The following is a 55,515-nucleotide window of genomic DNA, read 5'->3' as shown; positions in this document are numbered from 1 at the left end:
CGGCGGTCTCGCCCTGGCCGCGGGGGTGCTCAGCCTGGTCCGGATCGCGCCGGACTCGGGCGTCGGCGCCCCGGGGACGGCGGAGGCCGAGCCCCGGCTCGACACGGGCGGCGGCACCACCACGGACCGCTCGGCGAACACCGCCGCGACCGTCACCGCCTCGCCCACCGCGCTGCCCTCGGCGACCTCCGTCATGGGCGGCAGAAGCCCCGCGCCGACGGCCACCGGCTCCGCGGCACCGGGGGCCCCGGGCACCCGGGCGACACCGCCCGCCGGCACCGCCGTACCCACCACCGCCCCGCCCGAAGTCCCGTCCGTACCCGGCGCGCCCCCCGCACCACCCTCGACGACGGCACCCGCGCCGCGCCCGCACCCGACGACCCCCGCCCCCCGGCCCACCCCCACCCCGAGCCACAGCACGCCCGCACCCGGCTCGGACCAGCTGTGCGTGCCGGTGATCGGCCTGTGCGTGGGGGGTCTGGGCTAGGGGGTTCCGTTCGGATCACGCCGGATCGGGCCGCGGCGTCCGGTGCGGTGCATCGCACGGCGGAGGACCACCCGCGTACCGGGCGTACTGGGGTGGCCCGACGACGCGGCGAAGTGCCGTGCCGGGCGTCGCGGACCCGGACTGATCCGAACGGAGCCCCTCAGGGCCGGCCGTCGCGGCGGGTGAGGAGCCAGGGCTCGACGACGCCGAGGCCGCGCACCGGGCGCTGCCACATCGGCTGGAGCGCGAAGCGGTACGTCGGCGGCTCCTCGCCCTCCTTCTCGGCCGCCGCCGCGGCCTCGGCGGCCTCCGCCTCCGAGGCGGGCGCCTCGCCGCTGCGGATCAGCTCCTCGGCGAAGGCGCTGTCCACCAGGACGGCGTCCCGTGGAGCGATCGAGGTCAGCCGGGAGGCGAGGTTCACCGTCGTACCGAACACATCACCCATACGGGTGGTGACCGTGCCGAACGCCATGCCGACGCGCAGCTCCGGCATCGTCTCGTCGTTCGACAGCGTCTCGACCAGGCGCAGCGCGATGTCCGCGGCGATCCCCGCGTCGTCGGCCGCGTAGAGCACCTCGTCGCCGAGGGTCTTGATGAGCCGGCCGCCGCGCGCGGCGACCAGGTCGGCGGCGGTGGTCTCGAAGGCCTCGACCAGCTCGCCGAGCTCCTCCTCCTCCATCCGACGGGTCAGCCGGGTGAACCCCACCAGGTCGGCGAAGGCGACGGCGAGCCGCCGGTCGACCATCTCCTCGTCGTCCCCGGCCTGCACGACGCGGCCGGTGGCGGCGGCGAGCTGGCGGCGCCAGACGTAGACGAGGAACTCCTCCAGCTCGGGCAGCAGCAGCTCGACCAGGGGGTACGTCACCTCGGTGCGGGTCATGCCGGGCTCGGGGGGCTCGGTCAGGCCCTCCAGGAAAGAATCGATCTGCCATTCGGCCAGACGGGCGGTGGTCTGCCCGGTCGAACGGGCCACCTGCACCGCCATGGCCTCGCTGAGCAGGCCCGCCTCGACCAGACCGGCGAGACGGCGCAGGGCCAGGACGTCGGCCTCGGTCAGGGCCTTGGCCTGGCCGATGTCGGCGAAGCCCATCGCCCGCCAGAACCGCGACGCCAGTTCCATGGAGACACCGGCGCTGCGGGCGGCCTGGAACGGGGTGTAGCGGCGCTCGGCGCCCAGGATGAGGCCTTCGAGCCGCAGGGCCAGCGGGTCCTCGCCCGTGTCGTCGGGGGCATGAGGATCCACCCGGCCGTCCGCGCCCGCGCCGGAGCCCGTGTCGTCGACGGTCACGCCTGCTGCCCTTCCGATCTGCCGCGGTCAGATTTCGACCGGCCTCAACTCTACGGCAGGTGTGCGCCAGCTCACTCCGTCGGGTTGGGCCGAGGGTATGTACCACTGCCGGGCGCGCGGCCCCTCGCTCCGGTGGCCGTACCGGGCAGGCAAGGAGGCGCGAAAACGGTCGCCGCGGTGGCCGTACCGGAAAGGTGCGGGGGCGCGATCGGCGGCGCGGGCCGCGGCCGCGCGCGGGTCGGTCGCGCAGTCACCCGCGCCCCTACGCAGGCCGCAGATGCACGATGTCCCCCGCCCCCACCGGCTCCTGCACGCCCTCCTTCGTCGCGATGACCAGCCGTCCGTCGCCGTCGACGGCCACCGCCTCGCCCACGAGGGCCCTCTCCCCCGGCAGCTCCGCCCGCACCGTCCGGCCGAGCGTCGCGCACCCCGCCGCGTACGTCTCCTGCAACCCGCAGGCGGACGGATCACCCCCGGCGCGCCGCCACCGGCCGTACCACTCCTCCAGCGACCGCAGCACCGCCCTCAGCAGCGGATCCCGGTCCGTGGACACCGCCCCGGCCAGCGCCAGGGAGCCCGCCTGGGGAACCGGCAGCTCGTCCGCCCGCAGGGTGACGTTGATGCCGACGCCGATGACCACACCGTCGCTCCCGGCCCGCTCCGCGAGGATGCCGCCGGCCTTGCGTTCCTCCCCGCCCACGGTCACCAGCAGGTCGTTCGGCCACTTCAGTGCCGTGTCCACGCCCGCCGCCCGGGACAGTCCCGTCGCCACCGCCACCCCGGTCAGCAGCGGCAGCCAGCCCCACCGGGCCACCGGCACCTCGACGGGATTCAGCAGGACGGAGAAGAACAGGCCGGAGCGCGGCGGTGCCGTCCAGCGGCGGTCCAGGCGGCCCCGCGCGGCCGTCTGCTCCTCGGCCACCAGTACCGCGCCCTCCGCCGCCTCGCCGGCCTCGGCCCGCGCCACCAGGTCGTTGTTGGTGGACCCGGTGCGCCGGGTCAGCTCCAGCTCGGACCACAGGCCCCCCTCGCGCACCAGCGCCTGGCGCAGCGCGGCTGCGTTCAGGGGCGGGCGGTCGAGGTCGGACCAGCGGCTGCCGTTGTCGTCTGCTGCATCTCGGGGCGTCATGCAAGCCACCCTAGGTGTGGTAAACGCCGCAGTGCTGATCGGTAGGCCCGCCACTACTCTACGGATGAGTAACCGTCCCCCCTTTTGAGCAGGCAGGGAGCCGCATCCCGATGTCCGAGCCGGAAGAGCGTCACGAGATCCAAGGGATCGACATTCACACGACCGCGGGCAAACTCGCGGATCTCCAGCGGCGCATCCACGAGGCGACGCACGCCGGTTCGGAACGCGCCGTCGAAAAGCAGCACGCCAAGGGCAAGCTGACGGCCCGTGAGCGGATCGAGCTGCTGCTCGACGAGGGATCCTTCGTCGAGCTCGACGAGTTCGCCCGGCACCGCTCCACCAACTTCGGCCTGGAGAAGAACCGCCCGTACGGCGACGGCGTCGTCACCGGGTACGGCACGGTCGACGGCCGCCCCGTCGCCGTCTTCTCCCAGGACTTCACCGTCTTCGGCGGTGCCCTCGGCGAGGTCTACGGCCAGAAGATCGTCAAGGTGATGGACTTCGCGCTGAAGACGGGCTGCCCGGTCATCGGGATCAACGACTCCGGTGGCGCCCGCATCCAGGAAGGCGTCGCCTCCCTCGGCGCGTACGGCGAGATCTTCCGCCGCAACACCCACGCCAGCGGTGTCATCCCGCAGATCTCGCTGGTCGTCGGGCCCTGCGCGGGCGGCGCGGTCTACTCCCCCGCGATCACCGACTTCACGGTCATGGTCGACCAGACCTCGCACATGTTCATCACCGGCCCGGACGTCATCAAGACGGTCACCGGTGAGGACGTCGGCTTCGAGGAGCTGGGCGGCGCCCGCACCCACAACTCCACCTCCGGCGTGGCCCACCACATGGCCGGGGACGAGAAGGACGCCATCGAGTACGTCAAGCAGCTGCTGTCGTACCTGCCGTCCAACAACCTCTCCGAGCCCCCCGTCTTCGCGGAGGAGGCGGACCTCGCCGTCAACGACGAGGACCGCGAGCTGGACACCGTCGTCCCCGACAGCGCCAACCAGCCGTACGACATGCACGCGGTGATCGAACACGTCCTGGACGACGGCGAGTTCTTCGAGACCCAGGCCCTGTTCGCGCCGAACATCCTCACCGGCTTCGGCCGCGTCGAGGGCCACCCGGTCGGTGTCGTCGCCAACCAGCCGATGCAGTTCGCCGGCTGCCTCGACATCACCGCCTCCGAGAAGGCCGCCCGCTTCGTGCGCACCTGCGACGCCTTCAACATCCCGGTGCTGACCTTCGTGGACGTGCCGGGCTTCCTCCCGGGCGTCGACCAGGAGCACGACGGCATCATCCGCCGCGGCGCCAAGCTGATCTACGCCTACGCCGAGGCGACCGTCCCCCTCATCACGGTCATCACCCGCAAGGCCTTCGGCGGCGCCTACGACGTCATGGGCTCCAAGCACCTGGGCGCCGACCTGAACCTGGCCTGGCCCACCGCCCAGATCGCCGTCATGGGCGCCCAGGGCGCGGTCAACATCCTGCACCGCCGCACCATCGCCGAGGCGGAGGCCTCCGGAGACGGTGAGGCCACGCGCGCGCGGCTGATCCAGGAGTACGAGGACACCCTCCTCAACCCCTACGTGGCGGCCGAGCGCGGCTACATCGACGCGGTGATCATGCCGTCCGACACCCGCGCCCACATCGTGCGGGGTCTGCGTCAGCTGCGCACGAAGCGGGAATCCCTGCCTCCGAAGAAGCACGGCAACATCCCCCTGTAGGCCCCTCGGACCCTGGAGCGTCATGAACATCAAGGTCGTACGAGGCAACCCGACCCCGGAGGAGCTGGCCGCCGCCCTGGCGGTGGTCCGCGCCCGCGCCGCGGCGGCAGCAGCCGAGCCGTCCGGCGCACAGGGCCCGAGGGACGCGTGGTCCGACCCGAGCAGGATCGCGGGGCAACGGCTGCCGAAGCCGGGCCCGGCGTCCTGGACCCGCACCTACTGGCCGAGCTGAACCTGCCCGGGGCGCGGGGAACCGCGCCCCGGTGGCACAACTCGGGGCGCCGATTGAGTACCCGTACTCAGGCGCCCCGGATCGGCCCGGCCCCACGCTGGAGGAATGCTCTGGTCAGACCCTGAAGACGAGCCGCCGAAGGAACTGCGCGACGCGCAGGACATGATGCGGCGGCTCGGTCTCTTCATGGCCCTGGCCATGATCCTGGCGATGCTGGTCATCGGTCTCAGGTGAGGGAGACAGCCCCTCGTGACTAACCTGACCGCATGACTGCCAAGCCACGCCGCCGCCTGATCCTCGCTTCCCAGTCCCCCGCCCGGCTGGGCCTCCTGAGGCAGGCCGGCCTCTCACCGGAGGTGATCGTCAGCGGGGTCGACGAGGACGCCGTCACCGCGCCCACCCCGGCCGAGCTGGCGCTCGCCCTGGCCGAGGCGAAGGCCTCGGTCGTGGCGGCCAAGCCGGAGGTCCAGGGTGCCCTGGTGATCGGCTGCGACTCCGTGCTGGAGCTGGACGGGCGTGCCCTCGGCAAGCCCGCCGACCGCGAGGAGGCCACCGCCCGCTGGAAGTCGATGCGCGGGCGGGCCGGGGTCCTCCAGACGGGTCACTGCATCTGGGACACCGCGGCCAAGCGGTACGTCTCCGGGACCGCGTCCACCGTCGTCCGCTTCGGCGAGCCCAGCGACGAGGAGATCGCCGCGTACGTAGCCTCCGGCGAGCCCCTCCACGTCGCCGGGGCCTTCACCCTGGACGGCCGGTCGGCGCCGTTCGTCGAGGGCATCGACGGCGACCACGGCAACGTGATCGGGATCAGCCTGCCCCTGGTCCGCAAGCTCCTCGCGGAACTCGGCGTGGGGATCACGGAGTTGTGGACGCCGTCCGAGTGACCTGAGCGGGGACGGAGTCCTGGGGCTCCTCGTCCCCGTCCTGAGGCTCGTCCGTACGGCTGTGCGACGCCCCCGGGGCGCCCGACACGCCCGGGGCCGCGGCCGGTCCGGCCTCGGCCTCCGGGTCGCCGTCCTGCCCGGCGCCGGGTGCCGCCCCCTCCGGGCCGGCCTGACGGTCGTACGTCATCAGGAGCAGGACGATGAGCCCGAGCACGACCATCATGAACAGGAACGCCTTCCAGCTGACCAGGCTCAGGGCGAACGCCCCGAGCAGGCCGTGCACGACCGCCGCGCTGATCAGCAGGATGCGACCGAAGCCGGCGGGGGCGCGGTCGCGTATCGCGACCAGCGCGGCCACCAGGGCGCACAGGGCGAAGTAGAGGCCGAAGGCGACTCCGCCGATCTTCGACGACGTGGACATGACGTGCGGGTCGAGGCCGGCCAGAGACATCTTCTGCCGGTCGACGAGCACGCCGAGGAACCAGTTCAGCGCCGCCACGCCGAACGCCTCCGCGAGAAGGACGACCGTCACGATCCACGCCACCGGTCTGCGCACCACCGGTCCCCACCCACTCTCAAGCCAGCGTTCTGTTACCCCAGGTACGTTCGAGCCATCGCGAACGCTACTAACGGGTAAACCTGGGGACAAGGGTTCGCGCAGGAGCAAAGAACCATTGGGCCATTCGTAGGGACTCGACAAAGAAACAGAGTGGGCCGCAGCACGCTCTCACAGAGACCTTGACCACACGGCCGGGCTAGGGTTACTCGCAGAAGTCCTGCGTACCGCGGTGCGACTAGGGCTTTTGCGGGTCGAGCGAGCCTCGAATCACGCTCCGTGTGGGCAAGCTCACCATTGGGGACGGGTCGAAGTGCCGTGTCGGCAGTCCCTAAACTCGGCTTGTTTCAAGGAGGGAGCCTCAATCGTGCGCAAGGTGCTCATCGCCAACCGTGGCGAAATCGCTGTCCGCGTGGCCCGGGCCTGTCGGGATGCCGGGATCGCGAGCGTGGCCGTCTACGCCGACCCGGACCGGGACGCTCTGCATGTCCGCGCCGCGGATGAGGCGTTCGCCCTGGGCGGTGACACTCCGGCAACCAGCTACCTGGACATCGAGAAGGTGCTGAACGCCGCCCGCGAGTCCGGTGCCGACGCCGTCCATCCGGGGTACGGCTTCCTCTCGGAGAACGCCGACTTCGCGCAGGCGGTCCTGGACGCGGACCTGATCTGGATCGGCCCGCCGCCGCACGCCATCCGCGACCTGGGTGACAAGGTCGCCGCCCGGCACATCGCCCAGCGCGCCGGCGCGCCGCTGGTGGCCGGTACACCCGATCCGGTGAGCGGTGCCGAGGAGGTCGTCGCCTTCGCCGAGGAGCACGGCCTGCCGATCGCCATCAAGGCCGCCTTCGGTGGCGGCGGCCGCGGCCTGAAGGTCGCCCGCACCCTCGAAGAGGTGCCCGAGCTGTACGAGTCGGCGGTGCGCGAGGCGGTCGCCGCCTTCGGCCGCGGCGAGTGCTTCGTGGAGCGCTACCTGGACCGTCCGCGGCACGTGGAGACCCAGTGCCTGGCCGACAAGCACGGCAACGTGGTCGTCGTCTCCACCCGTGACTGCTCCCTGCAGCGCCGGCACCAGAAGCTGGTCGAGGAGGCCCCGGCGCCGTTCCTGTCCGAGGAGCAGGTCGCCGAGCTGTACCGCGCCTCCAAGGCCATCCTGAAGGAGGCCGGCTACGAGGGCGCCGGCACCTGCGAGTTCCTGGTCGGCCAGGACGGCACGATCTCCTTCCTGGAGGTCAACACCCGCCTCCAGGTCGAGCACCCGGTGACCGAGGAGGTCGCCGGCATCGACCTGGTCCGCGAGATGTTCCGCATCGCCGACGGCGAGGAGCTGGGGTACGACGACCCGGCACTGCGCGGACACTCGTTCGAGTTCCGGATCAACGGCGAGGACCCGGGCCGCAACTTCCTCCCGGCCCCGGGCACGGTCACCCGCTTCGAGGCTCCGGCCGGCCCCGGCGTCCGCCTGGACGCGGGCGTGGAGTCCGGCTCGGTCATCGGCCCGGCGTGGGACTCGCTGCTCGCCAAGCTGATCGTCACCGGCCGCACCCGCAAGGAGGCCCTGGAGCGGGCCGCCCGCGCCCTGGACGAGTTCCAGGTCGAGGGCATGGCGACGGCGATCCCGTTCCACCGCGCGGTCGTGCGGGACCCGGCGTTCGCCCCCGAGCTGACCGGTTCTCAGGACCCCTTCACGGTCCACACCCGTTGGATCGAGACCGAGTTCGTCAACGAGATCAAGCCCTTCGCCGCCCCCGCCGACACCGAGGCGGAGGAGGAGACGGGCCGCGAGACGGTCGTCGTCGAGGTCGGCGGCAAGCGCCTCGAGGTCTCCCTGCCCTCGTCCCTCGGCATGTCCCTGGCCCGCACCGGCCTCGCGGCCGGCGCCAAGCCCAAGCGCCGCGCGGCCAAGAAGTCCGGCCCCGTCGCCTCCGGTGACACCCTCACCTCGCCGATGCAGGGCACGATCGTGAAGGTCGCGGTCGAGGAGGGCCAGGAGGTCAAGGAGGGCGACCTGGTCGTCGTCCTGGAGGCCATGAAGATGGAACAGCCCCTCAACGCCCACAAGGCGGGCACCATCAAGGGCCTGAACGCCGAGATGGGCGCATCCATCACCTCGGGTGCCGCGATCTGCGAGATCAAGGACTGACCCCACGCTTCACGGCGACGCCCGGTGGACCGACTCGACTGGTCCGCCGGGCGTCGCTCTTTTCCGGGACCGGGGGGACGAGCCACCACGCGCCCGACCCGCCCGACAGACCCCGGGTCCTACGGCGATGGGGCACCCAGGCCGACCGGGTCGCTACCGTCGCCGCAGATCAGCGACGCGCCCCCGCTCGGCCGCCGCCGGCTCCCCGTACCCCGCCCCGGAGCGGAGCGCCACGCCCCGCCTAGGCCCCGGCAGGGACGCGCGCCGCGCCGGGGCCTGTTCACCCCCCGCAGGGGCTCCGTTCGCCCCGGCCACGGCGATCTGCACGCCCTGGTCGGCGAGAGCCTGCAGCTCGGTGGCGGCACGGTCGTCGTGGACGGGCGGCTCGTCGGTGACCAGCCGGGTGATGAGGTCCGTCGGCACGGTCTGGAACATCGTGTCCGTCCCCAGCTTCGTGTGGTCCGCGAGGACCACGACCTCCGCGGCGGCCTGCACCAGCGCCCGGTCGACGGACGCCGACAGCATGTTGGACGTGGAGAGCCCGCGCTCGGCGGTCAGCCCGCTCCCGGACAGGAAGGCCTTGGACACCCGCAGCCCCTGCAGGGACTGTTCGGCACCGGAGCCGACGAGGGCGTAGTTGGAGCCGCGCAGGGTGCCGCCGGTCATCACCACCTCCACCCGGTTGGCGTGGGCCAACGCCTGGGCCACGAGTAGGGAGTTGGTGACGACGGTCAGGCCGGGCACCCGTGCGAGCCGGCGGGCCAGCTCCTGCGTGGTGGTACCCGCGCCGACGACGATGGCCTCGCCTTCTTCGACGAGTCCCGCGGCGAGGTCGGCGATGGCCGTCTTCTCGGCGGTCGCGAGATGGGACTTCTGCGGAAAGCCCGACTCGCGGGTGAATCCACCGGGCAGTACGGCACCGCCGTGCCGGCGGTCGAGGAGTCCTTCTGCCTCCAGTGCCCGCACGTCCCGCCGTACGGTCACTTCGGAGGTCTGGACGACGCGGGCGAGCTCACGGAGCGACACGGCACCGTTCGCACGCACCATTTCGAGGATCAATTGGCGACGTTCAGCAGCGAACACGAAACTGACAGTAACCCCAGCGACCGTCTGGTTTCAGCAGTTTGCGCCGAATAACAGAAGTTGTTCGCACGGCACAGCGGGAAGTGGTATAGGACCTATTCTCCCCGCTTATGCCGTACGCATGCTCGACAACTCCCCGTGACCAGCGGGAAGTCGGGATCGGCCGTCAGACCTCGGCGCCCGCCTTGCGCGTGTGCAGCTGCCGCGCCACCTCCGCGATCGACCCCGAAAGGGAGGGGTACACCGTGAACGCGTTCGCGATCTGTTCGACCGTCAGATTGTTGTCGACGGCGATCGAGATGGGGTGGATCAGTTCCGAGGCGCGCGGCGCGACGACGACACCGCCGACGACGATGCCCGTGCCCGGCCGGCAGAAGATCTTCACGAAGCCGTCCCGGATGCCCTGCATCTTGGCGCGCGGGTTGCGCAGCAGCGGCAGCTTCACCACCCGGGCGTCGATCTTGCCCGCGTCCACGTCCGCCTGCGTGTAGCCGACGGTCGCGATCTCGGGGTCGGTGAAGACGTTCGAGGAGACCGTCTTCAGGTTGAGCGGGGCCACCGCGTCGCCCAGGAAGTGGTACATGGCGATACGTCCCTGCATGGCGGCGACCGACGCGAGCGCGAAGACACCGGTCACGTCACCGGCCGCGTAGACGCCGGGAGCGGTCGTCCTGGACACCTTGTCGGTCCAGATGTGCCCGGAGTCACGCAGCTTCACCCCGGCCTCCTCCAGCCCCAGTCCCGCGCTGTTCGGGATGGCGCCGACGGCCATGAGGCAGTGCGAGCCGCTGATGACCCGGCCGTCGGCCAGCGCCACCTCGACCCGGTCGCCGACGCGCTTGGCGGACTGCGCGCGGGAGCGGGCCATGACGTTCATGCCACGGCGCCGGAAGACGTCCTCCAGCACGGCGGCGGCGTCCGGGTCCTCACCCGGCAGCACGCGGTCCCGCGACGACACGAGCGTGACCTTCGACCCCAGCGCCTGGTAGGCGCCGGCGAACTCGGCACCGGTCACACCGGAGCCCACCACGATCAGCTCTTCCGGCAGCTCGGTGAGGTCGTAGACCTGGGTCCAGTTCAGGATGCGCTCGCCGTCGGGCTGGGCGTCGGGCAGCTCGCGCGGGTGACCGCCGGTGGCGATGAGGACGGCGTCGGCGGTGAGGGTCTCCTCGGTGCCGTCGGCGGCGGTGACGACGACCTTGCGGGAGCCGTCGAGGCCCTGCATGCCGTCGAGCCGGCCGCGTCCGCGCATGACCCGGGCGCCGGCGCGGGTGACGGAGGCGGTGATGTCGTGGGACTGGGCGAGCGCGAGCCGCTTCACACGCCGGTTGACCTTCCCGAGGTCCACTCCCACCACCCGGGCCGCCTGCTCCAGCGGCGGGGTGTCGTCGGCGACGATGATTCCCAGCTCCTCGTAGGAGGAGTCGAAGGTGGTCATCACCTCGGCCGTAGCGATAAGGGTCTTCGACGGCACGCAGTCGGTCAGCACCGACGCTCCGCCCAGACCGTCGCAGTCGACGACGGTCACCTCCGCGCCGAGCTGAGCGGCCACCAGGGCCGCTTCGTATCCGCCGGGTCCGCCACCGATGATCACGATCCGAGTCACGTACTCCATTGTCCCGCACCCTTCAAGGTGCTACTGCCCGGGGGCGCCAGGGGCTCACTTCCGGGGCACGGGGTACCCGGCACGCCCCTGCCGTACCCTCTCTCCATGTCGCTCTATGCCGCGTACGCCGGCAACCTCGACGCCCGGCTGATGTCCCGCCGCGCCCCGCACTCCCCGCTGCGCGCCACCGGCTGGCTGAACGGCTGGCGGCTGACCTTCGGCGGCGAGCAGCTGGGCTGGGAGGGCGCGCTGGCGACGATCGTCGAGGACCCGTTGGACCAGGTCTTCGTCGGCCTGTACGACATCGCCCCCATGGACGAGGAGTCGCTCGACCGGTGGGAGGGCGTGGGCCTCGGCCTCTACCGCCGGGCACGTGTGCGCGTGCACACACTGGACGGCGAGGAGCCGGCCTGGGTGTACGTCCTGAACGCCTACGAGGGCGGCCTGCCCTCGGCGCGCTACCTGGGCGAGATCGCGGACGCGGCCGAGTCGGCGGGCGCGCCCCACGACTACGTCATGGAGCTGCGGAAACGGCCCTGCTGACGGGCTCCTCCCGGTGGCCGCGGGCGACAGCCGTCGGGGCCGCCCCGGCGACGGTCGCGGGACCTCTCGTCGAAAACGACAAGACAACGATCTCAATCCCGTGAGGTCTGTCATCTACGCGCGTAGGCGAAGACCGGCTACCCTCGTCGGCGTGAACGCATCTCTTCTTCCGGACGACATCCAGGGCGACCCGTACGCCGCCGCCGACGCCGCCGCCGCGCGCCTGCGCGAACTCACCGGCGCCGAGACCCACGACGTCGCCCTCGTGATGGGCTCCGGCTGGGCTCCGGCCGTCGACGCCCTGGGCGCACCCGACGCCGAGTTCCAGGTCACCGAGCTGCCCGGCTTCCCGCCGCCGGCGGTCGAGGGGCACGGCGGCAAGATCCGCTCGTACTCCTTCGGTGACAAGCGCGCGCTGGTCTTCCTGGGCCGCACGCACTACTACGAGGGCCGTGGCGTCGCCGCCGTCTCCCACGGCGTCCGCACCGCCGTCGCCGCCGGCTGCAAGACCATCGTGCTGACCAACGGCTGCGGCGGTCTGCGCGAGGGCATGCGCCCCGGCCAGCCGGTCCTCATCAGCGACCACATCAACCTGACGGCGACCTCGCCGATCGTCGGCGCCAACTTCGTCGACCTGACGGACCTCTACTCCCCGCGCCTGCGCGCCCTGTGCAAGGAGATCGACCCCTCCCTGGAGGAGGGCGTCTACGCGCAGTTCCCCGGCCCGCACTACGAGACCCCGGCCGAGATCCGCATGGCCCGCGTGATCGGCGCGGACCTGGTCGGCATGTCCACCGTCCTCGAGGCCATCGCCGCCCGCGAGGCCGGCGCCGAGGTGCTGGGCATCTCCCTGGTCACCAACCTGGCGGCCGGCATGACCGGCGAGCCCCTCAACCACGAGGAGGTGCTCCAGGCGGGCCGCGACTCGGCGGCGCGGATGGGGCAGTTGCTGGGCCAGGTGCTGGGCAAGCTGTAAGCGGCGCCCGGCTCATCCGCCCACCACCCGGCCGGCCGAGTCGGGCGGGCCGGTGGGCGAACGGGGGTCTGGGGCCCGGTCCCCAGCGAAGACTAGGAGAGGTTGATCCCAAGGTGCACGACGATCTCATCAGCAGGGCCGAGGCCTGGCTCGCCGAGGACCCCGACACGGAGACCCGCGACGAGCTGGCCAAGCTGATCGACGCCGGTGACACGGCGGAGCTGTCCGCCCGCTTCAGCGGCACGCTGCAGTTCGGCACCGCCGGCCTGCGGGGCGAGCTGGGCGCCGGCCCGATGCGCATGAACCGCAGCGTCGTCATCCGCGCCGCCGCCGGCCTCGCCGCGTACCTGAAGAAGAACGGGACCCCGCACGGGGACGACGGCGCCGGCCTGGTCGTCATCGGCTACGACGCCCGCCACAAGTCCGCCGACTTCGCCCGCGACACCGCCGCCGTGATGACCGGCGCCGGTCTGCGCGCGGCCGTCCTCCCGCGCCCGCTGCCGACCCCCGTCCTGGCCTTCGCCATAAGGCACCTGGGCGCGGTCGCGGGCGTGGAGGTCACCGCCAGCCACAACCCGCCCCGGGACAACGGCTACAAGGTCTACCTCGGCGACGGCTCCCAGATCGTGCCGCCCGCCGACGCGGGGATCGCCGCCGAGATCGACGCGATCGCCTCCCTGCACGACGTACCGCGTCCGGACGCCGGCTGGCAGACCCTGGACGACGCGGTCCTGGAGGCCTACCTGGCCCGTACGGACGCCGTCCTGGCCGCGGGCTCCCCCCGCACCGCCCGCACGGTCTACACGGCCATGCACGGCGTCGGCAAGGACGTGCTCCTCGCCGCCTTCGCCCGCGCCGGCTTCCCCGAGCCGGTGCTGGTCGCGGAGCAGGCCGAGCCGGACCCGGACTTCCCGACGGTCGCCTTCCCGAACCCGGAGGAGCCGGGGGCGATGGACCTGGCGTTCGCGCGGGCCCGCACCACCGACCCGGACCTGATCATCGCCAACGACCCCGACGCGGACCGCTGCGCGGCGGCCGTGAAGGACGGGGAGGACTGGCGGATGCTGCGCGGCGACGAGGTGGGCGCGCTGCTCGGCGCGCACCTGGTCCGGCGTGGCGTGCAGGGCACCTTCGCGGAGTCGATCGTCTCCTCCTCCCTCCTCGGCCGCATCGCCGAGAAGGCGGGCCTCCCCTACGAGGAGACCCTGACCGGCTTCAAGTGGATCGCCCGCGTGGACGGCCTGCGCTACGGCTACGAGGAGGCCCTCGGCTACTGCGTGGACCCGGAGGGCGTGCGTGACAAGGACGGCATCACGGCGGCCCTGCTGATCACGGAGCTGGCCTCGGCCCTGAAGGAGGAGGGCCGTACCCTCCTCGACCTCCTCGACGACCTCGCCGTGGAGCACGGCCTGCACGCCACCGACCAGCTCTCGGTGCGCGTCCAGGACCTGTCCCTCATCGCGGACGCGATGCGCCGCCTGCGCGAGCAGCCGCCGACCGAGCTGGCCGGTCTGCCCATCACCCGCGCCGAGGACCTCACCCGGGGCACGGACACACTGCCGCCCACGGACGGCCTGCGCTACACGCTGGACGGCGCCCGTGTGATCGTCCGCCCGAGCGGCACCGAGCCGAAGCTGAAGTGCTACCTGGAGGTCGTCGTACCGGCCCCCGCGCACACCGACCTCCCGTCGGCCCGCGCCCGCGCGACGGAACTGCTGGAGGCCATCAAGCGGGACCTGTCGGCGGCGGCCGGCATCTGACCCGTACGACATCGATGGGCTGCCCTGCCCGCCTGCCGCCCACCGGGCGGCAGGCGGGCAGGCGGGCAGGCGGGGATCGGCGGATTCGTTCCATCCCACGCCCGGCCCATCGGCACCGACCTGGTGCTTCGTCGTCCCGCCCCTGGAACGTATCTGCCGATCCCCGCCGCCAGGGGCGGCGGGGGCGGGGGGCAGCGGTGGGTGGGTCAGACTGTGGCCAGGAGGATCGCCAGCAGGACCGCTCCGGCCACCGCCGGTGCGATCACCTCGTACGCCCAGCGCACGGTGACCTCTCCCTGCGCCGACTCCGCCTCGCCGCGCCGCTCCAGCAGTTCCCGCAGCTCGTCCATGACCTGGTCCGTCTCGGCGCGGGTCGGCCCGCTGGGCGCGTCGGTGTCGCCGGCGGCGCCGAAGACGCCGAGGCCGCCGAAGCCGCCGAGCCCCCGGCCCCCGAAACGGCCGCGCCCGGCGCCGCCCCCGGCCGCGCCCGCCGCCACCCGTGCCTTGCGCGCCTCGGCCTTCTTGCGGGCCCGGAGGGAGACGGGGACGGACCACAGCTGGTACTTCGTGCCCGACTTCGCGACGGCCTCGTTGGAATACCCGGAGCGCAGGGAGGCGACCTCCCCCCAGGGCAGGGTGATCACGCGGAAGGGGTTGCGGATCCGCAGCCGGTCCTCGCCCGCGAACACCGCCGGGCGCAGGGTGAAGGCGATGACCAGCGGAAACACCAGGATCATCGTGGCGAGCGCCAGCCACGGGGCGTGGCCGTGGCCGTTGATCAGCGCGTCGATGCCCAGCCAGGCGACGACCGCGAGCAGCAGGACGCCGCCGGCGAGCCCCATGGGCGAGCGGTAGATCCGGTCCTTGGCGCCGGGTACCGGAGGCTGTGACGCGGGTGACTGGTGGTCCGGGGTCGTCATGGCCCCGATTCTGCACGACGCCGGCCGCGGTGCCGCCACACGCCCCGGAACCGGCGCTCATCCGTGATCGACAGCGAGAAGTCGAGCGCCCGGGGTGTACAGCCGCTACGCGCGTAGATATGCTCGTCTGGTGACCATGCCCACCACTGCACCCACAGCTCACGCTCTCTCGGACGTCGCCGCGTCCGACAGCACGCTGCGCCGCTTCCTGCACGGGCTGCCCGGCGTCGACGCGGTCGGCCTGGAGGCGCGCGCCGCCTCTCTCGGCACCCGTTCCATCAAGACCACCGCGAAGGCCTACGCCATCGACCTCGCCATCTCGATGGTCGACCTGACGACGCTGGAAGGCGCGGACACCCCGGGCAAGGTCCGGGCGCTCGGCGCCAAGGCCGTCCTTCCCGACCCGACCGACCGCACGGCCCCCACCACGGCCGCGGTCTGCGTCTACCCCGACATGGTGGCCGTCGCCAAGGAGGCCGTCGCCGGCTCCGGCGTGAAGGTCGCCTCGGTCGCCACCGCCTTCCCGGCCGGCCGTGCCGCCCTCGAGGTGAAGCTGGCCGACGTCCGCGACGCCGTGGCCGCGGGCGCCGACGAGATCGACATGGTCATCGACCGGGGCGCGTTCCTCGCCGGCAAGTACCTGAAGGTGTACGACGAGATCGTCGCCGTGAAGGCGGCCTGCGGGGACAGCGCCCGGCTGAAGGTCATCTTCGAGACCGGCGAGCTGTCGACGTACGACAACATCCGCCGCGCGAGCTGGCTCGGCATGCTGGCGGGCGCCGACTTCATCAAGACCTCGACGGGCAAGGTCGCGGTCAACGCCACCCCCGCCAACACCCTGCTGATGCTGGAGGCCGTGCGCGACTTCCGCGCCCAGACCGGCGTCCAGGTCGGCGTGAAGCCGGCCGGCGGCATCCGCACCAGCAAGGACGCCATCAAGTTCCTGGTCCTGGTCAACGAGACCGCGGGCGCGGACTGGCTGGACAACCACTGGTTCCGCTTCGGCGCCTCCTCGCTGCTGAACGACCTGCTCATGCAGCGTCAGAAGCTGGCCACCGGCCGCTACTCCGGCCCCGACTACGTGACGGTGGACTGATCATCATGGCTTCCGTATTCGAGTACGCACCCGCGCCCGAGTCCCGCTCGGTCGTCGACATCGCCCCTTCGTACGGCCTGTTCATCGACGGCGAGTTCACGGACGCGGCCGACGGCAAGGTCTTCAAGACGGTCAGCCCGTCGACCGAGGAGGTCCTCTCCGAGGTCGCCCAGGCCGGCGAGGCGGACGTCGACCGCGCGGTCAAGGCCGCCCGCAAGGCCTTCCAGACGTGGTCGGCGCTGCCCGGCTCCGAGCGCGCCAAGTACCTGTTCCGCATCGCCCGGATCATCCAGGAGCGCAGCCGCGAGCTGGCCGTCCTGGAGACGCTGGACAACGGCAAGCCGATCAAGGAGACCCGCGACGCGGACCTCCCGCTGGTCGCCGCGCACTTCTTCTACTACGCGGGCTGGGCCGACAAGCTCGGCCACGCCGGGTTCGGCGCGAACCCGAAGCCTCTGGGCGTGGCCGGCCAGGTCATCCCCTGGAACTTCCCCCTGCTGATGCTGGCGTGGAAGATCGCCCCGGCGCTCGCGACCGGCAACACGGTCGTCCTCAAGCCGGCCGAGACCACCCCGCTCTCCGCGCTCTTCTTCGCGGACATCTGCCGCCAGGCGGGCCTGCCCAAGGGTGTCGTCAACATCCTCCCGGGCTACGGCGACGCGGGCGCCGCGCTGGTCGCGCACCCGGACGTCGACAAGGTCGCCTTCACCGGCTCCACGGCCGTCGGCAAGGAGATCGCCCGCACGGTCGCGGGCACGAAGAAGAAGCTCACCCTCGAACTGGGCGGCAAGGGCGCGAACATCGTCTTCGACGACGCCCCCATCGACCAGGCCGTCGAGGGCATCGTGACCGGCATCTTCTTCAACCAGGGCCAGGTCTGCTGCGCGGGCAGCCGCCTGCTGGTGCAGGAGTCGATCCAGGACGAGCTGCTGGACGCCCTCAAACGCCGCCTCTCCACGCTCCGCCTCGGCGACCCGCTGGACAAGAACACCGACATCGGCGCGATCAACTCCGCCGAGCAGCTGGCCCGGATCACCGCGCTGGCCGAGCAGGGAGAGGCGGAGGGCGCCGAACGCTGGTCCCCGGCCTGCGAACTGCCGAGCTCCGGCTACTGGTTCGCCCCGACGCTCTTCACGAACGTCACCCAGGCGCACACCGTCGCCCGCGACGAGATCTTCGGCCCGGTGCTGTCGGTCCTCACCTTCCGCACCCCGGACGAGGCGGTCGCCAAGGCCAACAACACCCAGTACGGGCTGTCGGCGGGCATCTGGACCGAGAAGGGCTCGCGGATCCTGGCGGTGGCCGGCAAGCTCCGCGCGGGCGTCGTCTGGTCCAACACGTTCAACAAGTTCGACCCGACCTCGCCGTTCGGCGGCTTCAAGGAGTCGGGCTTCGGCCGCGAGGGCGGCCGCCACGGCCTGGAGGCTTACCTCGATGTCTGACCGTTTGAGCGTCTTCAAGACCTACAAGCTGTACGTCGGCGGGAAGTTCCCGCGTTCCGAGAGCGGCCGGGTGTACGAGGTGACGGACTCGAAGGGCAACTGGCTGGCCAACGCTCCGCAGTCCTCCCGCAAGGACGCCCGTGACGCGGTCGTGGCCGCGCGCAAGGCGTTCGGCGGCTGGTCCGGCGCGACCGCCTACAACCGCGGTCAGGTCCTGTACCGGGTCGCGGAGATGCTGGAGGGCCGCCGCGAGCAGTTCGTGCGCGAGGTGGCCGAGGCGGAGGGCCTGTCGAAGTCGAAGGCCGCCGCGGTCGTGGACGCGACTGTCGACCGCTGGGTCTGGTACGCCGGCTGGACCGACAAGATCGCCCAGGTGATCGGCGGCGCGAACCCCGTCGCGGGGCCGTTCTTCAACCTCTCCTCCCCGGAGCCGACGGGTGTGGTGGCCGTGGTGGCCCCGCAGGAGTCGTCGTTCCTGGGCCTGGTCTCGGTCGTGGCCCCGGTGATCGCCACGGGCAACACGGCGGTCGTGATCGCCTCCGAGAAGGCTCCGCTGCCGGCCCTCTCCCTCGGCGAGGTGCTGGCCACCTCCGACGTGCCGGGTGGCGTGGTCAACGTCCTGTCCGGTCGTACGGCGGAGATCGCGGCACCGCTGGCGGCGCACCAGGACGTCAACGCGATCGACCTCGCGGGCGCCGACGAGGAGCTGGCGAAGGAACTGGAGATCGCGGCGGCCGACAATCTGAAGCGGGTGCTGCGTCCACAGGCTGTGGATCACTTCGAGACGCCGGGGATCGACCGGATGACGGCGTTCCTGGAGACGAAGACGGTGTGGCACCCGACGGGCGCGCTGGGCGCGGCCGGTTCTTCATACTGACGGCTGACGGCTGACGGCTGTCGTACGCCGCGCGGGCGCGCCTCGTCGGACGCGCCCGCGCGGTGGAGCCGCACGTCGGGCACGGCCCCGTGTCCCTCGTCAGTGACCCAGGGTCCCCAGGACCTGCCCCACCACCGGTACCGCCTCGAGTGACTGGGCCTCGGCCACCGGGCCCGTCAGCATCTGGGAGCCGACCGGCTTGAAGTCGGCCACCTGCGTGCCCACGCCGTTGTTCAAGGGGTCCACGCCCGTGCCCGCCAGCGGGTTGGGCTTGAGGCCGGCGACCGGGCCGGTGACGTAGCCGACGCCGGAGGTGAGGGCCGTCAGGCCCGCCTGCGGGTCGGTCCTGCCGAGCGAGGTGGGCCGCCAGGGGAGGTCCACGACCGAGGCGGCGGGGTCCGCGTGCGCCGTCGCCGCGCCCGCGCCCAGGGCCGCTCCGGCGGTCGCGAGGGCGATCAGGGCGCGCTGGGCGGTGGGGTGCTGGGAGGAGGTGTGTCGGGCCATCGCGGTGCCACCTTCTGGTGCGCAGGGTAATGAGGACGACACACAGGGTAGTTGAGGCGGGAGTCACGCTCAAAAGCCGACCCGCGGGGTCGGCAGGCGGCCCCCCATACGTCAAACTGGTGTTCCGTGAGCATTCATCTCCCGTCGCCCGCCCGTGTCGTGCTGCTGTGCGGCCCCTCGGGCTCGGGCAAGTCCCTCGTCGCCGCCCGTTCCGGGCTCCCCGTGCTGCGCCTGGACGACTTCTACAAGGAGGCCGGCGACCCGACTCTGCCCCTGGTGCAGGGGAGTTCGGACATCGACTGGGACCACCCGGAGTCCTGGGACGCGGACGTCGCGGTCGAGGCCATCGCCCGGCTGTGCGCCACGGGGTCGACGCCGGTGCCGGTGTACGACCTCTCGCTGAGCGCCCGTACCGGCGAGGAGACGCTGCACATCGGCCGTACCCCGCTGTTCATCGCGGAGGGCATCTTCGCCGCGGAGATCGTCGAACGCTGCCGTGAACGGGGCGTCCTGGCGGACGCGCTGTGTCTGAGCCGGGGTCCGGTCACCACCTTCCGGCGTCGCTTCCTGCGGGATCTGCGGGAGGGCCGCAAGTCGGTGCCGTTCCTGCTGCGCCGCGGCTGGCGGCTGATGCGCGCGGAGCGCTCGATCGTCACCCGCCAGGTGTCCCTGGGCGCGCATCCCTGCGACCGCGACGAGGCGCTGGGCCGGCTGGCGGCAGCGGCGGCGGGGCGTCAGACGCGGCAGCAGACACCGGCGTAGGGACGTACGGAAAAGGGACGTACGGAGACAGGGACATACGGAAAAGCGGGACTGGACGGACCCCCCGGTCCTCCAGTCCCGCCCTGTTGCTCCCCCGTGTTGCCCCCGTTCCCCCCTCACCCCCGATTCCCCCGTGGGGGCCACCCCCCAGTGGCCCCCCGTTGTCCCCCCTAGGGGTCACCCCCCGGTGACCCCCTGCCCTCAGGCGACCAGTTCGCCGAAGGCGTCCTCCTCGTCACGGCCGAAGCTGAGGGCCTCGTCCTCGCGCAGCCGGCGGAGCGACCGCCAGATGCTGGACTTCACCGTGCCGACACTGATGCCGAGGATGTCCGCGATCTCCGGGTCGGTGCGGCCCTCGTAGTAGCGCAGGACCAGCATCGTGCGCTGGAGTTCGGGCAGCCGGGCGAGCGCCTGCCACAGGACCGCGCGCAGCTCGGTGCCGCGCATCGCGTCCGTCTCGCCGGGCGTCTCCGGCAGTTCCTCGGTCGGGTACTCGTTGAGCTTGCGGCGCCGCCAGGCGCTGATGTGCAGGTTCGTCATGGTGCGGCGGAGGTATCCGCCGACCGCCGCCTTGTCGCTGATCCGGTCCCAGGCCCTGTACGTCGAGAACAGCGCGCTCTGCAGCAGGTCCTCGGCCTCGAAGCGGTCACCGGTCAGGTGGTAGGCGGTGGCGTACAGGGAGGCGCGGCGCTCCTGGACGTAGGCGGTGAACTCCGCCTCCGACAGGGAACGGCGCCGCTCCCCCGAGTCCTCCCCGTACGCGGCTCCCCCGTGCGTTTCCCCCGTGTGCGCGTCAACCACCGACATGTACGCCGGGTGCTGACGCCCGGTACCGCGAGCGCACCCCCGCCCTCCCCCACGCTCGAACGCGCTCGCGCGGGAGGGACCCCCATCGGCACCGGACTTCTCGGAACCCCGGTGCACGTCGTGCAGACGCGTGACCACTGCGCTGGTGCTGATGCTGTGCAGCGTGTTCATCTCGCGCTCCCCGTCGTGGACTTCCGGTGCTTCGGCCTTGCTCGGCGTCGCTTTCCCGCCTGTGCCGAAAAGCTTGCCGAGTGACCTTCATGGCGGTGTCCGCCGACTGTCACAGACCTGTCACAGGGGTCCGGGCCAGTGTCGTCACAGCTGGTGCACAGGTGGTGGCGGTAGGGAGGGTCTGGTGCCGACAGGTCGTACGACACCCCGTCCATGGGCCAGAATGAGCGCGTGCCTTCCCTGTTGCTGATCGAGGACGACGACGCCATCCGTACGGCCCTGGAGCTCTCCCTGACGCGCCAGGGACACCGGGTGGCCACCGCTGCCAGCGGCGAGGACGGTCTGAAGCTGCTGCGCGAGCAGCGCCCGGACCTGATCGTGCTGGATGTCATGCTGCCCGGCATCGACGGGTTCGAGGTGTGCCGGCGCATCCGGCGCACCGACCAGCTGCCGATCATCCTGCTGACCGCGCGCAGTGATGACATCGACGTGGTGGTCGGGCTGGAGTCGGGAGCCGACGACTACGTCGTCAAACCCGTCCAGGGCCGGGTGCTGGACGCCCGGATCCGGGCCGTGCTGCGTCGCGGGGAGCGCGAGTCCAGTGATTCGGCGACCTTCGGCAACCTGGTCATCGACCGCTCGGCGATGACGGTGACGAAGAACGGCGAGGACCTGCAGCTGACCCCGACCGAGCTCAGGCTGCTGCTGGAGCTGAGCCGGCGGCCCGGGCAGGCGCTGTCCCGGCAGCAGTTGCTGCGGCTGGTGTGGGAGCACGACTACCTGGGCGATTCACGCCTGGTGGACGCGTGTGTGCAGCGGTTGCGCGCAAAGGTCGAGGACGTGCCCTCGTCCCCGACCCTGATCCGCACCGTCCGTGGTGTCGGCTACCGCCTGGACGCCCCTCAGTGACCGACACGCAAGGGGGGCTGCGCGGCTGGGCCGCGGGGCGCAAGGGAAGTCTGTCGCGGCTCAGGTTCACCAGCCTCAGGCTGCGCCTGGTGGTGGTCTTCGCGCTGGTCGCGCTCACCGCCGCGGTGTCGGCGTCGGGCATCGCCTACTGGCTCAACCGGGAGGCGGTGCTCACGCGCGCCCAGGACGCGGTGCTGCGCGACTTCCGGCAGGAGATGCAGAACCGCGCGGGCGCGCTGCCGGTGCATCCCACCCAGGACGAACTGCAGCGCACCGCGGGGCAGATGGCCGGCAGCAGCCAGCGCTTCAGCGTGCTGCTCGTCGCCCAGGACGCGGACGGCCGGACGGTGTACGGCAACTCGGGCGGCATCAACGGCTTCGCGCTGGAGGACGTGCCCACGTCGCTGCGTACGGCGGTGAACCGGCAGCAGAAGGTGAGCGACTCCGACGAGGAGCCGTACCACCTGTACTGGCAGCGGGTCGTGGACCACGGCACGCCGTATCTGGTGGCCGGTACGCGCGTGATCGGCGGCGGCCCGACCGGCTACATGGCGAAGTCCCTGGAGCCGGAGGAGAAGGACCTGAACTCGCTGGCCTGGTCGCTGGGGATCGCCACCGGCCTCGCGCTGATCGGGGCCGCGCTGCTCGCCCAGGCCGCCGCCACGACCGTGCTGAAGCCGGTGCACCGGCTGGGTGTGGCCGCCAGGCGGCTGGGCGAGGGCAGGCTGGACACCCGTCTGCGGGTGTCGGGCACGGACGAACTCGCCGACCTCTCCCGGACGTTCAACAACGCGGCCGAGGCGCTGGAACAGCGGGTCGCGGAGATGGCCGCGCGGGACGAGGCGTCCCGCCGGTTCGTCGCCGACATGAGCCACGAGCTGCGGACGCCGCTCACCGCCATCACCGCCGTGACGGAGGTGCTGGAGGAGGAGCTGGAGTTCGAGTCGGGCAGCATAGACCCGATGATCGAACCGGCGGTCCGGCTGGTGGTCAGCGAGACCCGGCGGCTGAACGACCTCGTCGAGAACCTGATGGAGGTCACCCGCTTCGACGCGGGCACCGCCCGGCTGGTCCTGGACGACGTCGACCTCGCCGACCAGATCACCGCCTGCATCGATGCCCGGGCCTGGCTGGACGCGGTGGAGCTGGACGCCGAGCGCGGCATCCACGCCCTCCTCGACCCGCGCCGCCTGGACGTCATCCTGGCCAACCTGATCGGCAACGCGCTCAAGCACGGCGGCTCGCCGGTGCGGGTGTCGGTGAGCGTGGCCGACGACGACGTGGTGATCCGCGTCCGTGACCACGGCCCGGGCATCCCGGAGGACGTCCTCCCGCACGTCTTCGACCGCTTCTACAAGGCGAGCGCCTCCCGTCCCCGCTCCGAGGGGAGCGGACTGGGCCTGTCCATCGCCCTGGAGAACGCCCACATCCACGGCGGTGAGATCACCGCGGCCAACTCCCCCGAGGGTGGCGCGGTCTTCACCCTGCGACTGCCCCGGGACGCCTCACGGCTGACGGAGGAGGCGGGCGACGCGGAGCGGGACAGGACGAGGAACGACGACAAGACCGACGACGACAGTTCGGGGAAGGAGGGGTCATGACCGTACGACGCCTGTTGGCGCTGCCCCTCCTGGCCGCGCTGCTCACCGGGTGCGGCATCCGGGCCACGCAGGTGCCGACCGACTTCGGTGCGGCACCCTCGCGGGTGCCCTGCTCGCTGACCGGGCCCGACCTGTCCACGCAGTCCTCGCACGGGGTGCCCGTGCAGGTCTTCCTGCTGTGCGGGGCGTCCCTGGTGACCGTCGACCGGACGGTGCCGGTGCCGGAGGGCACGCCCGACGCCCGGCGCCGGGTCATCGTGGCGCAGGGCCTGCTGGACCAGCTCGCCGCGTCGCCGTCGTCCGCGGAGCGCTCCGCGGGCTACACGACGTACGTGCCGGGCGGCCTGAGCGTGGCCGGGCCGGGGCCCAAGGACCCCGAGGACGCGCTCCGCCTGAGCACCGCCCCGAACCGCCTCACCTCCTACGCCCTGGCCCAGCTGGTGTGCACACTCTCCGACTCGGCGGCGACGGAGGGCGACGGCTCGGTCATCCTGGGCGGCCCCGGCAGGACCGCCTTGCGCCGCTACGAGTGCACGGACGCCGTCCGGGACCGTCCGGGCAACGTCCAGCCGCCGTCGAGCGACGTCGCAAACAAGTAGCCGGGGCGCCCGCGGGCGGCCGTGGCCGCGGACACCCGGCGCCCGAGACGTCCCCTCCCGGAACCGATCGTGACCGGAGTTGCGTCTAGGGGGGCGTGCAGCGTCAAGGCTCCGTCGGCGGCAGCGCCGCGATCCGCATCCGGGTGACCGGAGGCGTCCTCCTCCTCGCCCACCTCACCCTCGTCGCCTGGCTGATGCTGCGTCCCCTGGACGTGCCGTGGGTGCTGCCGCCCAACCTGCACCCGCTGGCCGGCATCCGGGCCGATCTGGCGCTGGGCTGGCCGGCCGCCGCCAGGCCCCTCGGTGAGGGGCTCGCACTGCTCGCCCCGCTGGGTGTGCTGCTGCCGATGGCGCACGGCAGGCTCACCGTCTCCCCGATCTCCTCCCTCCTGCGTACGGCCGCCGCCGGCGCCCTGATCTCCCTCGGGATCGCCCTGCTGCAGACCGGTGTCCCGGGCAGGGCCGTGGACATCGACTCGGTGCTGCTGAACACCACGGGCGTCCTCCTGGCCCACCTGGCCGTCGTACCGGCGGGCCGCGTCCGGCTGCGGCGGCGGGAGGAGCGCGAGAGGGCCGGGGCCGGGCGGGTCACCGTGCAGGAGGAGCTGTCTCAGGGACGTACCCCGACGATTCCCAGGGTCGGGATCGCCCCGTAGAGCGACGCTTCGTCCCCTTCGTCTCCGTACCGTGGACGTCAGATGGAAGACAGACGGAACGGACCACCACGGAGGAGCCGACATGACTGCCCTTGCCCGCCCCACCCACGGCCGCATGATCGGCGGAGTGTGCGCCGCGCTGGCCCGGCGCTTCGGCACCTCCGCGACGACGATGCGGGTGATCTTCCTGCTCTCCTGCCTGCTGCCCGGCCCGCAGTTCCTGGTGTACATAGCGCTGTGGATCCTGCTGCCCTCCGAGGACAAGGCCCGCACCGCCTGGTGAGCACGGACCGCGCGCGGACGCCGCTGGGGCGCTCCCGGAGGGTTCCGGGGCGGCCCAGCGGTGTGTGCCTGCGGCGGACGGTGTCAGCCGAGCGGGATCCCGTTCACCGGCACGCCGTGCGTGAGCAGGCCGGTGTTCTGCACCGGCAGGCCGCCGAGCAGGCCCTTGACCGGCGCGGTCGGCCCGTTGGCGAGCACCTGCTGGACGGAGGGCTGAGCCGCGGCGAGCCCGGAACCCACGGCACCCTGCCCCTGAGCGAGCGCCTCGCCGGCGCCCGGCAGCGCCTTGGCGACGTTCCCGGCCGGCAGCGCCTTGGCGACGTTCCCGGCCGGCAGCGTCCCGGTGACGCCGTCCAGGGCCTGGGTGGCCTGGCCGGCGTCCGGCAGGGCCGTGGCCGCGTTGGCCGCGCCCGCACCGACGGCGGCGATGGCGGCACCGAGGGCGGCGACACCCAGGGTCTTGGCAGCAGACTGCTTCATGGTGAATGCGTCCTTGGATTGCGGAGACGGGTGATCACAAACGATCCGAGCGGTTCATGACCGTAAACATGGCGAGCCGCCCGCCGCAAACACCGAAATGCGGACGCCGCGTGAAAAGGCGTCCGCATTCCGTACCCACCCATGTGCCGCCGTCACCCGTCCGATCCGGAAGAACCGCTGGTGGAAGCCGTCTGCCGGAACAGCCATTCGGACTTTAGCTCTGCATACCCGGGCTTGATGACGTCATTGATCATCGCAAGTCGTTCATCGAAAGGAATGAACGCTGATTTCATCGCATTGACGGAGAACCACTGCAGATCATCGAGCGTGTAACCGAACGCCTCGACGAGATGCTCGAATTCCGCGCTCATACTCGTGTGCGACATCAGCCGGTTGTCCGTGTTCACCGTGGCCCGGAAGTGCAGCCGGCGCAGCAGCCCGATCGGATGCTCGGCGTAGGAGGGCGCGGCCCCCGTCTGCAGGTTGGAGCTGGGGCACAGCTCCAGCGGGATCCGCTTGTCCCGGACGTACGACGCCAGCCGGCCGAGCCGCACCGAGCCGTCCTCCCGGACCTCGATGTCGTCGATGATCCGCACGCCGTGCCCGAGCCGGTCGGCGCCGCACCACTGCAGCGCCTGCCAGATGGACGGCAGCCCGAAGGCCTCGCCGGCGTGGATGGTGAAGTGGTTGTTCTCCCGCTTCAGGTACTCGAAGGCGTCGAGGTGCCGGGTGGGCGGGTAGCCGGCCTCGGCACCGGCGATGTCGAAGCCGACGACACCGCAGTCGCGGTGGCGGTTGGCCAGTTCGGCGATCTCCAGGGAGCGGGCCGCGTGCCGCATGGCGGTCAGCAGCGCGCCGACCCGGATCCGCCGGCCGTCCTCCCGGGCGAGCCGCTCGCCCTCCCGGAACCCCTCGTTGACGGCCTCCACGACCTCCTCGAGGCCGAGCCCGCCCTCCAGGTGCTGTTCGGGCGCGTACCGCACCTCCGCGTAGACGACCCCGTCCGCGGCGAGGTCCTCGGCGCACTCCCGGGCGACCCGGACCAGGGCCTCCCGGGTCTGCATCACGCCGACGGTGTGCCGGAAGGTCTCCAGGTACCGTTCCAGCGAGCCGGAGTCGGCGGCCTCGCGGAACCAGATGCCCAGCTTCTCCGGGTCGGTCTCGGGGAGGTCCGAGTAGCCGGTCTCGTGGGCGAGTTCGACGACGGTGCGCGGGCGCAGTCCGCCGTCGAGATGATCGTGCAGCAGAACCTTGGGCGCCCGGCGGATCTGGTCCGCCGTCGGGACGTGCGCCGGGGCGGTCGCCTGGACGGTCCCCGTAGGTGCAGTCTGGCTCGTCATTTCCGCACTGTAACGCCTACGCGCGTAGAGGGCGCCTGATTCCGTGGCCGGACTTTTCCGTCGATACGCAACGGTGACCGCACGTACGGGTTTGGTACACCGCTCCTTCTGACACTGTTCTGTCATGGGACAGCAAGCGACGCCGGTCCGAACGGCCAGGCTGGGAAAGGCACTCGGCCCGGAGCCGACGTCGGTCAGCGGAGCGGTGCTGCTGCTCCCCGGCGGGGAGGAGGTGTCCGCCCGCCGGCCGTCCCCCGTGTGGGCGACGGCCTCCGTCCGCTCCCTGGGCCGCCGCCTCGCCCGCGCGGGCCGGGAGGAGGGGCTGGCCGTGCACACCGTCCACTACCGCTTCCGGGGCTGGAACGGCAGCGAGGCGCATCTGGCCGGGGACGCGGAGTGGGCCGCGGACGAGGTCGTACGCCGCTACGGGGACGTGCCCGTGTGCCTGGCCGGTGTGGGCATGGGCGGGCGCGCGGCGCTGCGGGCGGGCGGGCACGAGGCGGTGAACTCGGTGGTCGCACTGGCCCCCTGGCTGCCCGAGGAGGATGTCGCCGCCCCCGCCGAGCCGGTGAAGCAGCTGGCGGGACGGCGGGTGCTGATCGTGCACGGCACGAACGACGAGCGGACCGACCCCGAGCTGTCGTTCCGGTTCGCCGCGCGGGCGAAGAAGGCGAACCGGGAGGTGTGCCGGTTCGAAGTGCACTCCGACGGCCACGGGTTGCACGGGTACCGGGACGAAGTGCTCTGTCTGTCGAAGGACTTCGTGATGGGGGCGCTGTTCGGCCACACGGTGTCCCGGCCCGTGGAGGACGCGCTGGCCGCGCCACCGCCGATCGGGCTGCGGATGCCGCTGGCGGCGGGGTTCGGACGGTCGCTGGGTCGGTAGGCGGGCGGGCGGCCGTGAACAGGGCGTGCGGCCGGCGGTGGACAGGGCGGCCCGCCGGCGGTGGACGGACGGCGTGGCTCGATCACCGTCCGGTGACCGATGACGGGATCGTCGAGCGGGTTCGCGTCCTCGCGAGGGAGCACCGGCTGCCGCCACCTGCGCCTTCCGAGGCGGTGACGGAGCTGGAAGCCCTCGTCGGACGGCCCGTGCCCGGCCTGCTGCGACGGCTGTACGTCGAGGTCGCCGACGGCGGCTTCGGTCCGGACCTCCGGGTCGTGTCCCTGACCGGCACGGGGCGCTGGTACAGCGACGAGGAGTCGCTCCTGCAACTGGCCCGCGGCTTCGAGGACTCCGGGCTGCAGGCCCCGTACCCGCCCCGCCACACCGTGCCGCTGGTGACGCTCGGCTGCGCGGTCTGGTGGTTCTGCGGCTTCAGCACGCCGCAGGGCCGCATGCGGGGGTGGGAGCCGAGCGCCCGCTGCGAGCGGCACTGTTTCTTCCCCGAACGGTTCACCTTGGCGGAGTGGCTGACGGACCGGCTGGACGGCAACAGGACGTTCCCCGGGCCGCCACCGCTGACCGACTGCCCCGAGTGCGGCTGACCTGCTGTCCCTCATGCCAGGCGGTCAGGCGGGCAGCAGGTTCCCCCGGCGGGACAGCAGGAACCCCTTGAAGGCCGCCACCGGGGGTGTGTCCGGGCGGTCGGCCAGCCAGGCGACGCCGATCTCGCGGGCCGCCCGGGGCGCGGTGACCGTCAGCTCCACCACTCCCGGGCGGGGAACCGTCGGCGGTGGCAGCAGGGCGACCCCGAGACCGGCCGCCACCAGGCCCCGCAGCGTCTCCGCCTCCTCCCCCTCGAAGGCGACCCTCGGCCGGAATCCCGCCTCGTGGCACAGGGTGTCGAAGATGCGGCGCAGGCCGTAGCCCGGCTCCAGGGTGACGAAGGTCTCGTCCGCGGCCTCGGCCAGCCGGACGCGGCGGCGGGCGGCCAGCCGGTGGTCGGCCGGGACGACCAGACGGAGCTTCTGCTCGTCCAGGCGGCGGGCGACCAGGTCGGGCGCGTCCGGCACCGGTGAGGTCAGGCAGAGGTCCAGCTCGCCGGCGCGCAGCCGCTCCAGCATGGCCTCGCCGTAGTTCTGCACCAGGCTGAAGCGGATGCGCGGGTGGTCGGCGCGGAAGGCGTGCAGCAGGCCGGGTACCGTTTCGGCGCCCATGGTGTGCAGGAAGCCGAAGGCGACCTTGCCGGTGGCCGGGTCGGCATCGGCACGGACCTCCTCTACGGCACGCTCGATCTCGGCGAGGGCGCGCTCGACGGAGGCGAAGAAGGTGCGGCCGGCGGTGGTCAGGGAGACCGTACGGCCGTGCCGGGCGAACAGGTCCACGCCCAGGTCCTGTTCCAGGCGGGCCATCGCCCGGGACAGGGTGGACTGGGGGACGTTCATCTCGTGGGCGGCCCGCGTGACGTGCTCGGTGCGGGCCACGCCGGCGAAGTACGCGAGGCGGGGCGCGAGCAGCCTCGACATCTCATTCATGTCTTCTGTGTCACCGGACGGTGACAGCCGCGCCTGTGACCTCTGCTGATGCACCATGGGAACGATTATGGCGAATCCATGCATTGGACGGATGAGAGGGCCGGACCTACGGTCGAAGCATGTCTCCCGCCAGTACCGGGGCGTCCACCACCGTGGACGCCGTCACGCCCGTCCCCGCCCTCGACTCCGCGTCCGACTCCACCCGCGACCGCGACACGCGGATGACTCCGGGCGGCCCCGGCTACCGCCGGATGAGCTTCGCCCTCTTCCTCGCCGGAGTCGCGACCTTCGCCCTCCTGTACTCCACGCAGGCCCTGCTGCCGCTGATCTCCGGCGAGTTCGGGGTGGCGGCGAGCGAGGCCAGCTGGACCGTGGCGGCCGCGACCGGCGGACTGGCCCTGTTCGTGCTGCCGATGAGCGCCCTGTCGGAGCGCTTCGGCCGCCGTACGGTGATGACGGCCTCGCTGGCCGTCGCGGTGGCCGTCGGGCTGCTGGTGCCCTTCGCGCCGTCGATCGGCGCGCTGGTGGTGCTGCGGGCGGTGCAGGGCGCGGCGCTGGCCGGTCTGCCGGCGTCGGCGCAGGCCTACCTGGCCGAGGAGGTCCGGCCGAAGGCGCTGGTCACGGCGATCGGACTGTTCGTCGCGGGCAACAGCGTCGGCGGCATGAGCGGCCGGGTGATCACCGGCTGGGTGGCGCAGGAGTGGGGCTGGCGGGCCGCGGTCGGCGTGATCGGCGTCATCGCGGTCGCCTGCGCGATCGCCTTCCGGCTGCTGCTGCCGGCCCCGCGGCACTTCACGGCGGGCTCGCTGCGGCCCCGGGTCCTGCTGGACACGGTCCGCGGCCATCTCTCCGACCCGCTGCTGCGCCGCCTGTACGCGATCGGCGCGCTGTTCATGACGGTGTTCGGCGGTGTGTACACGGTGATCGGGTACCGGCTGACGGGGGCGCCGTTCGGGCTCCCGCAGGGCATCGTCGGCTCGATCTTCCTGGTCTACCTGGTGGGCACGGTGTCCGCGTCCGCCGCGGGCCGTCTGGTGGGCCGGCTCGGCCGCAGGGGCGCGCTGTACCTGGCGGGCGGCACGACGGCGGCGGGTCTGCTGCTCTCCCTGGCCGACTCGCTGCCCCTGGTGCTGCTGGGTCTGGTGCTGATCACGGCGGGCTTCTTCGCCGGCCACGCGGTGGCCTCCTCGGCGGTCAGCAAGACGGCCACGCACGGGCGCGCCCAGGCGTCGGCGCTGTACCAGTCGGCGTACTACATCGGCTCCAGCGTCGGCAGCACGGTCGGCGCGACGGCCTTCCACGCGGACGGCTGGGCCGGCACGGTCGGCGTCGGCGTCCTCGCGGTCCTCGGCGTCGTGACCATCACGCTCCTCGGCACCCGGGCGGCCCGCGCCCAGGCGCGGCGGGAGCCGGTCCCGGCACACTGAGCGGCTGCGCCGAGGGCGGGTGCGGGGTACGGGCATGCGGGCCCGTACCCCGCACGCGTGTCCGGGGGCACCGGCCCGCGCGCGGCTCTGCGCATCCGCCCCGCGGGCGTCGCTGCGGGCACGCATGTGCACGCAGGGAAAGCAACCGATCCGAGCTGGGCTTTTTCGCGCTCGGGGGGCCATTGTCAGTGGGCTGCGGTAGCTTCCCAAGTGCTGGAGCGCGAAGGCGCGCGAACGAAACGGCCACAGGGGCGGGTGGACGATGGGCGACAGCACGGCGACGGCGGACCTGGACGTCGCACTGGAGAAGCACCGGACCGAGCTGACCGGGTACTGCTACCGGATGCTCGGCTCCTCCTTCGAGGCCGAGGACGCGGTGCAGGACACCCTGGTGCGGGCCTGGCGGAGCCACGACTCGTTCGAGGGCCGTTCCTCACTGCGCTCGTGGCTGTACCGGATCGCGACGAACGTGTGCCTGGACATGCTGACGGCGGGCAACAAGCGGGCACGGCCGATGGACCTGACGGACTCGACCCCGCTCGCCCAGGCGGCTCTGTCCCCCCGCCCGGACAACACCTGGCTGGAGCCCATGCCCGACGCGCGCGTGCTGCCGACGCCGCAGGACCCGGCGGAAGCCGCGGTCGCCAAGGAGTCGATCCGGCTGGCCTTCATGGCGGCCCTGCAGCAACTGCCGCCCAAGCAGCGGGCGGTGCTGATCCTGCGCGAGGTGCTGGCCTGGCGGGCGAGCGAGGTCGCCGAGCTGCTGGACACCTCGGTCGCGTCGGTCAACAGCGCGCTGCAGCGGGCCCGGGCCACGCTCGCCGAGCGCGAGGGCGAGGGCGCCGAGGGCTCGGTGTCCGACCCGCTGGACGAGGAGCAGCAAAAGCTCCTGGAGCGCTACGTGAAGGCCTTCGAGGGCTACGACATGACGGCCTTGACGGCACTGCTCCACGAGGACGCCGTCATGACGATGCCGCCGTTCGACCTGTGGCTGCGGGGCACGGCCGACATCACCGGCTTCATGACGACGATCGGCGCCTCCTGCGCGGGCTCCCGGCTGCTGCCGGTCCAGGCCAACGGGCTGCCGGGCTTCGCGCACTACAAGCCGGACCCGGAGAAGGGCGGCTTCAGCCCCTGGGCGGTGCAGATCCTGGAGATCTCAGACGGCCGGATCACCGGATTCCACTGCTTCCTCGACACCCAGCGCTGGTTCCCCCTCTTCGACCTGCCCCTCCACCTGGAAGCGGAGTCCGACGAGGTCGAGAAGAGCGTGTAGCGCCGGGTCGGCGTCGCGCAGCCGTATCCGCCCGCCGGCCCGGCGGGCGGTCAGCTCCAGCCGGGCCAGCAGGTCGACGACGGCGAGCCCCGGCGGTCCGAGGCCGCCGACATCGCAGACGACGACGTCGGCTCCGCCGCCCTTCAGCAGGGCCCGGGCATCGGCACACAGCCCCGGCACCTCGTCCCGGGCGACGGGGCCGCGCAGCACGAGCACGGCGGGGGTCCTGGCATCCACGTGCGGGTAGACCGCCGGGCCGGACCGAACTCATCGGCGTGGATCACATTGACCCGTGCGGCCTCTTCGCCGGAGGGTGGGGCCCGTGGCGGGGGTGCTGAGCGGGTTCGCGGTGATCGCGGCCGTCATCGGGGCGGGCTATGTGCTCGGGCGGCGCGGGACGCTCGGGGCGCAGGGCGGCGAGGTGCTGACCCGGCTGGCCTTCACGGTGGCCGGTCCCGCGCTCCTCTTCACGACCCTCGCGCGCGCCGACCTCTCGGTCCTCTTCTCCGCCCGACTGCTGGTGACGGCGCTCAGTACGGCCGCGGTGTGCGGGGTCTTCCTGCTGGTCGGCGCGGTACGGCGCTGGGGCGTGGGCCGTACGACGATCGGCGCGCTGTGCTCCGGGTACGTCAACTCGGGCAACCTCGGCATCCCGATCGCCGCGTACGTCCTGGGCGACGCGTCCCTGGTGGCACCGGTGCTGCTGTTCCAGGTCGTCCTGGTGACCCCGGTCGCGCTGACGGTCCTGGACCTGTCGGGCACGGGCGGGAAGGACACGGTGTGGCGGCGCCTGCTGACGCCGCTGCGCAATCCGATAGCGGTGGGTTCACTGGCGGGGGTGGTGGTGTCAGCGGCGGGCCGACACGTCCCCGGGCCTCTGTTCAACGCCCTCACCCTGGTCGGCAACATGTCCGTCCCGGCGGCCCTGCTGGCCTTCGGGATGTCGTTGCACGGCAGTGCGGCCCCCGGCCGGGGCCGGGACCGTCATCCGGTCCTGCTGTCGGTGGCGTTGAAGTCGCTGGGTCAGCCGCTGGTGGCCTGGGCCCTGGCGGCCGGCGTCTTCGGCCTGCACGGCGCGCCCCTGCTGGACGTGGTGGTGACCTCGGCCCTCCCGTCCGCCCAGAACCTCTTCACCTACGCCAGCCGCTACCACGTGGCCGAAACCCTGGCCCGCGAGTCGATCCTGCTGTCGACGGTGGTGTCGGTACCGGTGCTGGTGGGGGTGGCGGCGGTGCTGGGGTGACGCCGGGTCAGTCGACGGGGAAGTCGCCGGTGTCGATCGTGAGGTCGAACGGCGCCGGGAGCTTGAGGGGATCGCCGAACTTCACAGCGCTCAGGACGCGGTAGACATCGCCCTTCGGCTCTCCGTAGAGCGTGGTGGTCGGCCCCCCGGGGGCCCAGCGGTCGACGAGGAGGTAGAGCGGGATCCCCGCGGTGGCGTAGGCGGCGGCCTTGCTGACGCGGTCGTGGCGGGCGTTGGACTTGGAGGTCACTTCGACGACGAGTTCAGCGAGGGCGGCCGGGATGTAGGAGTCCGTCTCCGGGCGCTCCTGCACCGGCGTCACCAGCACGTCCGGGATGAGCATGCCCAGCCGGGACGGTACGGCGATCGACAGCGTCTGGAAGATGCCCCAGTCCTCGGGGATCACGGAGTAGAGGCGACGCTGGATGCGTTCCGCGATGACGTTGTGGCGGAACGCGGGAGAAGGTGACACGGTGATGATCCCCTCGATGATCTCCACCTTGCTGCCCTCGGGCCATTCCATCTCCTCCCAGTACCGGACGAGGTCGTCCCAGTTCTGGTCGGGGTCCTGGCTGACGGTGAGTGCGCTCACGGCAGTCTCCTATCGGTGCGTCACCGATCCCAGGATGCCGAACGGGACCGGTGGTGGTCCACCGGTCCCATTCACCCGTATGTGGAAACCCCAGGTCAGGCGATACGTTCCAGCACCACCGGCGTGGCCTGGAAGTCGGTGCCCGCCGGCGCGATGTCGTACGCGCCCTCGACCGCCTGCAGGGCGTACTCGAAGCGCTCGGGGGTGTCCGTGTGGAGGGTGAGGAGCGGCTGGCCCTCCTGGACCGTGTCGCCCGGCTTGGCGTGCATCTCGACGCCCGCGCCCGCCTGCACCGGGTCCTCCTTGCGGGCCCGGCCGGCGCCCAGGCGCCAGGCGGCGATGCCGATGTCGTAGGCGTCGAGGCGGGTGAGGACACCGGAGGACGGGGCCTTCACCACGTGCTGCTCGCGGGACGTGGGCAGCTCCGCGTCCGGGTCGCCGCCCTGGGCCGCGATCATCCTGCGCCAGACGTCCATCGCCGAGCCGTCGGCCAGCGCCTTCGCAGGGTCCGCATCCTTGATGCCGGCCGCGTCGAGCATCTCGCGGGCCAGGGCGACGGTCAGTTCCACGACGTCCGCGGGGCCACCGCCGGCCAGGACCTCGACCGACTCGCGGACCTCCAGGGCATTGCCCGCGGTCAGGCCCAGCGGGGTCGACATGTCCGTCAGCAGCGCGACCGTCTTCACCCCGTGGTCGGTGCCGAGGCCGACCATCGTGGAGGCCAGCTCACGGGCGTCCTCGATCGTCTTCATGAAGGCGCCCGTGCCGACCTTGACGTCCAGCACCAGGGAGCCCGTGCCCTCGGCGATCTTCTTCGACATGATCGAGGACGCGATCAGCGGGATCGCCTCGACCGTGCCGGTGACGTCGCGCAGGGCGTACAGCTTCTTGTCGGCGGGGGCCAGGCCGTCGCCCGCCGCGCAGATCACCGCGCCGGTGGTGTCGAGGACGTGCAGCATCTCCTCGTTCGACAGCAGCGCGCGCCAGCCCGGGATCGACTCCAGCTTGTCCAGGGTGCCGCCGGTGTGGCCGAGGCCCCGGCCCGAGAGCTGCGGCACCGCGGCCCCGCAGGCGGCCACGAGCGGCGCCAGGGGCAGGGTGATCTTGTCGCCGACGCCGCCCGTGGAGTGCTTGTCGGCCGTCGGGCGGGACAGGCTGGAGAAGTCCATGCGCTCGCCGGAGGCGATCATGGCCGCCGTCCAGCGGGCGATCTCGCGGCGGTTCATGCCGTTGAGCAGGATCGCCATGTTGAGCGCGGCCATCTGGTAGTCGGCGACCTCGCCGCGGGTGTAGGCGTCGATGACCCAGTCGATCTGCTCGTCGGTCAGCTCGCCGCGGTCCCGCTTGGCGCGGATCACGGAGATGGCGTCCATGGCCATGGCGATGTGGTTCCTTCCGGGAGGTGCGAAGTGCACGGCCCCCCTGCGAGCGGGACAGGGGGGCCGTACGGGACTTACTTGGTGAGATGGTCCGGGCCGAAGGCCTGGGGCAGCATCTCGGACAGCTTCAGGACGCCCGCGGGGGTGTCGAGGAGGAGCTCCGGGCCGCCGAACTCGTACAGCAGCTGACGGCAGCGGCCGCACGGCACGAGCAGCGCGCCCTCGCCGTCCACACAGGTGAAGTGCGTGAGCCTGCCGCCGCCCGTGCGCTGCAGCTGGGAGACCAGGCCGCACTCGGCGCACAGGCCGAGACCGTAGGAGGCGTTCTCCACGTTGCAGCCGGTGACCGTGCGGCCGTCGTCGACCAGGGCCGCCACGCCGACCGGGTAGCCCGAGTAGGGGGCGTAGGCGTGGGACATGGCCTCCCGCGCCTCGGCGCGCAGCGCCTCCCAGTCGAACACGGCGGCTTCCTGAGTCACTTGCCCTGGCCCTTCCGGTACCGCATGCCGTCCGCCTTCGGCATCCGCAGGCGCTGCGCCGACAGCGACAGCACCAGCAGGGTGACGACGTACGGGGTGGCGCCCACGAAGTCGCTCGGGACCTCGTCGGTGAACAGGTACCAGACCAGGACCAGCGCGGCCGTCATCAGGGCGATCCCGCCCTGCCAGTGGGCCTTCTTGTACATCTTCCATCCGCCCAGCAGCGCGAGCAGCACGACCAGCAGCAGGAGCAGCGCGTGGACGGTGACACCGCCGTTGCGCAGCTGCAGCGCGTCGGAGTAGCCGAACAGGCCCGCGCCCATCGCCAGGCCGCCCGGACGCCAGTTGCCGAAGATCATCGCCGCGAGGCCGATGTAACCGCGGCCACCGGTCTGGCCCTCGAGGTAGGTGTGCGAGGTGACCAGCGCGAGGAAGGCGCCGCCGAGGCCGGCGAGGCCGCCGGAGACGGCCACGGCCGCGTACTTGTACTTGTACACGTTGACGCCGAGGGACTCCGCGGCGGTCGGGTTCTCACCGCAGGAGCGCAGCCGCAGGCCGAACGGGGTGCGCCACAGCAGCCACCAGCTGCCGATGAACAGCAGCACGGCGAGGATCGTCACGACCGACAGGTTGGTGATCAGACCGCCGAGGATGCCGGCGATGTCGGAGACCAGGAACCAGTGGTGCTTCTCGATCGACGCGAGGCCGTCGGAGAGGCCGGGCAGGGTGACGTCCGGCAGCGAGTCCACGGGCGGGGACTGCTTGGGGTTGCCGCCCGCGTCGGCCGCCTTGCCGCCGGCGAAGAACAGCTTGGCCAGGTACTGGGTGGCGCCGAGCGCGAGCAGGTTGACGGCGACACCGGAGACGATGTGGTCGACGCCGAAGGTGACGGTGGCGACGGCGTGCACCAGGCCGCCGAGGACACCGAAGCCGATGCCGCACAGCAGGCCGAGCCAGGGGCTGGTCTGCCAGCCGATCCAGCCGGCGCCGAAGGTGCCGAGGATCATCATGCCCTCGAGGCCGATGTTGACCACACCGGCCCGCTCGGACCACAGGCCCGCGAGACCGGCGAGGCCGATCGGCACGGCGAGGCCGAGCGCGGCGCTGACCTGGCCCGCGGAGTCGAGCGAGTTGGAGCCGGTGATCATGCGGACCGCGGCCAGGAGCAGCAGCGCTCCGGCGACGATCAGCAGGATCTGGCCGAAGGAACGGGTGGAGCCCTTGGGGGCGTTGCCCGCCTTGGGGGCCGCCGGCGGCGGCGCGTCGGTCATCGTGGCGGTCATCACGCCACCTCCTGCTTCTTCGTCGCGGCGGCGGCCTGGGCGGCGAGTTCGGCGCCGACCTTCTGCTGCTGGCGCTTCAGGCCGTAGCGGCGCACGACCTCGTAGGCGATCACGACGCAGAGGACGATGACGCCCTGGATGACGCCGAGGATCTCCTTGTCGTAGCCCTGGAACTCCAGGTGGTTGGTGGTGCGCTCCAGGAAGCCCCAGAGCAGGGCACCGAGCGCTATCCCGACCGGGTTGTTGCGGCCGAGCAGCGCGATGGCGATGCCGGTGAAGCCGATGCCCGCGGGGAAGCTGTTGTCGAACTGGTGGCTCTCGTTCAGCAGCGTGGGCATGCCGATCAGGCCGGCCACGGCACCGGAGATGACCATGCTGGTCGCGATCATCTTCTTGACCGACACACCGCTCGCGGCGGCGGCGCTCTCGGACTGGCCGACGGTGCGCAGGTCGAAACCGAACCGGGTGCGGCCGAGCACGAACCAGTACGCGAGACCGACGACCACCGCGACGACGATGAAGCCGTCCAGGACGCCGGCCGGGCCGGTGTCGAAGTTGAAGAAGAACGAGGACGACGGCAGCGGCTTGGTGGAGACGAGGGTGCCGCCCTGCTGGAGCTCGCCCAGCTTCCCGGGCTGGAGCAGATAGGCGATGATCGCGGTGGCGATCGAGTTCAGCATGATCGTCGAGATGACCTCGCTGACGCCCCGGGTCACCTTGAGGACGCCGGCGATGGCCGCCCACAGGGCGCCGGTCGCCATGGCGCAGACCAGGATCAGCGGGATGGCGAGCCAGCCCGGCACGGTCAGCGCGCCGCCGACGACGGCGGCGATGAAGGCGGCGAGCCGGTACTGGCCGTCGACGCCGATGTTGAACAGGTTCATCCGGAAGCCGATGGCCACCGAGACACCCGCGAGGTAGTACGTCGTCGCCTTGTTCAGGACGTAGACCTGGCTGTCGCTGGCGAAGCCGTAGGTCATCATGTCGCTGAAGGCGTCGCCGGGGTTCTTGCCGGTCGCGGCGATCACCAGGGCGGTGACGACGAGCGCGGCGACGACCGCCAGCACCGGCGCGGCGATGCCGAGGAGCAGCCGCTCCTTGTCGATCCGTGAGGTCAGCTTCTTCATCGCTCGTCGTCCTCTGTGTGCTCCAGGTGGCCGGTGGCCGCACCCGTCATGGCGGAGCCCAGCTCTTCGGGGGTGATGGTGGCGGGGTCGGCGTCGGCGACCAGGCGGCCGCGGTACATCACCCGCAGGGTGTCCGAGAGGCCGATCAGCTCGTCGAGGTCGGCGGAGATCAGCAGCACGGCCAGGCCCTCGCGGCGGGCCTCGCGGATGTAGTCCCAGATGGCCGCCTGCGCGCCGACGTCCACACCGCGCGTGGGGTGGGCGGCGATGAGCAGCTTGGGGTTGTGGCTCATCTCGCGGCCGACGATCAGCTTCTGCTGGTTGCCGCCGGACAGCGAGGCCGCGGTCACGTCGATGCCGGGGGTGCGGACGTCGTACGCCTCGACGATCCGCTCGGTGTCGGTGCGGGCCGCCTTGATGTCGATCAGTCCGCCGCGCGAGTTAGGCCTCTCGGTGACGTGGCCGAGGATGCGGTTCTCCCACAGCGGTGCCTCGAGGAGCAGGCCGTGGCGGTGGCGGTCCTCGGGGATGTAGCCGATGCCGGCCTCGCGGCGGTCACGGGTGGGGGTGCGGGAGATGTCGGCACCGTCGAGCGTGACGATGCCGGCGTCGGGCTGGCGCATGCCCATGATCGCCTCGACCAGCTCGGACTGGCCGTTGCCCTCCACACCGGCGATGCCGAGGACCTCGCCCTTGTGGATGGTGAAGCTGATCTCGTCGAGGATGATCCGCTCGATGCCGTCGAGGTCGGTCTGCGTCAGGTGCAGGCCGTCCACCTGGAGCATCGAGACGTCCGTGACCGTGGACTCCTCGGTCTCCGGGGTGGGCAGCTCGCTGCCGACCATCATCTCGGCGAGCTGCTTGGGCGTGGTCGAGCGGGGCTCGGCCGTGCCGACGGTGGTGCCGCGGCGGATGACGGTGATCTCGTCGGCCACCGACAGCACCTCGCCCAGCTTGTGGGAGATGAAGATGACGGTGAGGCCCTCGGCCTTCAGTTCGCGCAGGTTGTCGAAGAGCGCGTCGACCTCCTGCGGCACGAGGACGGCGGTGGGCTCGTCCAGGATGAGGGTCTTGGCACCGCGGTAGAGGACCTTGAGGATCTCCACGCGCTGGCGGTCGGCGACGCCCAGGTCCTCCACGAGCACGTCGGGCCGGATGTTCAGCCCGTACGCGTCGGAGATCTCCTTGATCTTCGCGCGCGCCTTGCCCCCGATGCCGTGCAGCTTCTCCGCGCCGAGGACGACGTTCTCGAGGACGGTGAGGTTGTCGGCGAGCATGAAGTGCTGGTGCACCATGCCGATGCCGCGGGCGATGGCGTCGCCGGGGTTGCGGAAGACGACCTGTTCGCCGCTGACGGTGATGGTGCCCTCGTCCGGCTGCTGCATGCCGTAGAGGATCTTCATCAGGGTGGACTTGCCGGCGCCGTTCTCACCGCACAGGGCATGGACGGTGCCCGTGCGGACCGTGATGTCGATGTCGCGGTTGGCGACGACGCCGGGGAAACGCTTGGTGATGCCGCGCAGTTCGACGGCAGCGGGAGGGCTGGACGCGTTGATGGCGCACTCTCCTCGGGGAAAGGGGCTGCGTAGGGGAGGTGGCAGGCGTCGGCGACGCTAGCGCGGCAACTCCAAGCTACACGCGTAGAGTTGACACATTGTTATGGCTCGGCGGGGGGCTCCGTCAGGCGCCCCCGCGCCGAGCCTCGATGCTGCGACCGGCCGGTCCGGCGGGCCGAAGGACCGGCCGGACCGATCAGGTCACTTCTGGGTCGGGCTGGTCTTGACCTTGATCTGGCCGTCGACGATCTTCTTCTTCGCGGCGTCCAGCTTGGGCTGGATGTCGTCGATGAAGCCGCCGCTGGTGGCCAGCGAGACACCGTCCTTGGCGAGCGAGTAGACGTTGTTGCCGGCCAGCGGCTTGCCGTCGTGGGCGGACTTGATGAGGTCGTAGACGCCGACGTCGACGTTCTTGACCACCGAGGTCAGGATCGAGTTCTTGTACTTGGCCAGACCCGGGATGTTGTACTGGTCCGAGTCGACGCCGATGGCCCAGGCGCCCTTCTTGCCGTTGACGGCCTCGATCGCGCCGTTGCCGGAGGAGCCGGCCGCCGAGTAGACGACGTCCGCGCCGTTGTCGAGCATGCCCTGCGCGGCCTCCTTGCCCTTGTCGGGGCTGGCGAAGCCGGAGGTGTCCGAGCCGTGCGACAGGTACTGCGTGTCGACCTTGATCTTGGAGTTGGTGTCCTTGACACCCTGGGTGAAGCCCGCCTCGAACTTCTTGATCAGCGGGACGTCCACACCACCGATGAAGCCGACGTGCTTCGTCTTGGTCTTCAGCGCGGCGGCGACGCCGGCCAGGTAGGAGCCCTGCTCCTCGGTGAAGGTGATGCTGTCGACGTTCTTGCCGTTCACGACCGAGTCGACGATGCCGAAGTTGATCTTCGGGTACTTCGCGGCGACCTTGGTCATGGACGGGGCGTAGGCGTAACCGACCGCGATGATCGGGTTGTAGCCGGCGTCCGCCAGGTCCGACAGACGCTGCTCGCGGTCGGCCTCGGTGTCGGAGGTCTTGGCGGTCAGCTCCTTGATGGAGCCGCCGAACTCCTTCTCCGCCTTGTCGGCACCGCGCGCGGCGGAGTCGTTGAAGGAGCGGTCACCACGGCCGCCGACGTCGTAGGCGAGACCGATCTTGACACCCTTGCCGCCACCCGAGGAGGAGGACGAGGAGTCGTTGTCGGAGGAGGTGCTGCCACACGCGGTGGCAGTCACGGCGAGGGCTGCGGTGGCGATACACGCAGCGGAAAGCTTGGCTACCCGGCGCACGGGAGGCTCCTTCACCTGACCTGAGCGCCGTGTCGGCGCTTGATGTGAGCACCGTGCCGGTGCTCGAGCCGAAGCGCCCCGGCGGCGTCGGCTTCGCGGCATCGTAACGCGCGTAGATGTCGCAAAAAACCCCCTCTCGAAGCCGTTATCGATTCGAGGCAAACAGCGTCTGAACTCGCGCTCCCGGGCGGGTCCCGGCACCGTCGCGCACCGTGCACGAATGGCTTGCGAGCGTGTTGCGCCGGCCAGGGAGGCGACCCCCGGGGCTCCGGGCCCCGGGCGCCGCGGGCCTCAGCCCCGTACCCCGTTCGGCTCCAGGAAGGCGGCCGCCGTGAACATCTCCACGCCGACCGTGATCGCGTACTCGTCGGCGTCGAAGTCTCCCTGGTGCAGGTCGCGCACCGTGCGGTCGCCGGGGGCCCGGACGCCGAGGCGGGCCATCGCGCCCGGCACCTCCTCCAGGTACCAGGAGAAGTCCTCGCCACCGAGGCTCTGCTCCGTGCTCTCCACCGACCGCATGCCGCGCCGGGCGACCATGGACCTGCGCAGCAGCTCGGTGGACTCCCGGTCGTTGACCACCGGCGGTACACCGCGCATGTAGTTGATCTCCGACTTGGCCCGGTGCAGGGTGGCGACCTCGTCGATGGCCGCGTGCACGATGTCGGGGGCGTCCCGCCAGGCGTTCAGGTCCAGGCAGCGGACGGTGCCGGACAGCTCGGCGTGCTGCGGGACGACGTTCGGGGCGTGGCCGGATTCGATCCGGCCCCACGTCACGGCGAGCCCCGCGCGGGTGTCGACCCGCCGGGCGACGAGCGCGGGTACGTCGATGGCGACACGGGCGGCCGCGGTGACCAGGTCGGTGGTCAGATGCGGACGGGCGGTGTGCCCGCCGGGGCCGTCCAGGGCGATCTCCAGCCGGTCGCAGGCGCTGGTGATCGGGCCGTGCCGCAGCCCGATCCGGCCGACCTCGACCTTGGGGTCGCAGTGCACGGCGAGGATCCGGCCGACGCCCTCGAGCACCCCGTCCGCGATGGCGCCCAGCGCCCCGCCGGGCAGCACCTCCTCGGCGGGCTGGAAGAGCAGCCGCACGGGGCGGGTCAGCAACCTCTTGGCGTGCAGATCGGCGAGAACGAGCCCGGCACCCAGCACCACGGTCGTGTGCACATCGTGACCACAGGCATGCGCCCGGTCGGGGACGGTGGACCGGTACGCGCAGTCCGTCTTGGTGTCCGGGATGGGCAGGGCGTCGATGTCCGCGCGCAGCGCGAGCAGCGGTACGGGCGGACGCCCGCCGTCGGGCATCCCGATGTCACAGACGAGTCCGGTTCCGCTGGCGAGCACCCGGGGCCGCAGCCCGGCCTGCTCCAGCCGCTCCTTGATCGCGGCGGTCGTACGGAACTCCTGATTGCCCAGCTCGGGGTGCATGTGCAAGTCGCGACGGAAGGCGACCAGTTCGGCGTGCAGGGACTCGCTCAGCACGCCGGGGAGCACATCCCCCGAGAGGCCGGCCTCGGACTCTACGGACATCAACTGTTTCACCCTCTGAAGGGTAGGACGCCCGGCTGGTCAAGTACCCCTCGATCAATAAAAGTTCAGCCCGTTAGGGGAAGAAAATCTGACCGGCGGACGCATGGCGGCGGACTCTGATGGGTAAAACCCTCGTTTCCTCCTTCCACGGATACCACGCATGGTGGCACTCACGCGCGCCATGTCCACGAACCGGACCCCACGGTACGCCCCGTCCCGCTAGGGTCCGGCCCCGTGAGCGATGCATCCGAGGCCTTCCTGCAGCCCACCCGCACGTCCTACGACGCGATCGCCAAGGACTACACGAACCGCTTCCCGTCCGGCCTGTCCCATCCACTGGACCACACCTTGATCACCGCCTTCGCGGAGCTGGTCAAGGCCAACGGCACCGCCCCGGTGGCGGACCTGGGCAGCGGGCCCGGCCACGTCACCGCGCTCCTGCACGAGCACGGCGTCCCCGCCTTCGGGGTCGACCTCTCCCCCACCATGGTGACCCTGGCCCGCGAGGCCCACCCGGGACTGCGCTTCCACGTCGGCTCGATGACGTCCCTGGACCTGCCCGACGCCACCCTGGGCGGCATCCTCGCCCTCTACTCCACCATCCACGTCCCCGACACCCACCTGCCGGCGACGTTCGCCCAGTTCCACCGCACCCTGCTCCCCGGCGCCCACGCCCTCCTCGGCTTCCAGACGGCCTCTGAACCCGGCCACCTGCACCTCACGGAACGCTTCGGCCACGAGATCGACCTCGACTACTACTGGCGCACCCCGGGCCAGATCACCGAGGCCCTGACGGGAGCGGGCCTGGATCTGGTGGCGACGGTGCGCCGCGAACCGTCGGGCGAGGAACGACTCGCCCGGGCGTTCGTGCTGGCACGGAGACCCGGCGGCGGAAACTGAGCCGGGGCCGACCGTCCGTTCGTGGTACGGCGACATGCGATCCCCACCGTGCGGGCCGCGACGTTCACGGGCGCGGCCGGTGAGTCAGGTTCCCGCGGGGCTGACCCGTCCCGGGCGGCTCGGAGCGCGCGGGGGCAGGCCGACGGCCGCCAGCCGGTGCACGTCCCGGGCGGTGCCGGTGACGCCGGACAGGAAGCCCTGCGCCCGGGGCGAGGCCGTCTCGGTCAGCCAGGACGGGTCGATGTCGCAGACCGCGACGCGGACGCCCGTACCGGCCAGGGCCAGGGGCAGGGTGTGGACGACCGTCGAGGGGAAGCTGAGGATCGTGCGGCCGATGGGGCCGCGGCGGGCGATCAGTTCCAGGGGGAGGTCCGGGCGGACGATCTCCAGCCCGGTCTCCGCCGCCAGGCGGTGCAGCTTCTCGGCGCTCTCGCGGCGGTGCGCGAAGTAACGCGTCGTGCCGTGGGCCTCGGCCAGGTTGCGGACGGCCTCCAGATAGCGGTCGCCGTCCACGACGCCGGTCTCGACCAGCGAGGTGCCGACCATGTCCGCGCCCTTGGTGATGCGCGGCGGCCCGAACCGGGCGCGGGTCCAGGCGAAGTCGTTCGCGGTGACCGTGACGCCCTGCGGGGTCTCGGTCACCGGCATGGAGGAGAAGACCTCCACCGTGCGGCGGGCGCTGGGGGTCAGCCGGCGGCGGGCCGAGGAGGAGACCGGCGCGAAGAGCAGGTCACGGGCGCCGGGCCGGCCGCCCTTGCGGTGCCAGCGGACCAGCCGCTCGCCCCGGGCCAGCTGGCCGACGAACTCCATCGTCGCCGTGCCGTCGTCGACCACCACCAGGTCGCGCGCCTTGGTGATGGTCAGCAGCAGCTGCACGTAGCGGGAGAACGGGTCTCCCATGACGATCCGGTCGGCCCGCCGGAGAGCCCCGGTGAGGCCGCCGATCGTCTGGAAGGGGGCCGCGGGGCCGCCCCGGGCCTCCTCCCAGCGGACCCGGTACCCCTCGTCCCGGGCGAGGTCCGCCATGCGGCGCAGCTGGCCCCGGGTCATGGGGTCGGTCGGGGACAGCACGACGACGGTGAGTTCCGCGCCGGCCGGTGCCGGGTCGCCGGCCACCGTCCGCCGTATCTGCGCGGGGACCGACGCCAGGGCGTCAGGCTCCGCGCCGCACAGTCCGTGCAGGTGGGCCCACTCCAGCACGTTCAGCAGCTGGACCGGGCTCTCCACGAAGGCGAGCGTGCGGGGAGGGTGGCCGGCGTGACCGGCGCGGGGGCTCATCGGCGTACGACCGTCCCGTCGTAAGTGACCTGGTCTCACACCGCGACGGGCTCGCCGGCCGCCGCGGCGATCTCCGCCTCGGCGACGACGCCGGCGACGCGGCGCAGCTTCTTCATCGGGCCCTGCTCGGACTCGTAGACCTTCTTGACGCCGTCACCGAGGGAGGCCTCGATGGTGCGGATGTCGCGGACGAGGCGGGTGAGGCCCTGCGGCTCCACGGAGGCGGCCTGGTCGGAGCCCCACATGGCGCGGTCGAGGGTGATGTGACGCTCGACGAAGGTCGCCCCGAGCGCGACCGCGGCGAGGGTGGTCTGCAGACCGGTCTCGTGGCCGGAGTAGCCGATCGGGACGTTCGGGTACTCCTTCTCCAGCGTGTTGATCACGCGGAGGTTCAGCTCCTCGGCCTTCGCCGGGTAGGTGGAGGTGGCGTGGCACATGAGGATGTTGTCCGAGCCGAGGACCTCGACCGCGTGGCGGATCTGCTTCGGGGTCGACATGCCGGTGGAGAGGATGACCGAGCGGCCGGTGGCGCGCAGCGCGCGCAGCAGCTCGTCGTCCGTCAGGGACGCGGAGGCCACCTTGTGGGCGGGGACGTCGAACTTCTCCAGGAAGGCGACGGCCTCGGTGTCCCACGGGGAGGCGAACCAGTCGATCCCCTTCTCCTTGCAGTACTCGTCGATCTGGCGGTACTCGTCCTCACCGAACTCCACGCGGTGGCGGTAGTCGATGTAGGTCATCCGGCCCCAGGGGGTGTCGCGCTCGATGTCCCACTGGTCGCGGGGGGTGCAGATCTCCGGGGTGCGCTTCTGGAACTTAACGGCGTCGCAGCCGGCCTCGGCGGCCACGTCGATCAGCTTGAAGGCGTTCTCCAGCTCACCGTTGTGGTTGATGCCGATCTCGCCGCAGATGTAGACCGGGCGGCCGGGGCCGACCTCGCGCGAACCGAACGTACGCAGACGGGAGTTGGTGCTCATCAGGGGAGTGTCCTTACTTGGGGAGGGAATCGAGAGAGGGGCCGAGGATCCAGCTGGCGATCTCTCGGATCGCGCCGTCACCGCCGGGGACCGTGGTGACCGCGCGTGCGGCGCCGCGTACGACGTCGTGAGCGCTCGCGACCGCCACCGGCCAGCCGACGAGGGCGAAGCACGGGAGGTCGTTGACGTCGTTGCCGACGTAGAGCACGCGCTCCGGCGCGATGCCCTGCTCCTCGCACCACTGTTTGAGGGCGAGGTCCTTGCGGTCGATGCCGTGCAGCACCGGGAGCTTCAGCTTCCGGGCACGGGCGGCGACCACAGGGTTCTGTTCCGTGGACAGGATCAGCATCTTCAGGCCGCTTCTGCGCAGGGCCGCGATGCCGAGTCCGTCCCCGCGGTGCACGGAGACGAACTCCCGTCCGTCGGAGTCGATCAGCACCCGGTCGTCGGTCTGGGTGCCGTCGAAGTCGAGGACGACGGCGTCGATGTCGTCGTAGGTGGGGAGCGAACCGGGGCGGTCCGCGTCGAAGAGGGGCGCGAGCGCGCGGGCCCGGGCCAGGTCGTGCGGGTCGTCGATCTCCAGCACGCGCGCGGGGTCGGTGCGGACGAGTTCCGTACGGCCGAAGAAGCGGTGCTGGTGCTTGCGGAAGCCGGCCGCGTCCATCGCGTAGGCGGCGCCGGTCTCCAGGAAGTCCTGGGGGCGGTCCTGCCGGCGCGGGCGGTAGGACTTGTCGTGGTTGACGCCCACCCCGCCCTCGGAGTCGGCGTCGGCCTCGCGCCAGATGAAGCCGTGGAAGGGGGCCACGGTGACGGCCGTGTCCGCGCCGTTCTCCACGACCGCGCCGGCCACCCCGTCGATGTCCTCGCGGACGATGAAGGGGCTGGTGCACTGCACGAGGAGCACCGCGTCGACGGTCGCGCCGTGCAGCGCCTCGTGGGCGTCCATGGCGTGCAGGACAGCGGCCTCGGAGGTGGCCGTGTCCCCGGCGATGGCGGCGGGGCGCAGCACGACCTCGGCGCCGGCCTCCCGGGCGGCGGCGGCGATGGCCTGGTCGTCGGTGGAGACGACGACGTCGGTGACCAGCCGGGTCGCCCGGCACTCGCGCACCGCGCGGGCCACCAGCGGGACACCGCCGACGGGGGCGAGGTTCTTCGCGGGCACGCCCTTGGAGCCGCCGCGTGCGGGGATCACCGCGAGCACCCGGCGCACCTCGGCGCCTCGGCCCGCTTCCGAGTGGGACATCCGATCTCCTTGAGAAGTCACAGCTCCCCCATCCGGCGGATCACCGGGGCGACCCGCTGCACGCCGTGGCGGTAGGCGCCGCGCGCGGCCCGGCGCACGATCTGCCGGACCGGCCCGGGTGCCTTGTCCGCGGCGGGCGCGCCGGGCAGCGGGGCGCCGTCGGGGCCGAGGTGGTGGCGGGCGAGGATGCCGGGCAGATAGCCGGGCGCGGTCTCGGGGGTGTAGTAGGGGTTCAGGGGCGGCAGGCCGCCGGGGCGCTCCAGCAGCTCGGCGATGCGTTCGCGGGCGGTGTCGAAGGCCGTGGCGTAGGTGCCGTCGGCGGCGACGCCCTGCCGGGCCACCCACTCCTCGTCCGGCACCGGCCGGTGGCCGGCGTCGAGCTGGTCCCAGGAGGCGAGGCAGCCGGAACCGGTGAAGTGGTGGTTGCCGAGCACCTCGCGCACCCCGAGGTCGGTGAGGATCACCGTGGGGACGCGGCGGTGCAGGGCTTCGAGGGCGGCCGTGGAGCTGACGGTGACGAGGAGGTCGGTGCGGTCCAGGACCTCACCCATGTGGCCGTACACCAGGCGGAAGTTGGCGGGCAGGTCCATGCCCTGCACCAGCTTCTGGTACGGCAGCTCCTCGATGTGGGTGGTGTGTTCGCCGGGCTTGGAGCGCAGCTTCAGCAGCACCTCGCGCTCGGGGTGCTTCCGGGCGTGCTCGATGAGCCGGTTCAGCAGGTACGTACGGTCCTTGCGGCTGTCCGGGACGGACGGCTGGGCCGCGAACACCACGGTGCAGGGCCCGCGCCCCTGCTCCGTGGAAGGGTCGTGTCCGCCGGTGTACGGCGCCCCGCCGAGGAAGGGCAGCGCGACCTCGGTGACCGAGGAGGCGTCGGCGCCCACGCCCTCGTACACGGCGCGGAACCGGTCCGCGTCGTGACGGGAGTTGGCGAGGACGAGGTCCGCGCCGTGCCGCAGCAGCAGTCCGTCGGCGAGCTTCTCGTAGACGACACCCACGTATCCGGTGACGACGACGGGACGCCGGCCCGGGCCCCAGGCGCTGCGCAGCCCGTGCAGCATCGCCTGCACTCCGCCGCCGACCAGGGCGAGCACGAGGACGTCGTACCGGTCGTCGGGGCCTTCGCTCATGGCACGCAGGAACTCGACGCCGGTGACCTCGCGGAGGGAGTCCGCCCGGACACCGACTTCCCGGAGCTGGCGGGCGGTCGGGGTGGCGCGCCCTCGCAGGAGGTAGCCGTCGAGCCGGACCTCGGCATCCGTGGGAGCGAGGCGCTGCGCGGTGAGCGCGCCCCACTTCCACCGGGTGTCGGAGTCCGCGAGGACGGCGACCCGCAGAGACTTCGTTGCACTTGCTGGCACGTCGAAGACGCTAGGAAGCGATTCCGAGGAACCGCCCAACCCGAATGCAACAAACGGTTAACAGCACATCGCCGAATGGCGAATCAGGCTCCGATCGCGCCGGAAAAAAGCCCGGTTCACAGCTTCGCCACGCGTCGTTCACCCAGTATCAAGCAAGGCGTCAAGACGAATGACGGGCTTCGCCCTAACGTCCCTGACGTGGTCAAGCTCTCCGTCATCGTGCCGTTCTACAACGTGCAGCAATATGCGCCCGACACGCTCAGGAGCCTGAAGGCGAACGCGCGTGAGGACTTCGAATTCATTCTCGTCGACGACTGTTCCCGCGACGGGACACCAGAGATTCTCGCGCGCGCGGAGCGCGAGCTGCCGGGCGCGGTCGTGGTCCGGCACGAGCAGAACGGGGGGCTGGCGACCGCGCGCAACACCGGTATCGACCGGGCGCGCGGCGAGTACCTGACCTTCCTGGACGGGGACGACTGGCTCGCCCCCGGCTACTTCCCGCAGGCGATCGCGGCCATCGAGGAGCTGGGCTGCGACTTCATCCGCACCGATCATGTGCAGTGCACCGCACGGTCCCGCGCCGTGCACCGGGTGCCCGTGGGCCGGCGGAACGTGGTGCTGAACCCGCGCGAGGCGATCCTGCCCGCCGACCGGTCCACCTCCGTGGACTACGCGTACGCCTGGGCGGGTGTCTACCACCGCCGGCTGCTGGAGGCGGGCCTGCTGCACTTCACCGACGGGCTGCGCACGGCCGAGGACCGGCCGTGGATCTGGAAGCTGCACCGGGAGGCGGAGTCCTTCGCCGCGGTGAGCCTGCTCGGTGTGTTCTACCGGCGCGGGGTGGCCTCGTCGCTCACCCAGATCGGTGATGTCCGGCAGCTCGATTTCATCCGGGCCTTCGATCAGGTCATCGCGGAGACCGCCCGGGACCGGGACGCCGGTCAGCTGCTGCCGAAGGCCGTCCGTACCTACTGCGCGATCATTTCCCATCACCTGGGATCCATCGAAAGGTTCGAGCCCGCGGTGGCGAAGAAGCTGAAATCCCTGAGCGCCGCGGCCCTGCGGCGCATGCCGCAGGACGTGCTGGACGAGGCACTGGACTCCATGGACCTCCAGCGCGCCACCAAGCTGCGTCGGCTGCGCCGCCGTCCCGCCCCCGCGGGGGTCGCCGCGTGACCACCCAGATCTTCCAGGCGTCGACGCTGTACGGCACGGCCACGCTCGCCGCCGCCCTGGACTCCGGCTGCTTCCGCCCGGCCGACCGGCGGATCCTGCTGGTCTGCAACAACGCGGCCACGCCGGAGACGACGCCCGGCCTGGACGGGATGCCCGGCTTCGAGAAGCTGCGCGACCGGTTCGACGACGTGATCTCGTACAACGAGACGATCTTCCCGTTCCACCCGGGCGGCTGGGCCCCCCGCGTGGACGACATGCCGCTCTGGGAGCGGTACCTGCGCCACGAGTGGCAGCTGGGCGACGACGACGTGGCGCTGGCCGTCGAGTCGATCCAGGTCAATCCCTCCCTGGCGCTCGCGCAGATCTTCACCGGGGCCCCGGTCACGGTCTACGCGGACGGTCTGATGAGCTACGGCCCGACCCGCAACAAGATCGACCCGCTGGTCGGCACCCGGGTGGACCGGGTGCTGCACCTGGACCTGGTGCCCGGCCTGAAGCCGCTGCTGCTCACCGAGTTCGGCGTGCCCGGTGAGATCGTGCCGACGCCCGCGTTCACCAAGGTGCTGGCCGAACTCGTGCCCACGGCCGAGGAGCTGCCCGCGGTCGAGGAGCCCGCGCTGCTGCTCGGCCAGTACCTGTCGGCGCTGGAGATCCTCACCGCCGAGCAGGAGGAGAACCTGCATGTGCGGATGCTGAAGGGTGCGGCCGCGCTCGGCCACACCAAAGTGGTGTTCAAGCCGCACCCGTCCGCCCCGGCCGCCTTCACCCGCTCCCTGGAGCAGGAGGCGCAGAGGCTGGAGGTCGAGCTGACCGTCCTCGACACGCCGGTCCTCGCCGAGGTGCTGTACCAGCGGATGCGTCCCGCGCTGGTCGTCGGCTGCTTCTCCACCGCCCTGCTCACGGCACAGGCCCTGTACGGCCTGCCGGTCGCCCGGGTGGGCACCGAGTTGCTGCTGGAGCGGCTGACGCCGTACGAGAACAGCAACCGGGTGCCGGTCACCGTCGTGGACGCCCTGCTGCCCGAGCTGGGCGACCGTCCCGCCGTGACCGAGCAGCGCTCGGGCAAGGACGTGGAAGGGCTGGGTGCGCTGGTGCGCGCGGTGGGCTTCGCGATGCAGCCGAAGATCCTGCCGGGCCTGCGCGAGGAGACCGAGCGGTACCTCGCGGGGAACCTCGACGAGAAGACCCTGCGCTACTTCAAGCGCAAGCGTCTGACCTCGCTGGCGCTGCCCGGCGGGGTGCCCGCCCAGCTGGCGTTCATCCCGCGGAACGCGACCGTCCGCCGAATGGCCCGCAAGGCGCGCAATCTGCGCCGGGTCGTGCGCGGCTGAACCCGCGTTTTCCGAATGAGGGCGGGCCCCGGACGGGCCCGCCCTTTTCGGGTCGGCCGCATCGGATCGGCCGCAAACGAAAGCGACGAGCGGGTGAACGGACGAGGTCGGTCAGGCGAATTCATGGAACGTGAGCTCGCCACGGAAATTCATATGAAAATCCGAGGCGATTAACGTTTGTTCGGGAAAAATATCGAGCATCATGCCTGCTTCGTCCACCACCCTCACCAGCGCTCCGCCCGCGCCCGGGCCGGCCCCCGTCCCGTCCGTGACGAGCGGCCCCAAGAGCCGCCTCCATGCCCTGGACGGCCTGCGGCTTCTTGCCGCGCTGATGGTCTGCTGCTACCACTACGCCGGACGCGGCGGCACGATCTCCGAGTCCTGGCACCAGAATCCGGCCCGTCTCTTCCCGCACCTGTCCCAGGTGGCCACCTACGGCTGCCTGGGCGTGCAGTTCTTCTTCGTCATCAGCGGTTTCGTCATCTGCATGAGCAGCTGGGGCCGCACCCTCGGCGACTTCTTCCGCTCCCGCGTCGCCCGCCTCTACCCCGCCTACTGGGTCGCCCTGTTCCTGGTCACCGGAGCGGCCCTCGCCCTGCCCGCCGTCGTGCACGCGGTCCGCCTGGACGAGTTCCTGGTCAACCTGACGATGCTGCAGCAGCCCATGGGCGCGCCCCGTGTGCTGGGCGTGTGCTGGACGCTCTGGGCCGAGGTCCGCTTCTACGCGCTGTTCGCCCTGTTCGTCGTCCTGCGCGGGGTCACCTACCGGCGGGTCGTGCTCTTCTGCAGCGTGTGGACGCTGGCGACGGTGCTGTGCAACACCTCCGACGACGAGCTGCTGAAGCAAGTGGTCATGCCGGACTACGCGCCCTTCTTCATCGGCGGCCTCGCCCTCTACCTGATCCACCGCTTCGGCAGCGACCTGCTGCTGTGGGGCATCGTGGCCGTGTCCTGGCTGCTCGGACAGAGCAACGCCACCCGAGGGCTCTGGCACCCCGGCGCGCACGGCGACTTCGTCCGCGACCCGCACGTCATCGTCCTGATCGTCACCCTCGCCTTCGCGTCCGTGGCGGTCGTGGCGGTGGGCTGGACCAGCTGGGCCAACTGGTCCTGGCTGGCCACGGCCGGCGCGTTGACGTACCCCTTCTACCTGGTCCACGAACACCTGGGCTGGTTCGCCATCCGGGTGCTGCACCGGGGCCTGGGCCTGCCCACGTGGCCGACGTTCGTGACGACGGTGCTCGGCATGCTGGTGCTCGCCTGGCTGATGCACCGGTTCGTGGAGAAGCCGTTCGGTCCGCGGCTGAGGAGGGCCATGAAGAGGGTGCGCACCCCGGCGATCACGACGCAGCTCACGACGCAGCTCACGGCGCCGAAGAACGGCGAGGAGACCGGCTGAGCGGAGGGGCCCTGCGGACGTTGGGCATCCGTTCATCTGCTCTTCGCTTCCGAACGGGCCCTCGGGGCAGGCACCGCCCCACGCGGCACGGACGGGCGTCCCCGCGGCGGGCTGAGACGGGAGGTCGGCCGGCGGCTCAGGCGCTGGCCAGCGTCAGCTTCACCGCGAAGCCCAGGAACAGCGCGCCGGCCGCCGAGGTGGCCGTGGCCGACAGCCGCTTGCGCCGGCGGAACGCGGCGGCGAGGCGGGTGCCGCCGAATATCAGCGCGCTCAGGTACAGGAAGCTGGCCAGCTGCGCGAGGGCGCCGAGGACGACGAAGGACAGGGCGGGGTAGGCGTATCCCGGGTCCACGAACTGCACGAAGAAGGCGACGAAGAACAGGATCGCCTTCGGGTTGAAGAGGCTGACGACGAAGGCGCGGCGGAAGGGCCGCTCGTCCCCGGGAGCGGAGGCGACGGCCTCCTCCACGGCCTTCTCCCGCCGCGTCCGCCACATCTGCCGGGCGGCCCGCAGCATGCCGATGGCCAGCCAGGTCAGATATGCGGCACCGGCGTACTTCACGATCCCGAACAGCAGGGCGTTGGCCTGGAGCAGGGAGGCGACCCCGGCGGCGGACAGCGTCATGAGGACCGTGTCCCCGCACCACACCCCGGCGGCGGCGGTGTAACCCGCCCGCACCCCGCGCCGGGCGGCGACGGACAGGACGTAGAGGGAGTTGGGGCCGGGCAGCAGGACGATCAGGACGAGGCCTGCCAGATAGGTGGGGAGATCGATGACGCCGAACATGGAAAGGAGTGTCGCACGGGGGTACGACCTTCAGAACGCGTCGCTCGGCACATGGCTGCCCCACACCTCCCGCAGCGCGTTGCACACCTCTCCCACCGTCGCCCGCCCGCGCAGCGCCTCCTTCATCGGGTACAGGACGTTGTCCTTTCCCTCGGCCGCCTTCTTCAGCGCGTCCAGCGACGCGTCCACCGCCCCCTGGTCCCGCTCGGCCCGCAGGGTCCGCAGCCGCTCCGCCTGCCGGGCCTCGATCGCCGGGTCCACCCGCAGCGGCTCGTAGGGCTCCTCCTCGTCCAGCTGGAAGCGGTTGACGCCGACGACGACCCGCTCGGCGGAGTCCGTCTCCTGGGCGATGCGGTAGGCGTTCCGCTCGATCTCGGTCTTCTGGAAACCCCGCTCGATCGCGGCGACCGCGCCGCCCAGCTCCTCGACCCGCCGCATCAGGCCGACGGCCGCCTCCTCCACGTCGTCGGTCATCCGCTCCACCGCGTAGGAGCCCGCGAAGGGATCGACCGTCGCGGTCACGTCCGTCTCGTGGGCCAGGACCTGCTGGGTCCGCAGGGCCAGACGGGCGCTCTTGTCCGTGGGCAGCGCGATCGCCTCGTCGAAGGAGTTGGTGTGCAGGGACTGGGTGCCGCCGAGGACCGCGCCCAGCGCCTGGACGGCTACCCGGACCAGGTTCACCTCCGGCTGCTGGGCCGTCAGCTGGACGCCGGCCGTCTGCGTGTGGAAGCGCAGCATCAGGGACTTGGGGTTCTCCGCGCCGAACTCCTCCTTCATCACCCGCGCCCAGATCCGCCGCGCCGCCCGGAACTTGGCGACCTCCTCCAGCAGCGTCGTACGGGCCACGAAGAAGAAGGACAGGCGCGGGGCGAAGTCGTCCACGTCCATGCCGGCCGCGATCGCCGTGCGGACGTACTCGATGCCGTCGGCGAGGGTGAACGCGATCTCCTGCGCGGGAGACGCGCCCGCCTCGGCCATGTGGTAGCCGGAGATCGAGATGGTGTTCCACTTCGGGATCTCGGCCGTGCAGTACCGGAAGATGTCCGCGGTCAGCCGCAGGGAGGGCTGGGGCGGGAAGATGTACGTGCCCCGCGCGATGTACTCCTTCAGGACGTCGTTCTGGATCGTGCCCGTCAGCTGATCGGCCCTCACCCCCTGCTCCTCCGCCACCAGCTGGTACAGCAGCAGGAGCAGAGCGGCGGGCGCGTTGATCGTCATCGACGTGGAGACCTGGTCCAGCGGGATGCCGTCGAACAGCACCCGCATGTCCTCGATCGAGTCGATGGCCACGCCGACCTTGCCGACCTCGCCGTGGGCGAGGGGCGCGTCGGAGTCGTGGCCCATCTGGGTGGGCAGGTCGAAGGCGACCGACAGGCCGGTGGTGCCGTGGGCGATCAGCTGCCGGTACCGGGAGTTCGACTCGGCCGCCGTGCCGAAGCCGGCGTACTGGCGCATGGTCCAGGGGCGGCCGGTGTACATCGACGGGTACACGCCCCGGGTGAAGGGGTACGACCCCGGTTCGCCCAGCTTCTGGGCCGGGTCCCAGCCGGTCAGGTCGGCCGGTCCGTAGACCGGTTCGATCGGCAGGCCCGACTCCGACTCACGTGCCATGGATGCCTCCGCAGGACGTCTGCTACTCCTCACCATGCCCCGTAGTTCGGCGGCGGTCACGCGGGGAAGCATCCCCCGCATGAGGATCCCGGGCAGACCCGCCGCCGTACTCGCCTCGGCCGCCGTCCTCGCCGCCCTCTGCGGCTGCACCGCGCAGCCCACGGACGCCGGCGGCAAGGCCCGCTCTCCGATACACATCGAGCTGCCGTCCGACCGGAGTCCCGATCCCACCCGGACGGCCCACAACCCCGCCGGGCCCTCCCGTACGGCCCAGGCTCCGCCGTCCCGCGTCCTGTGGGCGCGCGGTGACAGCGGGCCCGGGGTGCGCGAGCTGCAGGCGCGGCTGCGGCAGGTGGACTGGCTGTTCGACGGGCCGACGGGGTCGTACGACGACCTGACCGAGCGGGCCGTGCGCGGCTTCCAGGGCAAGCGCGGGCTGCCCCGGACCGGGCGGACGGACACCGTCACCTGGCAGCGGCTGGTGGACATGACGCACCGGCCCGGCACCTGGGAGCTGTACCTGATGGGCGGTCAGCCGGCCGGGGCACCCGACCCGCGCTGTCTGACCGGGCGCGCGCTGTGCATCGACAAGACGACGCGGACGCTGCGCTGGATGGTCGACGGGCGGACGGTGTCGACGATGGCGGTGCGGTTCGGCGCGCAGTACACGCCGACGCGGGAGGGCGTCTTCCACGTCTACTGGAAGGCGCGGGACTGGGTGTCCACGCTGTATCACTCGCCCATGCCGTACGCCATGTTCTTCAGCGGCGGCCAAGCCGTGCACTACTCGTTCGACTTCGCGGCGCGCGGATACGCGGGCGGCTCGCACGGCTGCGTGAACGTACGGGACGGGGCCGCGATCAAGCAGCTGTTCGCTCAGGTGAGGGTCGGCGACAAGGTCGTCGTCCACTGGTGAGGGACGCGGTTCGCGGGAGTGGATGCGGGGCGGGGGGGGGGGGGGGGGGGGGGGGGGGGGCGCCGCCGCGGGGGGGGGGGGGGGTGGCGTCGGGCTCCTGCCCGCCGTCGCGCCG

Annotated in this window: 55 protein-coding genes (1 of these 55 only partly in view); 28 read left to right on the top strand and 27 right to left on the bottom strand. The window is 71.7% G+C overall.

Translation table 11 applies throughout. From position 1 onward, the window contains the following. Positions 1–487, top strand: partial view of a hypothetical protein gene (locus tag ACIHEJ_RS26405; RefSeq protein ID WP_400139105.1) — the 3' portion only. 131 nt of this gene lie to the left of the window's left edge; only the last 487 of its 618 coding nucleotides appear in the window; its start codon lies beyond the left edge, outside the window; the stop codon is at positions 485–487. A gap of 160 nt (positions 488–647) precedes the next feature. Here ACIHEJ_RS26405 and ACIHEJ_RS26400 read toward each other — a convergent pair whose 3' ends face one another. Together ACIHEJ_RS26400 and ACIHEJ_RS26395 are read right to left on the bottom strand one after the other, a co-directional pair. After that, complete coding sequence (locus tag ACIHEJ_RS26400; RefSeq protein WP_400139104.1) at positions 648–1,775, bottom strand: adenylate/guanylate cyclase domain-containing protein; 1,128 nt, start codon at positions 1,773–1,775, stop codon at positions 648–650. 262 nt (positions 1,776–2,037) lie between these two features. Then, positions 2,038–2,904, bottom strand: a complete 867-nt coding sequence (locus ACIHEJ_RS26395; RefSeq protein ID WP_400139103.1) for a biotin--[acetyl-CoA-carboxylase] ligase — start codon at positions 2,902–2,904, stop codon at positions 2,038–2,040. Between the two features lie 110 nt (positions 2,905–3,014). Between ACIHEJ_RS26395 and ACIHEJ_RS26390 the strand changes: the two genes are divergently transcribed. From ACIHEJ_RS26390 to ACIHEJ_RS26375, 4 genes are all read left to right on the top strand, one after another. Then, positions 3,015–4,625, top strand: a complete 1,611-nt coding sequence (locus ACIHEJ_RS26390; protein ID WP_400139102.1) for an acyl-CoA carboxylase subunit beta — start codon at positions 3,015–3,017, stop codon at positions 4,623–4,625. A 22-nt stretch (positions 4,626–4,647) separates the two neighbouring features. Next, positions 4,648–4,857: an acyl-CoA carboxylase epsilon subunit gene (locus tag ACIHEJ_RS26385; protein ID WP_400139101.1), complete on the top strand. Its 210-nt coding sequence runs from the start codon at positions 4,648–4,650 to the stop codon at positions 4,855–4,857. A 105-nt stretch (positions 4,858–4,962) separates the two neighbouring features. Next, a complete protein-coding gene (gene mmpB / locus ACIHEJ_RS26380; RefSeq protein WP_351238713.1) occupies positions 4,963–5,091 on the top strand; it encodes a morphogenic membrane protein MmpB in 129 nt (42 codons plus the stop codon). A 32-nt stretch (positions 5,092–5,123) separates the two neighbouring features. Further along, positions 5,124–5,741 carry a Maf family protein gene (locus tag ACIHEJ_RS26375; protein WP_400139100.1) on the top strand — a complete coding sequence of 206 codons (618 nt, stop codon included), beginning with the start codon at positions 5,124–5,126 and terminating at the stop codon, positions 5,739–5,741. Here the strand turns inward: ACIHEJ_RS26375 and ACIHEJ_RS26370 are convergent. Further along, the gene (locus tag ACIHEJ_RS26370) at positions 5,713–6,297 is read right to left on the bottom strand and encodes a hypothetical protein (RefSeq protein ID WP_400139099.1); all 585 of its coding nucleotides are present in this window, start codon (positions 6,295–6,297) and stop codon (positions 5,713–5,715) included. The two genes, ACIHEJ_RS26375 and ACIHEJ_RS26370, sit on opposite strands and share 29 nt — an antisense overlap. A gap of 367 nt (positions 6,298–6,664) precedes the next feature. Between ACIHEJ_RS26370 and ACIHEJ_RS26365 the strand changes: the two genes are divergently transcribed. After that, entirely contained in the window at positions 6,665–8,437 is a 1,773-nt protein-coding gene (locus ACIHEJ_RS26365) for an acetyl/propionyl/methylcrotonyl-CoA carboxylase subunit alpha (RefSeq protein WP_400139098.1), read from the top strand. A gap of 153 nt (positions 8,438–8,590) precedes the next feature. Here ACIHEJ_RS26365 and ACIHEJ_RS26360 read toward each other — a convergent pair whose 3' ends face one another. Together ACIHEJ_RS26360 and ACIHEJ_RS26355 are read right to left on the bottom strand one after the other, a co-directional pair. Then, positions 8,591–9,520 (bottom strand): DeoR/GlpR family DNA-binding transcription regulator, encoded by a 930-nt coding sequence (locus ACIHEJ_RS26360; RefSeq protein WP_400139097.1) that lies wholly within the window; start codon positions 9,518–9,520, stop codon positions 8,591–8,593. 166 nt (positions 9,521–9,686) lie between these two features. Next, a complete protein-coding gene (locus tag ACIHEJ_RS26355) occupies positions 9,687–11,135 on the bottom strand; it encodes an NAD(P)H-quinone dehydrogenase (protein WP_400139096.1) in 1,449 nt (482 codons plus the stop codon). Between the two features lie 96 nt (positions 11,136–11,231). On the opposite strand from ACIHEJ_RS26355, the gene ACIHEJ_RS26350 reads away from it, so the two are divergent. From ACIHEJ_RS26350 to ACIHEJ_RS26340, 3 genes are all read left to right on the top strand, one after another. Further along, positions 11,232–11,669, top strand: a complete 438-nt coding sequence (locus tag ACIHEJ_RS26350) for a gamma-glutamylcyclotransferase (protein WP_400139095.1) — start codon at positions 11,232–11,234, stop codon at positions 11,667–11,669. Between the two features lie 151 nt (positions 11,670–11,820). Beyond that, the gene (locus tag ACIHEJ_RS26345) at positions 11,821–12,645 is read left to right on the top strand and encodes a purine-nucleoside phosphorylase (protein ID WP_400139094.1); all 825 of its coding nucleotides are present in this window, start codon (positions 11,821–11,823) and stop codon (positions 12,643–12,645) included. Between the two features lie 113 nt (positions 12,646–12,758). Further along, on the top strand, positions 12,759–14,405 hold the full coding sequence (locus ACIHEJ_RS26340; RefSeq protein ID WP_400139093.1) for a phospho-sugar mutase: 1,647 nt from the start codon (positions 12,759–12,761) through the stop codon (positions 14,403–14,405). 206 nt (positions 14,406–14,611) lie between these two features. Here ACIHEJ_RS26340 and ACIHEJ_RS26335 read toward each other — a convergent pair whose 3' ends face one another. Next, positions 14,612–15,325 carry a PH domain-containing protein gene (locus tag ACIHEJ_RS26335; RefSeq protein ID WP_400139092.1) on the bottom strand — a complete coding sequence of 238 codons (714 nt, stop codon included), beginning with the start codon at positions 15,323–15,325 and terminating at the stop codon, positions 14,612–14,614. A gap of 136 nt (positions 15,326–15,461) precedes the next feature. On the opposite strand from ACIHEJ_RS26335, the gene deoC reads away from it, so the two are divergent. Genes deoC through ACIHEJ_RS26320 form a run of 3 tightly spaced genes read left to right on the top strand, consistent with a single transcriptional unit; the run spans position 15,462 to position 18,740 of the window. Then, positions 15,462–16,421 carry a deoxyribose-phosphate aldolase gene (gene deoC, locus ACIHEJ_RS26330; RefSeq protein WP_400139091.1) on the top strand — a complete coding sequence of 320 codons (960 nt, stop codon included), beginning with the start codon at positions 15,462–15,464 and terminating at the stop codon, positions 16,419–16,421. Between the two features lie 5 nt (positions 16,422–16,426). Beyond that, positions 16,427–17,863 carry an aldehyde dehydrogenase family protein gene (locus ACIHEJ_RS26325; RefSeq protein ID WP_400139090.1) on the top strand — a complete coding sequence of 479 codons (1,437 nt, stop codon included), beginning with the start codon at positions 16,427–16,429 and terminating at the stop codon, positions 17,861–17,863. Further along, positions 17,856–18,740 carry an aldehyde dehydrogenase family protein gene (locus ACIHEJ_RS26320; protein ID WP_400139089.1) on the top strand — a complete coding sequence of 295 codons (885 nt, stop codon included), beginning with the start codon at positions 17,856–17,858 and terminating at the stop codon, positions 18,738–18,740. Before ACIHEJ_RS26325 ends, ACIHEJ_RS26320 begins: the two co-directional genes overlap by 8 nt. Positions 18,741–18,839: 99 nt before the next feature. Here the strand turns inward: ACIHEJ_RS26320 and ACIHEJ_RS26315 are convergent, their stop codons facing one another. Continuing rightward, on the bottom strand, positions 18,840–19,244 hold the full coding sequence (locus ACIHEJ_RS26315) for a hypothetical protein (protein WP_400139088.1): 405 nt from the start codon (positions 19,242–19,244) through the stop codon (positions 18,840–18,842). 159 nt (positions 19,245–19,403) lie between these two features. Between ACIHEJ_RS26315 and ACIHEJ_RS26310 the strand changes: the two genes are divergently transcribed. Continuing rightward, positions 19,404–20,006, top strand: a complete 603-nt coding sequence (locus tag ACIHEJ_RS26310) for a uridine kinase (protein ID WP_400139165.1) — start codon at positions 19,404–19,406, stop codon at positions 20,004–20,006. A gap of 201 nt (positions 20,007–20,207) precedes the next feature. Here the strand turns inward: ACIHEJ_RS26310 and ACIHEJ_RS26305 are convergent, their stop codons facing one another. Beyond that, positions 20,208–20,984, bottom strand: coding sequence for a SigE family RNA polymerase sigma factor (locus tag ACIHEJ_RS26305; RefSeq protein WP_400139087.1), 777 nt, complete (start codon positions 20,982–20,984; stop codon positions 20,208–20,210). Positions 20,985–21,215: 231 nt separating this feature from the next. On the opposite strand from ACIHEJ_RS26305, the gene afsQ1 reads away from it, so the two are divergent. The 5 genes from afsQ1 (at position 21,216) to ACIHEJ_RS26280 (ending at position 25,032) form a co-directional block, all read left to right on the top strand. Beyond that, positions 21,216–21,893 carry a two-component system response regulator AfsQ1 gene (afsQ1, locus tag ACIHEJ_RS26300; protein ID WP_106980762.1) on the top strand — a complete coding sequence of 226 codons (678 nt, stop codon included), beginning with the start codon at positions 21,216–21,218 and terminating at the stop codon, positions 21,891–21,893. Next, positions 21,890–23,494 (top strand): ATP-binding protein, encoded by a 1,605-nt coding sequence (locus ACIHEJ_RS26295; RefSeq protein WP_400139086.1) that lies wholly within the window; start codon positions 21,890–21,892, stop codon positions 23,492–23,494. The genes afsQ1 and ACIHEJ_RS26295 overlap by 4 nt, the downstream gene beginning before the upstream one ends. Further along, entirely contained in the window at positions 23,491–24,093 is a 603-nt protein-coding gene (locus tag ACIHEJ_RS26290; protein WP_400139085.1) for a hypothetical protein, read from the top strand. Before ACIHEJ_RS26295 ends, ACIHEJ_RS26290 begins: the two co-directional genes overlap by 4 nt. Positions 24,094–24,188: 95 nt before the next feature. Next, positions 24,189–24,749 (top strand): VanZ family protein, encoded by a 561-nt coding sequence (locus tag ACIHEJ_RS26285; RefSeq protein ID WP_400139084.1) that lies wholly within the window; start codon positions 24,189–24,191, stop codon positions 24,747–24,749. An 82-nt stretch (positions 24,750–24,831) separates the two neighbouring features. After that, the gene (locus tag ACIHEJ_RS26280; RefSeq protein ID WP_400139083.1) at positions 24,832–25,032 is read left to right on the top strand and encodes a PspC domain-containing protein; all 201 of its coding nucleotides are present in this window, start codon (positions 24,832–24,834) and stop codon (positions 25,030–25,032) included. An 83-nt stretch (positions 25,033–25,115) separates the two neighbouring features. Here the strand turns inward: ACIHEJ_RS26280 and ACIHEJ_RS26275 are convergent, their stop codons facing one another. Together ACIHEJ_RS26275 and ACIHEJ_RS26270 are read right to left on the bottom strand one after the other, a co-directional pair. Further along, positions 25,116–25,511, bottom strand: a complete 396-nt coding sequence (locus ACIHEJ_RS26275; RefSeq protein WP_400139082.1) for an ATP-binding protein — start codon at positions 25,509–25,511, stop codon at positions 25,116–25,118. A 152-nt stretch (positions 25,512–25,663) separates the two neighbouring features. After that, positions 25,664–26,851, bottom strand: a complete 1,188-nt coding sequence (locus ACIHEJ_RS26270) for an adenosine deaminase (protein WP_400139081.1) — start codon at positions 26,849–26,851, stop codon at positions 25,664–25,666. 124 nt (positions 26,852–26,975) lie between these two features. Between ACIHEJ_RS26270 and ACIHEJ_RS26265 the strand changes: the two genes are divergently transcribed. Both ACIHEJ_RS26265 and ACIHEJ_RS26260 read left to right on the top strand, forming a co-directional pair. After that, positions 26,976–27,737: a dienelactone hydrolase family protein gene (locus ACIHEJ_RS26265; RefSeq protein WP_400139080.1), complete on the top strand. Its 762-nt coding sequence runs from the start codon at positions 26,976–26,978 to the stop codon at positions 27,735–27,737. Between the two features lie 92 nt (positions 27,738–27,829). Beyond that, positions 27,830–28,339 carry a hypothetical protein gene (locus tag ACIHEJ_RS26260; protein ID WP_400139079.1) on the top strand — a complete coding sequence of 170 codons (510 nt, stop codon included), beginning with the start codon at positions 27,830–27,832 and terminating at the stop codon, positions 28,337–28,339. Positions 28,340–28,363: 24 nt separating this feature from the next. On the opposite strand, the gene ACIHEJ_RS26255 is transcribed toward ACIHEJ_RS26260, so the two are convergent. Next, entirely contained in the window at positions 28,364–29,326 is a 963-nt protein-coding gene (locus ACIHEJ_RS26255; RefSeq protein ID WP_400139078.1) for a LysR family transcriptional regulator, read from the bottom strand. A gap of 62 nt (positions 29,327–29,388) precedes the next feature. Here ACIHEJ_RS26255 and ACIHEJ_RS26250 point away from each other — a divergent pair, with 62 nt between their 5' ends. Both ACIHEJ_RS26250 and ACIHEJ_RS26245 read left to right on the top strand, forming a co-directional pair. Further along, entirely contained in the window at positions 29,389–30,696 is a 1,308-nt protein-coding gene (locus ACIHEJ_RS26250) for an MFS transporter (RefSeq protein ID WP_400139077.1), read from the top strand. Positions 30,697–30,958: 262 nt separating this feature from the next. Then, complete coding sequence (locus ACIHEJ_RS26245) at positions 30,959–31,972, top strand: sigma-70 family RNA polymerase sigma factor (protein ID WP_400139076.1); 1,014 nt, start codon at positions 30,959–30,961, stop codon at positions 31,970–31,972. Here ACIHEJ_RS26245 and ACIHEJ_RS26240 read toward each other — a convergent pair. Next, positions 31,856–32,209 carry an STAS domain-containing protein gene (locus tag ACIHEJ_RS26240; RefSeq protein WP_400139075.1) on the bottom strand — a complete coding sequence of 118 codons (354 nt, stop codon included), beginning with the start codon at positions 32,207–32,209 and terminating at the stop codon, positions 31,856–31,858. The genes ACIHEJ_RS26245 and ACIHEJ_RS26240 overlap by 117 nt on opposite strands. Before the next feature lie 85 nt (positions 32,210–32,294). Here ACIHEJ_RS26240 and ACIHEJ_RS26235 point away from each other — a divergent pair, with 85 nt between their 5' ends. Beyond that, positions 32,295–33,215 carry an AEC family transporter gene (locus ACIHEJ_RS26235; protein WP_400139074.1) on the top strand — a complete coding sequence of 307 codons (921 nt, stop codon included), beginning with the start codon at positions 32,295–32,297 and terminating at the stop codon, positions 33,213–33,215. A 7-nt stretch (positions 33,216–33,222) separates the two neighbouring features. On the opposite strand, the gene ACIHEJ_RS26230 is transcribed toward ACIHEJ_RS26235, so the two are convergent. The 8 genes from ACIHEJ_RS26230 to ACIHEJ_RS26195 form a co-directional block, all read right to left on the bottom strand. Then, positions 33,223–33,807 carry a Uma2 family endonuclease gene (locus ACIHEJ_RS26230; protein ID WP_400139073.1) on the bottom strand — a complete coding sequence of 195 codons (585 nt, stop codon included), beginning with the start codon at positions 33,805–33,807 and terminating at the stop codon, positions 33,223–33,225. A 95-nt stretch (positions 33,808–33,902) separates the two neighbouring features. Further along, positions 33,903–35,180: a thymidine phosphorylase gene (locus tag ACIHEJ_RS26225; RefSeq protein WP_400139164.1), complete on the bottom strand. Its 1,278-nt coding sequence runs from the start codon at positions 35,178–35,180 to the stop codon at positions 33,903–33,905. Between the two features lie 80 nt (positions 35,181–35,260). Further along, positions 35,261–35,665, bottom strand: a complete 405-nt coding sequence (locus tag ACIHEJ_RS26220; protein ID WP_400139072.1) for a cytidine deaminase — start codon at positions 35,663–35,665, stop codon at positions 35,261–35,263. Further along, positions 35,662–36,948 (bottom strand): ABC transporter permease, encoded by a 1,287-nt coding sequence (locus tag ACIHEJ_RS26215; protein WP_400139071.1) that lies wholly within the window; start codon positions 36,946–36,948, stop codon positions 35,662–35,664. The genes ACIHEJ_RS26220 and ACIHEJ_RS26215 overlap by 4 nt, the downstream gene beginning before the upstream one ends. Further along, positions 36,948–38,075 carry an ABC transporter permease gene (locus ACIHEJ_RS26210; protein ID WP_400139070.1) on the bottom strand — a complete coding sequence of 376 codons (1,128 nt, stop codon included), beginning with the start codon at positions 38,073–38,075 and terminating at the stop codon, positions 36,948–36,950. The genes ACIHEJ_RS26215 and ACIHEJ_RS26210 overlap by 1 nt, the downstream gene beginning before the upstream one ends. After that, positions 38,072–39,598: an ABC transporter ATP-binding protein gene (locus ACIHEJ_RS26205; protein WP_400139163.1), complete on the bottom strand. Its 1,527-nt coding sequence runs from the start codon at positions 39,596–39,598 to the stop codon at positions 38,072–38,074. Before ACIHEJ_RS26205 ends, ACIHEJ_RS26210 begins: the two co-directional genes overlap by 4 nt. Before the next feature lie 234 nt (positions 39,599–39,832). Next, complete coding sequence (locus ACIHEJ_RS26200) at positions 39,833–40,897, bottom strand: BMP family protein (protein WP_400139069.1); 1,065 nt, start codon at positions 40,895–40,897, stop codon at positions 39,833–39,835. Between the two features lie 291 nt (positions 40,898–41,188). After that, entirely contained in the window at positions 41,189–42,424 is a 1,236-nt protein-coding gene (locus tag ACIHEJ_RS26195) for an amidohydrolase (RefSeq protein WP_400139068.1), read from the bottom strand. Between the two features lie 234 nt (positions 42,425–42,658). On the opposite strand from ACIHEJ_RS26195, the gene ACIHEJ_RS26190 reads away from it, so the two are divergent. Further along, positions 42,659–43,324 carry a class I SAM-dependent DNA methyltransferase gene (locus ACIHEJ_RS26190; RefSeq protein WP_400139067.1) on the top strand — a complete coding sequence of 222 codons (666 nt, stop codon included), beginning with the start codon at positions 42,659–42,661 and terminating at the stop codon, positions 43,322–43,324. 84 nt (positions 43,325–43,408) lie between these two features. Here the strand turns inward: ACIHEJ_RS26190 and ACIHEJ_RS26185 are convergent, their stop codons facing one another. Genes ACIHEJ_RS26185 through ACIHEJ_RS26170 form a run of 4 tightly spaced genes read right to left on the bottom strand, consistent with a single transcriptional unit; the run spans position 43,409 to position 48,180 of the window. Then, positions 43,409–44,602: a hypothetical protein gene (locus ACIHEJ_RS26185; protein ID WP_400139066.1), complete on the bottom strand. Its 1,194-nt coding sequence runs from the start codon at positions 44,600–44,602 to the stop codon at positions 43,409–43,411. A 35-nt stretch (positions 44,603–44,637) separates the two neighbouring features. Beyond that, positions 44,638–45,576, bottom strand: coding sequence for an N-acetylneuraminate synthase family protein (locus ACIHEJ_RS26180; protein WP_400139065.1), 939 nt, complete (start codon positions 45,574–45,576; stop codon positions 44,638–44,640). Positions 45,577–45,589: 13 nt separating this feature from the next. Beyond that, positions 45,590–46,819 carry a cytidylyltransferase domain-containing protein gene (locus tag ACIHEJ_RS26175; protein WP_400139064.1) on the bottom strand — a complete coding sequence of 410 codons (1,230 nt, stop codon included), beginning with the start codon at positions 46,817–46,819 and terminating at the stop codon, positions 45,590–45,592. A gap of 17 nt (positions 46,820–46,836) precedes the next feature. Continuing rightward, positions 46,837–48,180: a DUF6716 putative glycosyltransferase gene (locus tag ACIHEJ_RS26170; RefSeq protein WP_400139063.1), complete on the bottom strand. Its 1,344-nt coding sequence runs from the start codon at positions 48,178–48,180 to the stop codon at positions 46,837–46,839. A gap of 198 nt (positions 48,181–48,378) precedes the next feature. Between ACIHEJ_RS26170 and ACIHEJ_RS26165 the strand changes: the two genes are divergently transcribed. Both ACIHEJ_RS26165 and ACIHEJ_RS26160 read left to right on the top strand, forming a co-directional pair. Continuing rightward, on the top strand, positions 48,379–49,356 hold the full coding sequence (locus ACIHEJ_RS26165; protein WP_400139062.1) for a glycosyltransferase family 2 protein: 978 nt from the start codon (positions 48,379–48,381) through the stop codon (positions 49,354–49,356). Further along, positions 49,353–50,687 (top strand): polysialyltransferase family glycosyltransferase, encoded by a 1,335-nt coding sequence (locus tag ACIHEJ_RS26160; protein WP_400139061.1) that lies wholly within the window; start codon positions 49,353–49,355, stop codon positions 50,685–50,687. The genes ACIHEJ_RS26165 and ACIHEJ_RS26160 overlap by 4 nt, the downstream gene beginning before the upstream one ends. A 111-nt stretch (positions 50,688–50,798) precedes the next feature. Here the strand turns inward: ACIHEJ_RS26160 and ACIHEJ_RS26155 are convergent, their stop codons facing one another. After that, the gene (locus ACIHEJ_RS26155) at positions 50,799–50,972 is read right to left on the bottom strand and encodes a hypothetical protein (RefSeq protein ID WP_400139172.1); all 174 of its coding nucleotides are present in this window, start codon (positions 50,970–50,972) and stop codon (positions 50,799–50,801) included. On the opposite strand from ACIHEJ_RS26155, the gene ACIHEJ_RS26150 reads away from it, so the two are divergent. After that, positions 50,890–52,086 carry an acyltransferase family protein gene (locus ACIHEJ_RS26150; protein ID WP_400139060.1) on the top strand — a complete coding sequence of 399 codons (1,197 nt, stop codon included), beginning with the start codon at positions 50,890–50,892 and terminating at the stop codon, positions 52,084–52,086. The two genes, ACIHEJ_RS26155 and ACIHEJ_RS26150, sit on opposite strands and share 83 nt — an antisense overlap. Before the next feature lie 136 nt (positions 52,087–52,222). Here the strand turns inward: ACIHEJ_RS26150 and leuE are convergent, their stop codons facing one another. Then, positions 52,223–52,873: a leucine efflux protein LeuE gene (gene leuE / locus ACIHEJ_RS26145; protein ID WP_400139059.1), complete on the bottom strand. Its 651-nt coding sequence runs from the start codon at positions 52,871–52,873 to the stop codon at positions 52,223–52,225. Between the two features lie 30 nt (positions 52,874–52,903). Continuing rightward, on the bottom strand, positions 52,904–54,484 hold the full coding sequence (locus ACIHEJ_RS26140) for a methylmalonyl-CoA mutase (RefSeq protein WP_400139058.1): 1,581 nt from the start codon (positions 54,482–54,484) through the stop codon (positions 52,904–52,906). Between the two features lie 79 nt (positions 54,485–54,563). Here ACIHEJ_RS26140 and ACIHEJ_RS26135 point away from each other — a divergent pair, with 79 nt between their 5' ends. After that, positions 54,564–55,400: a L,D-transpeptidase family protein gene (locus ACIHEJ_RS26135; RefSeq protein WP_400139057.1), complete on the top strand. Its 837-nt coding sequence runs from the start codon at positions 54,564–54,566 to the stop codon at positions 55,398–55,400. Positions 55,401–55,515 lie beyond the last annotated feature (115 nt).

The organism is Streptomyces sp. NPDC052301, from assembly GCF_044593395.1.
Taxonomy (GTDB): Bacteria; Actinomycetota; Actinomycetes; order Streptomycetales; family Streptomycetaceae; genus Streptomyces.
Note: the sequence above shows the minus strand (reverse complement) of the source record. Positions and strands in the feature narration are given on the sequence as shown.

Coding starts and splice junctions, on each gene's coding strand:
- ACIHEJ_RS26395 (WP_400139103.1), bottom strand. CDS start 2,904: ATGACGCCCCGAGATGCAGCAGACGACAACGGCAGCCGCTGGTCCGAC.
- ACIHEJ_RS26390 (WP_400139102.1), top strand. CDS start 3,015: ATGTCCGAGCCGGAAGAGCGTCACGAGATCCAAGGGATCGACATTCAC.
- ACIHEJ_RS26385 (WP_400139101.1), top strand. CDS start 4,648: ATGAACATCAAGGTCGTACGAGGCAACCCGACCCCGGAGGAGCTGGCC.
- mmpB (WP_351238713.1), top strand. CDS start 4,963: ATGCTCTGGTCAGACCCTGAAGACGAGCCGCCGAAGGAACTGCGCGAC.
- ACIHEJ_RS26375 (WP_400139100.1), top strand. CDS start 5,124: ATGACTGCCAAGCCACGCCGCCGCCTGATCCTCGCTTCCCAGTCCCCC.
- ACIHEJ_RS26355 (WP_400139096.1), bottom strand. CDS start 11,135: ATGGAGTACGTGACTCGGATCGTGATCATCGGTGGCGGACCCGGCGGA.
- ACIHEJ_RS26350 (WP_400139095.1), top strand. CDS start 11,232: ATGTCGCTCTATGCCGCGTACGCCGGCAACCTCGACGCCCGGCTGATG.
- ACIHEJ_RS26335 (WP_400139092.1), bottom strand. CDS start 15,325: ATGACGACCCCGGACCACCAGTCACCCGCGTCACAGCCTCCGGTACCC.
- deoC (WP_400139091.1), top strand. CDS start 15,462: ATGCCCACCACTGCACCCACAGCTCACGCTCTCTCGGACGTCGCCGCG.
- ACIHEJ_RS26325 (WP_400139090.1), top strand. CDS start 16,427: ATGGCTTCCGTATTCGAGTACGCACCCGCGCCCGAGTCCCGCTCGGTC.
- ACIHEJ_RS26320 (WP_400139089.1), top strand. CDS start 17,856: ATGTCTGACCGTTTGAGCGTCTTCAAGACCTACAAGCTGTACGTCGGC.
- ACIHEJ_RS26315 (WP_400139088.1), bottom strand. CDS start 19,244: ATGGCCCGACACACCTCCTCCCAGCACCCCACCGCCCAGCGCGCCCTG.
- ACIHEJ_RS26305 (WP_400139087.1), bottom strand. CDS start 20,984: ATGAACACGCTGCACAGCATCAGCACCAGCGCAGTGGTCACGCGTCTG.
- ACIHEJ_RS26290 (WP_400139085.1), top strand. CDS start 23,491: ATGACCGTACGACGCCTGTTGGCGCTGCCCCTCCTGGCCGCGCTGCTC.
- ACIHEJ_RS26280 (WP_400139083.1), top strand. CDS start 24,832: ATGACTGCCCTTGCCCGCCCCACCCACGGCCGCATGATCGGCGGAGTG.
- ACIHEJ_RS26275 (WP_400139082.1), bottom strand. CDS start 25,511: ATGAAGCAGTCTGCTGCCAAGACCCTGGGTGTCGCCGCCCTCGGTGCC.
- ACIHEJ_RS26270 (WP_400139081.1), bottom strand. CDS start 26,851: ATGACGAGCCAGACTGCACCTACGGGGACCGTCCAGGCGACCGCCCCG.
- ACIHEJ_RS26265 (WP_400139080.1), top strand. CDS start 26,976: ATGGGACAGCAAGCGACGCCGGTCCGAACGGCCAGGCTGGGAAAGGCA.
- ACIHEJ_RS26255 (WP_400139078.1), bottom strand. CDS start 29,326: ATGGTGCATCAGCAGAGGTCACAGGCGCGGCTGTCACCGTCCGGTGAC.
- ACIHEJ_RS26250 (WP_400139077.1), top strand. CDS start 29,389: ATGTCTCCCGCCAGTACCGGGGCGTCCACCACCGTGGACGCCGTCACG.
- ACIHEJ_RS26245 (WP_400139076.1), top strand. CDS start 30,959: ATGGGCGACAGCACGGCGACGGCGGACCTGGACGTCGCACTGGAGAAG.
- ACIHEJ_RS26225 (WP_400139164.1), bottom strand. CDS start 35,180: ATGGACGCCATCTCCGTGATCCGCGCCAAGCGGGACCGCGGCGAGCTG.
- ACIHEJ_RS26215 (WP_400139071.1), bottom strand. CDS start 36,948: ATGACCGCCACGATGACCGACGCGCCGCCGCCGGCGGCCCCCAAGGCG.
- ACIHEJ_RS26210 (WP_400139070.1), bottom strand. CDS start 38,075: ATGAAGAAGCTGACCTCACGGATCGACAAGGAGCGGCTGCTCCTCGGC.
- ACIHEJ_RS26195 (WP_400139068.1), bottom strand. CDS start 42,424: ATGTCCGTAGAGTCCGAGGCCGGCCTCTCGGGGGATGTGCTCCCCGGC.
- ACIHEJ_RS26185 (WP_400139066.1), bottom strand. CDS start 44,602: ATGAGCCCCCGCGCCGGTCACGCCGGCCACCCTCCCCGCACGCTCGCC.
- ACIHEJ_RS26180 (WP_400139065.1), bottom strand. CDS start 45,576: ATGAGCACCAACTCCCGTCTGCGTACGTTCGGTTCGCGCGAGGTCGGC.
- ACIHEJ_RS26175 (WP_400139064.1), bottom strand. CDS start 46,819: ATGTCCCACTCGGAAGCGGGCCGAGGCGCCGAGGTGCGCCGGGTGCTC.
- ACIHEJ_RS26150 (WP_400139060.1), top strand. CDS start 50,890: ATGCCTGCTTCGTCCACCACCCTCACCAGCGCTCCGCCCGCGCCCGGG.
- leuE (WP_400139059.1), bottom strand. CDS start 52,873: ATGTTCGGCGTCATCGATCTCCCCACCTATCTGGCAGGCCTCGTCCTG.
- ACIHEJ_RS26140 (WP_400139058.1), bottom strand. CDS start 54,484: ATGGCACGTGAGTCGGAGTCGGGCCTGCCGATCGAACCGGTCTACGGA.
- ACIHEJ_RS26135 (WP_400139057.1), top strand. CDS start 54,564: ATGAGGATCCCGGGCAGACCCGCCGCCGTACTCGCCTCGGCCGCCGTC.